Source organism: Xylanibacter rarus (assembly GCF_001275135.1).
GTDB lineage: Bacteria > Bacteroidota > Bacteroidia > Bacteroidales > Bacteroidaceae > Prevotella > Prevotella rara.
On record NZ_LFQU01000014.1, the window covers coordinates 1 to 57671 of the forward strand.

Annotated in this window: 47 protein-coding genes and 1 pseudogene (1 of these 48 running past the window's edge); 16 read left to right on the forward strand and 32 right to left on the reverse strand. The window is 41.9% G+C overall.

Annotated features, from left to right (window positions below; genetic code table 11):
- Window positions 1-15 precede the first annotated feature (15 nt).
- The 5 genes from ACU52_RS08150 to ACU52_RS08170 all read right to left on the reverse strand — a co-directional run bounded on the left by ACU52_RS08150 (window position 16) and on the right by ACU52_RS08170 (window position 5045).
- Entirely contained in the window at window positions 16-465 is a 450-nt protein-coding gene (locus ACU52_RS08150; RefSeq protein ID WP_147630818.1) for a hypothetical protein, read from the reverse strand.
- Between the two features lie 357 nt (window positions 466-822).
- Complete coding sequence (locus tag ACU52_RS08155) at window positions 823-1581, reverse strand: M15 family metallopeptidase (RefSeq protein ID WP_082335219.1); 759 nt, start codon at window positions 1579-1581, stop codon at window positions 823-825.
- 1269 nt (window positions 1582-2850) lie between these two features.
- Window positions 2851-3387, reverse strand: a complete 537-nt coding sequence (locus ACU52_RS08160; RefSeq protein WP_021854119.1) for a 30S ribosomal protein S16 — start codon at window positions 3385-3387, stop codon at window positions 2851-2853.
- 161 nt (window positions 3388-3548) lie between these two features.
- Window positions 3549-4226, reverse strand: coding sequence for a lipocalin-like domain-containing protein (locus ACU52_RS08165; RefSeq protein WP_021854120.1), 678 nt, complete (start codon window positions 4224-4226; stop codon window positions 3549-3551).
- 15 nt (window positions 4227-4241) lie between these two features.
- A complete protein-coding gene (locus ACU52_RS08170) occupies window positions 4242-5045 on the reverse strand; it encodes an MBL fold metallo-hydrolase (RefSeq protein ID WP_053398441.1) in 804 nt (267 codons plus the stop codon).
- An 82-nt stretch (window positions 5046-5127) separates the two neighbouring features.
- Here ACU52_RS08170 and ACU52_RS15085 point away from each other — a divergent pair, with 82 nt between their 5' ends.
- A complete protein-coding gene (locus tag ACU52_RS15085) occupies window positions 5128-5583 on the forward strand; it encodes a hypothetical protein (RefSeq protein ID WP_147630819.1) in 456 nt (151 codons plus the stop codon).
- Here the strand turns inward: ACU52_RS15085 and tamL are convergent.
- Window positions 5537-7770: pseudogene (gene tamL, locus ACU52_RS08180) on the reverse strand (translocation and assembly module lipoprotein TamL). The gene ACU52_RS15085 and the pseudogene tamL sit on opposite strands and share 47 nt — an antisense overlap.
- Window positions 7771-7954: 184 nt before the next feature.
- Between tamL and ACU52_RS08185 the strand changes: the two are divergent.
- The 5 genes from ACU52_RS08185 to ACU52_RS08200 all read left to right on the forward strand — a co-directional run bounded on the left by ACU52_RS08185 (window position 7955) and on the right by ACU52_RS08200 (window position 11652).
- Window positions 7955-8740, forward strand: coding sequence for a TrmH family RNA methyltransferase (locus ACU52_RS08185; RefSeq protein WP_053398443.1), 786 nt, complete (start codon window positions 7955-7957; stop codon window positions 8738-8740).
- Between the two features lie 164 nt (window positions 8741-8904).
- Window positions 8905-9309 (forward strand): methylmalonyl-CoA epimerase, encoded by a 405-nt coding sequence (gene mce, locus ACU52_RS08190; protein WP_021854125.1) that lies wholly within the window; start codon window positions 8905-8907, stop codon window positions 9307-9309.
- Between the two features lie 164 nt (window positions 9310-9473).
- A complete protein-coding gene (locus tag ACU52_RS08195; protein WP_021854126.1) occupies window positions 9474-11027 on the forward strand; it encodes an acyl-CoA carboxylase subunit beta in 1554 nt (517 codons plus the stop codon).
- A gap of 28 nt (window positions 11028-11055) precedes the next feature.
- Window positions 11056-11208: a hypothetical protein gene (locus tag ACU52_RS15380; RefSeq protein WP_021854127.1), complete on the forward strand. Its 153-nt coding sequence runs from the start codon at window positions 11056-11058 to the stop codon at window positions 11206-11208.
- 12 nt (window positions 11209-11220) lie between these two features.
- Window positions 11221-11652 (forward strand): biotin/lipoyl-containing protein, encoded by a 432-nt coding sequence (locus ACU52_RS08200; RefSeq protein WP_053398444.1) that lies wholly within the window; start codon window positions 11221-11223, stop codon window positions 11650-11652.
- Window positions 11653-11789: 137 nt separating this feature from the next.
- Here ACU52_RS08200 and panD read toward each other — a convergent pair whose 3' ends face one another.
- Both panD and panC read right to left on the reverse strand, forming a co-directional pair.
- Entirely contained in the window at window positions 11790-12137 is a 348-nt protein-coding gene (gene panD, locus ACU52_RS08205; RefSeq protein ID WP_053398445.1) for an aspartate 1-decarboxylase, read from the reverse strand.
- A 40-nt stretch (window positions 12138-12177) separates the two neighbouring features.
- A complete protein-coding gene (panC, locus tag ACU52_RS08210) occupies window positions 12178-13038 on the reverse strand; it encodes a pantoate--beta-alanine ligase (protein ID WP_053398483.1) in 861 nt (286 codons plus the stop codon).
- Between the two features lie 175 nt (window positions 13039-13213).
- On the opposite strand from panC, the gene ACU52_RS08215 reads away from it, so the two are divergent.
- From ACU52_RS08215 to ACU52_RS15575, 3 genes are read left to right on the forward strand one after another with little or no spacing between them, the layout of a single operon-like run.
- The gene (locus ACU52_RS08215; protein WP_053398446.1) at window positions 13214-14038 is read left to right on the forward strand and encodes a glycogen/starch synthase; all 825 of its coding nucleotides are present in this window, start codon (window positions 13214-13216) and stop codon (window positions 14036-14038) included.
- Between the two features lie 31 nt (window positions 14039-14069).
- Window positions 14070-15521, forward strand: a complete 1452-nt coding sequence (locus ACU52_RS08220) for a DUF4270 domain-containing protein (RefSeq protein WP_053398447.1) — start codon at window positions 14070-14072, stop codon at window positions 15519-15521.
- The gene (locus tag ACU52_RS15575; protein WP_021854133.1) at window positions 15521-15640 is read left to right on the forward strand and encodes a hypothetical protein; all 120 of its coding nucleotides are present in this window, start codon (window positions 15521-15523) and stop codon (window positions 15638-15640) included. Before ACU52_RS08220 ends, ACU52_RS15575 begins: the two co-directional genes overlap by 1 nt.
- A gap of 698 nt (window positions 15641-16338) precedes the next feature.
- Here the strand turns inward: ACU52_RS15575 and ACU52_RS08230 are convergent.
- The 3 genes from ACU52_RS08230 to ACU52_RS08240 all read right to left on the reverse strand — a co-directional run bounded on the left by ACU52_RS08230 (window position 16339) and on the right by ACU52_RS08240 (window position 20285).
- Window positions 16339-18714 carry an ATP-dependent helicase gene (locus ACU52_RS08230; RefSeq protein ID WP_053398448.1) on the reverse strand — a complete coding sequence of 792 codons (2376 nt, stop codon included), beginning with the start codon at window positions 18712-18714 and terminating at the stop codon, window positions 16339-16341.
- 132 nt (window positions 18715-18846) lie between these two features.
- Window positions 18847-19590, reverse strand: coding sequence for a monofunctional biosynthetic peptidoglycan transglycosylase (mtgA, locus tag ACU52_RS08235; protein ID WP_053398449.1), 744 nt, complete (start codon window positions 19588-19590; stop codon window positions 18847-18849).
- Between the two features lie 17 nt (window positions 19591-19607).
- On the reverse strand, window positions 19608-20285 hold the full coding sequence (locus tag ACU52_RS08240) for a YiaD family glycine zipper/OmpA-like lipoprotein (protein WP_053398450.1): 678 nt from the start codon (window positions 20283-20285) through the stop codon (window positions 19608-19610).
- Window positions 20286-20696: 411 nt separating this feature from the next.
- On the opposite strand from ACU52_RS08240, the gene proS reads away from it, so the two are divergent.
- Complete coding sequence (gene proS / locus ACU52_RS08245) at window positions 20697-22178, forward strand: proline--tRNA ligase (RefSeq protein ID WP_021854137.1); 1482 nt, start codon at window positions 20697-20699, stop codon at window positions 22176-22178.
- 104 nt (window positions 22179-22282) lie between these two features.
- Entirely contained in the window at window positions 22283-22990 is a 708-nt protein-coding gene (locus ACU52_RS08250; protein WP_053398451.1) for a ComF family protein, read from the forward strand.
- A 34-nt stretch (window positions 22991-23024) separates the two neighbouring features.
- On the opposite strand, the gene ACU52_RS08255 is transcribed toward ACU52_RS08250, so the two are convergent.
- Together ACU52_RS08255 and mtaB are read right to left on the reverse strand one after the other, a co-directional pair.
- Entirely contained in the window at window positions 23025-24059 is a 1035-nt protein-coding gene (locus ACU52_RS08255) for a glycosyltransferase family 2 protein (protein WP_053398452.1), read from the reverse strand.
- Window position 24060: 1 nt separating this feature from the next.
- Window positions 24061-25398, reverse strand: a complete 1338-nt coding sequence (mtaB, locus tag ACU52_RS08260; protein WP_053398453.1) for a tRNA (N(6)-L-threonylcarbamoyladenosine(37)-C(2))-methylthiotransferase MtaB — start codon at window positions 25396-25398, stop codon at window positions 24061-24063.
- Window positions 25399-25878: 480 nt separating this feature from the next.
- Here mtaB and ACU52_RS15385 point away from each other — a divergent pair, with 480 nt between their 5' ends.
- Window positions 25879-26052, forward strand: a complete 174-nt coding sequence (locus ACU52_RS15385) for a PG1828 family lipoprotein (protein ID WP_021854141.1) — start codon at window positions 25879-25881, stop codon at window positions 26050-26052.
- Window positions 26053-27018: 966 nt separating this feature from the next.
- On the opposite strand, the gene ACU52_RS08265 is transcribed toward ACU52_RS15385, so the two are convergent.
- Genes ACU52_RS08265 through ACU52_RS08275 form a run of 3 tightly spaced genes read right to left on the reverse strand, consistent with a single transcriptional unit; the run spans window position 27019 to window position 32713 of the window.
- Window positions 27019-28383: a TolC family protein gene (locus ACU52_RS08265; RefSeq protein ID WP_053398484.1), complete on the reverse strand. Its 1365-nt coding sequence runs from the start codon at window positions 28381-28383 to the stop codon at window positions 27019-27021.
- Between the two features lie 2 nt (window positions 28384-28385).
- The gene (locus ACU52_RS08270) at window positions 28386-31580 is read right to left on the reverse strand and encodes an efflux RND transporter permease subunit (protein WP_053398485.1); all 3195 of its coding nucleotides are present in this window, start codon (window positions 31578-31580) and stop codon (window positions 28386-28388) included.
- A 26-nt stretch (window positions 31581-31606) separates the two neighbouring features.
- Window positions 31607-32713: an efflux RND transporter periplasmic adaptor subunit gene (locus ACU52_RS08275; protein ID WP_053398454.1), complete on the reverse strand. Its 1107-nt coding sequence runs from the start codon at window positions 32711-32713 to the stop codon at window positions 31607-31609.
- 194 nt (window positions 32714-32907) lie between these two features.
- Between ACU52_RS08275 and ACU52_RS08280 the strand changes: the two genes are divergently transcribed.
- Entirely contained in the window at window positions 32908-33843 is a 936-nt protein-coding gene (locus ACU52_RS08280) for a helix-turn-helix domain-containing protein (protein ID WP_053398455.1), read from the forward strand.
- Between the two features lie 664 nt (window positions 33844-34507).
- Here the strand turns inward: ACU52_RS08280 and carB are convergent.
- The 6 genes from carB to uxaC form a co-directional block, all read right to left on the reverse strand.
- Complete coding sequence (gene carB, locus ACU52_RS08285; RefSeq protein ID WP_021854147.1) at window positions 34508-37738, reverse strand: carbamoyl-phosphate synthase (glutamine-hydrolyzing) large subunit; 3231 nt, start codon at window positions 37736-37738, stop codon at window positions 34508-34510.
- A gap of 45 nt (window positions 37739-37783) precedes the next feature.
- Window positions 37784-38860, reverse strand: a complete 1077-nt coding sequence (carA, locus tag ACU52_RS08290) for a glutamine-hydrolyzing carbamoyl-phosphate synthase small subunit (protein ID WP_021854148.1) — start codon at window positions 38858-38860, stop codon at window positions 37784-37786.
- Between the two features lie 162 nt (window positions 38861-39022).
- Window positions 39023-40912, reverse strand: a complete 1890-nt coding sequence (locus ACU52_RS08295) for an amidophosphoribosyltransferase (protein WP_053398486.1) — start codon at window positions 40910-40912, stop codon at window positions 39023-39025.
- Between the two features lie 101 nt (window positions 40913-41013).
- Entirely contained in the window at window positions 41014-42858 is a 1845-nt protein-coding gene (gene glmS, locus ACU52_RS08300) for a glutamine--fructose-6-phosphate transaminase (isomerizing) (RefSeq protein WP_053398456.1), read from the reverse strand.
- 7 nt (window positions 42859-42865) lie between these two features.
- A complete protein-coding gene (locus ACU52_RS08305; protein ID WP_053398457.1) occupies window positions 42866-43663 on the reverse strand; it encodes a polysaccharide biosynthesis/export family protein in 798 nt (265 codons plus the stop codon).
- 151 nt (window positions 43664-43814) lie between these two features.
- Window positions 43815-45218 carry a glucuronate isomerase gene (gene uxaC / locus ACU52_RS08310; protein ID WP_021854152.1) on the reverse strand — a complete coding sequence of 468 codons (1404 nt, stop codon included), beginning with the start codon at window positions 45216-45218 and terminating at the stop codon, window positions 43815-43817.
- A gap of 169 nt (window positions 45219-45387) precedes the next feature.
- On the opposite strand from uxaC, the gene ACU52_RS08315 reads away from it, so the two are divergent.
- The gene (locus tag ACU52_RS08315) at window positions 45388-46422 is read left to right on the forward strand and encodes an asparaginase (RefSeq protein WP_370799987.1); all 1035 of its coding nucleotides are present in this window, start codon (window positions 45388-45390) and stop codon (window positions 46420-46422) included.
- A 171-nt stretch (window positions 46423-46593) separates the two neighbouring features.
- Entirely contained in the window at window positions 46594-47136 is a 543-nt protein-coding gene (rbr, locus tag ACU52_RS08320; RefSeq protein WP_021854154.1) for a rubrerythrin, read from the forward strand.
- A gap of 588 nt (window positions 47137-47724) precedes the next feature.
- On the opposite strand, the gene ACU52_RS08330 is transcribed toward rbr, so the two are convergent.
- The 5 genes from ACU52_RS08330 to ACU52_RS08350 all read right to left on the reverse strand — a co-directional run bounded on the left by ACU52_RS08330 (window position 47725) and on the right by ACU52_RS08350 (window position 53142).
- Complete coding sequence (locus ACU52_RS08330) at window positions 47725-48681, reverse strand: lipocalin family protein (protein WP_053398460.1); 957 nt, start codon at window positions 48679-48681, stop codon at window positions 47725-47727.
- Between the two features lie 92 nt (window positions 48682-48773).
- Window positions 48774-49658, reverse strand: a complete 885-nt coding sequence (gene dapA, locus ACU52_RS08335) for a 4-hydroxy-tetrahydrodipicolinate synthase (RefSeq protein WP_021854157.1) — start codon at window positions 49656-49658, stop codon at window positions 48774-48776.
- Between the two features lie 100 nt (window positions 49659-49758).
- Window positions 49759-50676, reverse strand: coding sequence for a DMT family transporter (locus ACU52_RS08340; RefSeq protein ID WP_053398461.1), 918 nt, complete (start codon window positions 50674-50676; stop codon window positions 49759-49761).
- Between the two features lie 47 nt (window positions 50677-50723).
- Window positions 50724-51455: a tRNA pseudouridine(38-40) synthase TruA gene (truA, locus tag ACU52_RS08345; RefSeq protein ID WP_053398462.1), complete on the reverse strand. Its 732-nt coding sequence runs from the start codon at window positions 51453-51455 to the stop codon at window positions 50724-50726.
- 178 nt (window positions 51456-51633) lie between these two features.
- Window positions 51634-53142 (reverse strand): ComEC/Rec2 family competence protein, encoded by a 1509-nt coding sequence (locus ACU52_RS08350; RefSeq protein WP_053398463.1) that lies wholly within the window; start codon window positions 53140-53142, stop codon window positions 51634-51636.
- A gap of 249 nt (window positions 53143-53391) precedes the next feature.
- Here ACU52_RS08350 and ACU52_RS08355 point away from each other — a divergent pair, with 249 nt between their 5' ends.
- On the forward strand, window positions 53392-54177 hold the full coding sequence (locus tag ACU52_RS08355) for an EFR1 family ferrodoxin (protein ID WP_053398464.1): 786 nt from the start codon (window positions 53392-53394) through the stop codon (window positions 54175-54177).
- Between the two features lie 362 nt (window positions 54178-54539).
- Here the strand turns inward: ACU52_RS08355 and ACU52_RS08360 are convergent, their stop codons facing one another.
- The 5 genes from ACU52_RS08360 to menA all read right to left on the reverse strand — a co-directional run.
- Complete coding sequence (locus tag ACU52_RS08360; protein WP_021854162.1) at window positions 54540-55163, reverse strand: flavodoxin family protein; 624 nt, start codon at window positions 55161-55163, stop codon at window positions 54540-54542.
- A 103-nt stretch (window positions 55164-55266) separates the two neighbouring features.
- Entirely contained in the window at window positions 55267-55941 is a 675-nt protein-coding gene (locus ACU52_RS08365; protein ID WP_053398465.1) for a YggS family pyridoxal phosphate-dependent enzyme, read from the reverse strand.
- On the reverse strand, window positions 55941-56462 hold the full coding sequence (locus ACU52_RS08370; RefSeq protein WP_021854164.1) for a DUF4494 domain-containing protein: 522 nt from the start codon (window positions 56460-56462) through the stop codon (window positions 55941-55943). The genes ACU52_RS08365 and ACU52_RS08370 overlap by 1 nt, the downstream gene beginning before the upstream one ends.
- Before the next feature lie 204 nt (window positions 56463-56666).
- A complete protein-coding gene (locus ACU52_RS08375; protein WP_053398466.1) occupies window positions 56667-57350 on the reverse strand; it encodes a hypothetical protein in 684 nt (227 codons plus the stop codon).
- A 12-nt stretch (window positions 57351-57362) separates the two neighbouring features.
- A protein-coding gene (gene menA / locus ACU52_RS08380) for a 1,4-dihydroxy-2-naphthoate octaprenyltransferase (protein WP_053398467.1) crosses the window boundary here: on the reverse strand, window positions 57363-57671 show its end. The gene runs 594 nt beyond the window's last position; only the last 309 of its 903 coding nucleotides appear in the window; the start codon falls outside the window, past its right edge — the gene reads right to left on this strand; its stop codon occupies window positions 57363-57365.

Here is a 57671-nt window from a genome sequence, read left to right on the forward strand (position 1 = left end):
AAATACTCTATACATCTAATGCATTGTCCGGATTATATCGCCGGCCCAGTCTGCAAGCATCAGACTATACCCGTCAAAGCAATCACTGTTGCACCCGTCAGCCACAGAAGCAGCACAGAGCAAAATCTGCCTGTCTTCATCAGGAACAACATCTTTCAACCTGCTGAATGAAGCGACATAGTCGCCTGTATCATAATAATGTTTCATGCGAACTGTAAACCTGGCCGACTTAAAAAGTTCCGCAAGAACGCCCTTGTTCCGCGCATGAAGAAAATTGTGCAGACAAGCGTGATAAATATTACATGCCCCTATCTTTACTGCACTGCGTATATCTTCTTTGGTGAAAAAGACACCAAAGCTGTCAAGCGAACCAATGATAGGCTGCGTGTCAAGAAAGAGCTGAAGCAAATCAGACTTCTCCCATCCACGCAATTCCTCCGAACCGGCAACAAATCCACAAATCACGCGCTATACGCAAAATATTCAATAAAAAACTACTTTAAATGTTTCAACAAACAGCAACAAATACTGCCATGCATAAACAAACGGACAAGCCCCCACTTAGAAACGTCCTGTTCACTTGCAAACATACGACAAATCACCGGGGCGTCATTCTAATGACATTCGATCATCAGACAGCAAAAATACAAAGAAAACGAACACCCCACAATGAAAAGTTAAAATATTTTTCTTTGAGAATTACATTGACAAACTCATTCAAAAAGCCATATATATGCAAACATTATAAAATGCCTGCAAAAAAGAAAAGACATAAAAGCTGAAACCATCTGCAATTTCAGTAACGCTAAAGATGCCAAAACTCTAAAGGCTGATCTCGAAATGCTGATAATCTTTAGAGCGGCGCCATGCCCCACCCCATGTAAATCCGGCCTCGATAAACAGCTTGTATACCAGATCATTGCGGTCTATCTTATAAGGAATATCCTTACGCTTATCTCGGTTGAAGGCATAAGGGCGCCCTTCTTTCGGCTCAATAGTCCATGTGCCGTTGCTGTTCTTGCGGACATAAGGATTATAAAGCGCATTAATGTCTATTGCCAGTCCCTGACCATGCTTTGAAACTCGTGTCTTTGATCCTGTCATAAATCTGAAATTAAAGCACGAAGTGTTGTTGGCACGCATCGAGGCCTGATCGTCTGCGTCATAATCGTCGATGAGCACCATACGTTCAATGCGGTAACCTGAATCATAAAGTTTTCTGAAAATTCTCAACACCTTACCGGCTATAGCCCTGTTTACAACCATCTCTCCAAGCTGTGTCTGCCCCTTGGCATTACGGTGCAGCATCTTCAAATAGCACAGCTGGCTGCGCTTCATCGTGCAGTTGCGTTTCCACGACTTGAGCCACATGCGTTTGAACACCTTGTCACTAATATCTTCGCTTACAAAGCATCGGGATATGCCTACCGACTTGACATCTGAATCAGACACGACCGTGCCTGCACGCCATGACGACAGCCACAAAGGATCTGATGATGCAGCCTCTGCACTTACTGATGACAGACACGCTAGAAACAATACTACAAAAAACAATATTTTATTGACACCTTGCTTAAACATATTCTACTGATTAATCTGTAATTATTTACTTAGCCATAGCATGACGGAATGTCCATACGGCACAATCCGCCCAATATATTTTGTAGCACTTAAAAGCACATCGCGGCATTATGTCAGAATATTGGCACAAGCCTAATAAGCCCAACAATATTTTTTATGGCCAGAACGCACGTATAATTTCATCACCAAAAATCGTGCCATCGGCGTAAACATGAAACATCATATTTTGACAAAAATACAGAAGCCTCCGTATATTCCTCAAGGAGTTATAAGGATTAAGACAAACTGCTGTTTTTTTATATTGGCAAATTGCTGTAGATATTTTACCGACTCAGCAGGCAATGCCCATAAAGGCATACAGCAAGATGTCTACTGGAAACAATAAACAGACGGAATAAATGAATATACAAATTATACATGTCTCAATACGGATTAAAGACATATTAAACTCATTAAGAATGCGAATTACATAAAGACGGAAAAAGTAAAAATTTTACTTTTATAACATTGATAATATTTCATATAAAGAGAGAAAAACTCAATAGAAAGCAACAACTTACAAAATGAAGAAAACGGTAAAAAATCAGGACATGAGTTTTCTTTAATCTAGAAATCATAATGTTAATAGACATTTATTTTCTATCTGCATAGAGGTTAAATATTAAGACATATTTACATTTAGCATACACAAAAGTCAATAAAAAGGCACATTTTTAATTAAAACTCATGCATATTCAAGACATAAAAGCATGAGTTTGCCTTGCTAAATGAGCCGTTTCTGACCTCCAAACGGCATAGTAATATTTTTTAACTCTTCTTATCTTTACCAAAAAACAATGTAAGTCATTGTATATCAACATATTGTCATATATATACTATTTTTGATATTTTTCGCTCAAAATCATTGATTTGCAGAGAGCATGGCCACTCTGAGAGCGTTAAAAATAAAAAGTTTTCTGTCTGAATAGAGAATTATATTTACAAAACAGCGACAACGTAACAATGAAATTTCCATACAAAAAGAACGACAATAGACGAGACAATATAAAAAAACAGGAACAACTCAAACAGCAGACATCATAATTAAACAGAAAGAACCATTATACCAAAACAAAGATAAAGAAAAGCCACGAGCATCATATTCCCCAAAAGGAGGCACAGCAGAAATAAAAAAAGCAAAACAACCTTAAGACATAACAGAAGAAAGAAAACAAAAAAGCCGGCTCAAATGATGAGCCGGCCCTATTCTAAAATCTCTTTTTAAGAAAATTAAGCCTCAGCAGGTGCCTCTTCAGCAGAAGCCTCTGCATTTGCAGCAGCCTCGGCCTCAGCCTTAGCAGCAGCTGCAGCAGCCTTCTTCTCAGCTACCTTCTTAGCTATCTCCTCATTTACTTTCTTCTCAGCGTCAAGAGCTTTAGCAGCAGCGTCTTTCTTGCTCTTAGCCTCGTTTTCACGAATCTGGTCAAGACCCTTAACCTTGTTAGCTTTCCAAGCGTCGAACTTGCTCTGAGCTGCAGCCTCGTCGAAAGCGCCTTTCTTTACTCCACCGCGAAGATGCTTCATCATATAAACACCCTCACCTTTAAGGATATTGCGTACTGTGTCTGTTGGCTGAGCGCCAGTCTCAACCCAATAGAGAGCACGGTCGAAATTCAAATCTACCGTAGCAGGATTGGTGTTAGGATTGTATGTACCAATCTTCTCTGTAAACTTACCATCACGTGGTGCTCTTACATCTGCGATGACAATGCTGTAGAAGGCATAACCTTTACGGCCACCTCGCTGTAATCTGATTTTTGTTGCCATTTTTTATTTGTAATTAGGTTTGAATTTATGCTATCAACTCGTAATAGCGGCGCAAAGGTAATGCTTTTAGCTGATATAAGTGTTATTTTGCCTCGTATTAACTAAACATTTAACTATTTTTATTCAATATCCATGCCGGCATCACCTCTTAGAGCTGAAATTTACTGCTTAACCAGCTTCAGTCCGCACTCAAGACCATCCATTCCGCCTATAAGCGAAGCAGCTGTCTTAAGTGTTGAATTCTGTGACACAGAACCAAGTACGTTTACATACTCAAGGAGCTTTGACGCATTCATAACGATAAGAAGATTGTCGCCGTCAAGCTGTGTTGTTCCTACTATCTGTGAAATCTTGCCGCCGTACTTCAGCACAATGTTCTTATCCTCAATGGTGTATGTACCGGTAACTTTCTTTCCCATAAGCGTCTGGGTGAAGTTTCCCGACTTGTCAAAAGTCATGGTCACGCTGCCTTTCTTGAAGCCATAGCCTTCCAGCTTGCTCTTCAGCTGAGTTTCTACAGCTGAAGAAGCCACCTTTCCACCTATGTTCTTCAGCATGTCATCGCTCGACAGCACAACTGCCGGCTCTTCATAAACCCATGTGCCTATGATTTTATCCTCTGTAGCCACCTTGTTTGATGAGAAAATACTCGTAAGCGACGATAACAAGCCGCCAACGCCTGAATTGTCTGAAGATGTTGTCTCAGTGGTTGTCTTTTCTGATGAGCCACCAGACACTACATTTTTCAGGATATTACCCAAACTGATCTGAGCGTCGGCCTGAACCGTGAAAAACAATGCGGTGCATAACAATGCACCCTTAATAAACAACTTTTTCATTTCAATCCAATTTAATCATTTAAGTATATATGCCCCACTTGGGCTGTTTCTTTTCAATACATCTACCTTTAGCTGTGCCAAATCAGGATTACCAGAGCCTGCCAATCCCATTTCAACGGTCTTGCGGGCTAGTTCCGGATGATTGTTCTCCTCGCTTAAATGGCACAGCCACACATGATTGAGCCTGCCCGTGGCATTGGCTGCAAGACTTTGCGCACACAGTCTGTTTGACAGATGGCCATTGCCGCCGGCCACTCTCTTCTTAAGGTATTCGGGATATGGGCCAGTCCGCAGCATCTCTTCGTCATGATTAGCCTCAATGACCAAATAATCGGCGTCATTAATAGCCTTTGTCATTTCGTCGGTAACATGCCCGACATCTGTCATCAGGCAGAAATTGGTATTCTCGTACTTAATTTTAAAGCCTATATTGTCGCGACTGTCATGAGGCACATGAAATGCCGACACCGTGAAATCGTCCAAAACGATGTCCTTACCTTTCTCTATTATACGGACGTTTGCCGCATCTATCTTTTTCCTTACACAATAGTTGCTTCTTATACCCTCATGAACTTCTTTCGTGGCATACACAGGCACACCAAGACTGTTGCTGAAACTGCCTACAGACTTAACATGGTCTGCATGGTCATGAGTTATCAGCACATACCTTACGTTTTTTACACTAAGGCCATAATCATGAAAATATTTTTTTAGCTTTCTTATTCCTATACCGATATCAATAAGTATGCCGTATGTCTCGGTATATATATAATAGCAGTTTCCACAACTTCCACTACCGAAAGATATAAAATTAAGCATCTTGATATTTTTTGTCTGCAAATTTATAAAGAATTGACCATGGTACAAAAAAAAATGGTATCTTTGTAGAAAATTAATCAATATGAAAATATCTTTCCTGACTATCATTTGTCTATTAATTTTCGGTTCCTGTACAAAACATTATCAGTCGGAAGACGAGGAAAATATAATATCGGTGACTGACCAGTTTGCCTCAAATTATTTTAACTTTAAACTGAAAGAAGCCATACCCTTATGCACTCCGGAATCAGAAAAATGGATAAGGTTCATGGCAAGCAATATATTTCAGGAAGATATCGATGTGATTAACAATAACACTGAAAGCACCACGCATGAAACCGACGAGGTAAACTATGTGAACGACACACTGGCAACAGTGAAATGCGACGCATATAATGTCTTTAAGATAGACACTATAGGACGTCCCGGAAGAATATCAGAACACGAAGTATATAACATCAACGTGGTAAAAAGAGACGGCAGGTGGCTGATTAAAATGGAAGGCCCACTGCAAAGTGAAAAGCAAAATCGCGACTAAAATCAGGATGGAAGATGGCGTAATGTTCCTGCTGTGTGTCATAAGCCGGATTTATGGCCTTCATACCCATATCAAAACGAAGAATAAAGAAATCGAAATTGAGTCTTAAGCCCACTCCGTAAGCAACGGCTATCTGCTTATAGAAATCTTTAATGTCAAACTGTCCTCCGGGTTGTTCTTCGTAATACCTCAATGTCCATATATTACCGGCATCAACAAAAACAGCTCCATAAATCTTCCAGAACAGGAAAGAACGGAACTCAAGATTAATATCCAGCTTTATATCACCCGTCTGATTTATGAAGTCGATAGAGCCGTTTGTCCCCTTAAACTTTCCCGGTCCAAGTCCACGGACGCTCCATCCTCTCACAGAGTTGGCACCTCCTGAGAAATATCTCTTTTCAAAAGGCAAGACGCGGCTGTTGCCATAAGGATAGGCAATACCAAAACCAACATGAAAGGCAAGATTGTTACGTGAATCAAAACGGAACATGCGGGTATAGTCGAAATCTCCTTTCACATACTGAGCGAAAGCAATATTAAATAAGGTGTATTGATTGTCGCTGTTTACGCTGCTGCCGATCAGACGTGAAACACCGTTAAGAAGATTTCCTGCTGTCTCAATATTAAACTTATAGACTTCGTCGCCATTATTGTACGACATGCCAAAGCCTAGCTTCATTATGAACAGGTCTTCGTAATTATACCTCAAAATAGAATTTCTGCTGTCCACATCGTCAAGATATTCTTCTTTAAATGTTTTCGAAATCCATGGCATATAAATATAGTTCAGGTCTATAAGATCTACATTATATCTACGCCTGCGCTTAACGTCATCCCAACGATATCTCACACCGGCAGAAAAAACACGGCGATGAAATTCAGGACGGTTCTGCATATTATAACTGGCCGTCAACTCAGTTACGGCAGCCGACTGTCTCTTAAAATTCTTTGAAAGGAACGGAACCAACAGACGCGGAAAGACAAGTTTCGTCTCCAGACTATATTCTTCATAGTCCTGATTCTGATACCCCTCAAGACCTGTAATGGCCTCAAAAGCCCCGCGCAATTTTACACTAAACGTTTCAGCACCTTTGAAAAGGTTCTTATTCTCATAAGTAAGCGATGCTGCAGCTCCAAAGTCTCCGGCAGTGTTTGTTCCTTCAGGCTGAAAGATTACACTGTTTATCTTATTTGTGCTGATACCGATATCACAGTTAAGCTTATCACTGTCAGGAAGTTCGTTGAATCGTATATTTGTATATTTTACAATCTGGAGACGGCTGAATCTGTTATATGTTTTCTGAAGTGCTTCCGAATTAAAATATTCTCCCGGTTCTATAAGAGTATTCTCTTCAAGCACTGACTGGCGCAAAGGCACATAATTACGTTCGTCATTGCTGTAATATGTTACATCATTTATTTTATAACGGGTATGTGCCTCTTCAGGACTTTTGCTGTTGGCGGTATATTTATGCAAATGCAACGTAAGGTCAACATCGGTGCTTCCCCGCACCGAATCGGCTGAATATGTAATAAAATCCTTATGAAACTTATAATATCCGTTGTTATTTAAATATTTTGTCAGTGCCTTTCGCTCATTGTCAAGTTCGTTTGTCAAGAAAGGCATACCTACACGTAATCCAGGCTTAAAGCCTCCCTCTTCACCAGTATTCAAGAATTCCGCAATTTTATCATCTTGAATATCATAACTGACAGAACTTATGTGATACAAAGGACCCGGATGAAGGTTATAAACAACAACAACTTTCTTTTCTTTTTAAAGTCGAGGTTATAATCTACGGTAGCCCTAAGGTATCCAAGACCATGCAGCACATTCTCTAAATCAGAGCATGTCATGGCTGTCTGAAGAGAGTCAAACAGAACAGGGTCTTCGCCTAAATCACGAAGTTTTTTGTTTATCCATTTAGTGGAATCCTTGCCGGATAACGCATAAGTGCCGAGAGGTATCTTAAACAGGGAGAACCACTTTGAATTGCCTTTCTGCCTTATATATGCCTTAAGTCTGTCAGGATTGACGTCCTTAACATCAGACTTTATCTCTGCATCATCCAAAAGGAACTTTCCTTCCGGTATGAACTTCGATGCAGAACACCCTGACAGCACCAGCACGACAATCAAGAGCGAAACAAATAAAGAAATATATTTAGATACCTGTTTTATCATTTAATGCAAATTTCAAGTTGCAAAAATAATAAAATTTTAGTACTTTTGCCAACGTTATTACAATGAAATTGGTATAACGGCAATAAGTTTAGACCAACCGGTCTGAAAAGATTTGCGTAAAGATTATTTATATTTAATATAATGTCAGACACAAACACCATATAACAATAAATCCGTCAACACCATGATTTCAAAAAATCTCATTAAATATATACGTTCACTCGAACTTAAGAAAAACAGACAGAAAGAAGGTGTCTTTGTGGCAGAAGGCCCTAAAGTTGTAGGAGACTTATCGGAGATATATAATCCGGAACGTCTTATTGCTACAGAAGAATGGTATAAAGCTAACAACAAAAGCGCAAGGCCACAAGACGTGACGGTGACAGACGATGAGCTAAAGAAAATAAGCTTCTTACAGCATCCACAGCAAGTGATGGGAATATTCAAGATACCTACCCATACTCTGGACATCAGTATATGTGAACGCGAACTCTGCCTTGCACTTGACAGAGTGCAAGATCCGGGCAACCTCGGAACTATCATAAGAATAGCCGACTGGTTTGGCATTTCAACAATATTTTGCAGCAACGATACAGCCGACGCTTATAATCCTAAAGTAGTACAGGCAACAATGGGAAGTATCGCTCATGTAAACATAATCTATACAGACCTGAACGAAATTATAGAAAATAAACCGGCTAATGCATTGGTATACGGAACAGCATTAAACGGGACCGACATATACGCACAGGAGCTGACTCCAACAGGAATTATAATCATGGGAAATGAGGGCAACGGAATATCCCAACAGATATTGTCAAAGGCTGACAGATCGCTATTCATACCTTGTTACCAAAAGAACAAGAAAGCAGACAGCCTGAATGTCGCAATGGCAACAGCGCTCACATGTGCAGAATTCAGGAGACAGACAAAAAATAGCGACAGCAATAAACAGCAAAAAGCCGAATAGACGACAAAGTGTCATCATTTCAGAAGTTAAAGTGCAATTCCGACACATTGGCAATGTCAAAATGTAGCAGTAACATTAAATCATACAAAAATTAAAAAGCTATAAATTATTGTTTCATTAAATAATTATATGTATATTTGCACATCTTATAAAACCTATAAAATATGAAAATTTCACGTATAGAGCATTTAGGAATAGCCGTACAAAGCATTGAAGAGGCTTTACCTTATTTTGAAAATGTATTAGGACTGAAATGTTATGCAGTCGAAGAAGTTGCAGACCAGAAGGTTAAAACAGCTTTCTTGAAATGCGGAGAAGTAAAACTCGAGCTTCTCGAGCCAACATCACCCGACAGTACAATACAGAAATGGCTCGACAAAGGCAATCACGGAGTACATCATGTAGCATTCTGCATTGAAGACGGTGTAAGCAATGCTTTGGCTGAATGCGAAAGCAAAGGCGTACGTCTCATTGACAAGGCTCCAAGACCAGGTGCAGAAAAACTGAACATCGCGTTCCTGCATCCGAAATCAACATGCGGAATACTTACAGAACTCTGTGAGAAATAATAATTCTTTTATTAAAAATTAAAGAGGGACGACAGGGAATTAAAGACAATGTGAATTTCAATTAATATTGAATTTTGCCTTTAATTCCTTGTGCTATTATAGCACCGCTTTAAATCTTAATATGAATAAAAACGCTAAAAACATAAAAAATACATTCAGAAATCATGAGTAAACAAGTAGAAAAAATCAAGGAGCTTATCGCTAAACGCGAGCAGGCTCGTCTCGGTGGCGGCGAAAAAGCTATTGAGAAACAGCATGCACGTGGAAAATACACAGCCCGCGAACGTATAGATATGTTGCTTGATGAAGGCAGTTTTGAAGAAGTTGACATGTTCAAGCTTCACCGTTGCACAAACTTCGGCATGGAAAAGAAACAGTATCTTGGAGATGGCGTTGTTGCCGGAAGCGGAACAATTGACGGCAGACTGGTATATATTTTTGCACAGGATTTCACCGTAAACGGCGGTTCACTCTCTGAGACCATGGCCCAGAAGATATGCAAAGTTATGGACATGGCAATGAAGATGGGCGCTCCTGTAATTGGTATTAACGACTCTGGCGGTGCCCGTATTCAGGAAGGTATCTGCGCACTTGCCGGTTACGCTGAAATATTTGAAAGAAACATTCTTGCATCTGGTGTTATACCTCAGATTAGCGGTATCTTCGGACCGTGTGCCGGAGGTGCGGTTTATTCACCGGCATTGACAGACTTCACTCTGATGATGGAAAATACATCATACATGTTCTTGACAGGTCCTAAAGTTGTTAAGACTGTAACAGGTGAAGACATCGACCAAGAGCACCTCGGAGGCGCAAGTGTACACTCTACAAAGAGCGGTGTTACACACTTCACAGCTTCTACAGAGGAAGAGGCAATGGAAATGATCAAGACATTGCTGAGCTACATTCCGTCTAACAACATGGAAGAGGCTCCCCGCAAGGAATGCAATGATCCGATCAACAGAATGGAAGATTCTCTGAATGAGATCATTCCTGAAGATCCGAACATGGCATACGACATGTATAAGGTTATTTCAGCAATTACCGACGACAACGAATTCTTTGAGGTTCAGCCTAAATTCGCAAAGAACATCATCGTTGGTTTCGCTCGCTTCAATGGTCAGAGCGTAGGTATCGTTGCTAACCAGCCTTCATGCTACGCGGGTGTACTCGACGTTAACGCCAGCCGCAAAGGTGCACGTTTCGTTCGTTTCTGCGACGCATTCAACATTCCTATCGTAAGCCTTGTTGACGTTCCTGGATTCCTCCCGGGTACAGGTCAGGAGTACAATGCAGTTATCCTCCACGGAGCACAGCTGCTTTATGCTTACGGCGAAGCCACTGTTCCAAAGGTAACAGTTACTTTGCGTAAGAGCTATGGCGGAAGCCACATCGTTATGGGCTGCAAGCAGCTGCGTACAGACATCAACTATGCATGGCCTTCTGCTGAAATCGCAGTTATGGGTGCAAGCGGTGCCGTTGCAGTCCTTTGCGCTAAAGAAGCAAAAGAGCACGAAGATCCGAAGGCATTCCTGGCAGAAAAAGAAGAGGAATACACAGAGATGTTCGCTAACCCATATCAGGCAGCTAAATATGGCTACATTGATGATGTTATAGAACCGCGCAACACTCGTTTCCGCATCTGTCGCGCCCTTGCTCAGCTTGCTACAAAGAGAGATGGTCTTCCTGCTAAGAAGCACGGAAACATTCCTATGTAATTGTTTCAAAACTTAAATGTCAGTGACAATGAAGAATAACGAAGTATATGCCGCCATAGCACTAGCCTTGCACGAATACAACGGAAATAACGTGCACGACAAAGAAGCTGGTGTCATTACAATAAAGAGCAAGCACTCCGAATGGGAGTCTCATATACTCACAATGACGCAACATCCTTAAGAACAAAACAATATGAAAGAATATAAATATACAATCAACGGCAACAAATATGAAGTTGCAATAAACAGTATAAACGACAATATTGCCAACGTTGTTGTCAACGGTGAAGAATACGAGGTTCAGATGGAGAAGGAACCGGAACCCGTAAAGAAGAAAGTTGTTGTTCGCCCTGTAGCACAGCCCGAGGCAGAAACAGCTTCTGCTCCAACATCAACCAACAAAGTAGACCTGAACAATGCTGTAAAGTCACCGTTACCAGGTGTAATAACAGAAATAAAGGTGAAAGTTGGCGACGAAGTAAAAGCCGGAGACACCGTTGTTGTTCTTGAAGCTATGAAGATGGCTAACAATCTTGACGCAGAAAAGAGCGGCAAGGTTACAGCTGTCCTTGTAAAAGAGGGTGAAAGCGTTATGGAAGACACCCCGCTTATAGTTATTGAATAATCAGTCTTAAACTACCAAGGCCTTCGGGCTTTGGTAGAAAAAAAATTAAAGCGGAAACAATGAAAAAGATAATTCATGTTTCCGCTTTTATTGTATCTTAGTCTTAAACAAAAAATCTGTCTACTGATTTACCACACTTACTTGACCAGTCTGTTGTTCTCAGGAAAGACCACCGTTGGCTTAAAATGCTTAGCCTCTTCAAAATCCATCAATGCATAAGCAATGATTATAACGGTATCACCGACCTGGCATTTTCTTGCAGCCGCACCATTGAGACAGATACAACCGCTGCCACGTTCACCTTTTATTATATATGTCTCGAGACGCTCACCATTATTATTATTAACAATCTGAACCTTCTCACCTGCAATAAGATTAGCTGCATCCATAAGATCCTCATCAATGGTTATGCTGCCCATATAATTAAGGTTGGCCTCAGTAACCTGAACACAATGCAACTTACTCTTTAAAACTTCTATCATCATAATTCTATATATCGTTATAATGTTCAAGCACGAAAGAATCCTACAACTTCGGCTCCTTAAATTTAATATGGTCAATAAGACGCACAGGACGTGAGCCGCAGTAAACAGTTATACAACCTACGACATAGTCAGAGTCAGACCATTCGTTTACAGGCAAAAGAGTATCACCGTCTACAATCTCGAAATACTCAACGTCAAGTCCGTCGACAGCATTTATTGCACCAACAACAAAATCGTGAGTTTCTTTTACACTGTGATTTGCGCTATATTCAACACCTTCGCTCAGCGCCTTGAATATAACAGGAGCAATTGCACGTTCATCTTTTGAAAGGAGCGCATTGCGTGAAGAACGAGCCAGTCCGTCTGCATCGCGGACTATAGGACATTCAACAATGTTCACCTTCAAAGACAAAGCCTTAACCATAGCTTTAATTACAGCTATCTGCTGCCAGTCTTTCTCTCCGAAATAAGCTCTGTCCGGATTTACGATATAGAATAATCTGCTTACAACCTGACATACACCATTAAAATGTCCTGGGCGATGTGCGCCCTCCATTACGGTAGAAACCGGAGGATATTCAAAGTGACGTGTATCAGGAACAGGATACATCTCCTCAACAGAAGGCACAAACACATAATCGGCATGAACCTTCTCCAACAGTTTACAGTCGTCCTCAACAGTCCGAGGATATGATTTTAAATCTTTAGGGTCATTAAACTGTGTTGGATTAACGAAAACAGAAACTACCGTAATATCATTATCCTCTACACTTTTCTTAACCAAAGACGCATGTCCCTCATGCAGGGCGCCCATTGTGGGCACCAGTCCCACAGTTTTCCCGGCTTTACGGTCGGCAAACAAAGCGTTTTGAAGTTCTACTATTTTATGAAATACAATCATTGTATAAATGTTTAACACCTCGAAATTGAGGTGCAAAATAACAACAAATTTCTTAAATAAAAAAGAATAATTAAAAAAATATGCCAATAAGAGCAGGCATTTCTCTAAGTTTATAAAAAAAGTTACCCGTATACGAAGTTTTTTTTGTACCTTTGCAAGGATAAAAATTAACATCATGAAGGCAAAAAAGGTATTATTTATAAATCAAGAGATTACTCCTTATGTTCCTGAAAGCGAAATGTCAAATTTAGGCCGTCAGATACCTCAGATCATACAAGAGAAAGGATATGAGATACGGACGTTCATGCCTAAATGGGGAAATATCAACGAAAGAAGAGGACAGCTTCACGAGGTAATCCGTCTGTCAAGAATGATGTTGATTATCGACGAGACAGACCATCCGCTTATTATCAAGGTTGCCTCAATACCTGCAACAAGAATCCAAGTTTATTTTATTGACAACGAGGATTACTTTACAAAGAGGCTTATGGCAAAAGACGAGAACGGAGTTGAATACGACGACAACGGCGAGCGTGCAATATTCTTTGCACGTGGCGTGCTTGAAACCGTAAAGAAGCTGCGCTGGACACCCGACGTAATACATTGTCAAGGCTGGATGTGCTCAGCAATTCCGCTTTATGTAAAAACAGCATACAGGGAGGAACCGTCGTTTGCTAACACAAAAGTTGTTACATCCCTTTTCTCTGAAGAGCTGAAAGGCGGACTCGGCGAAAAATTCAAAGACAGCATAGCCTTCCGCGACGTGAAGTCTGACATTCTGGATAACTACAACAAAGACTTCAGTTTCATGGATTTAGAGAAACTTGCAATTGACTATTCAGACGGAATAGTCAAAGTTGGTGCTGACGTAAATCCTGAAATAATAAAATATGCAACTGAAAAGGGTCTGCCCGTAATCAGCCATCCGGAAAAAGAGGAAGACATCTGCCAGACATATCAAGAATTTTACGATAAAATATTCGACAGCATTTCAGAATAACATACTATTGTTTCATTAGATTAAACTTTCAATGAAAACTATTATCTATACTGTCATTGCAATAATGTCCTGCATAACGATTGCATCATGCGATGACACTACCGATTCTATCGGCAACTCTTTAACAGACAATATGGATATGTTGAAAGTAACAACTGACACTTTCAACGTTGCAACAAGGTCTATTGTAGCAGACTCAGTCTTGTCACGAAGCACAACTGGATATCTAGGTAAAATACGTGATATAGAGACAGGGAATTATATCACCGGTGACTTTATGGCACAGTTCAGCACACTGGAAAACTACAAGCTTCCTGAGAAAGACAGCATTGTAAGTCTGCAGGACGGAGAAGTCATAGCCGATTCATGCAGCATAAGACTCTTCTATACCGACTATTACGGCGACTCATTGGCTACAATGAATATTACTGCTTATGAGATGAACGAGCCGATGAAAGAGGGTGTGAAATATTATTCAAACTTCGACCCTATCGCGGAAGGACTTATCCGCAACGACGGCATGAAGGTAAACAAGACGTACACTCTGACCGACCTGAGCATAAGCGACGAAGACAGAGCTGACGAAAGCAGCTATACACCTAATATAAAAATAAACCTGAACAAGCCTTACACAGACAAGAATGGTGTAACCTATAATAATTATGGTACATATATTATGCGTATGTATTATGAGGATCCCGACAGGTTTAAAAATTCATATAACTTCATTCATGAGGTATGCCCAGGCTTCTATTTCAAGACCAACGACGGCATCGGCTCAATGGCTTACATAACAGTCAGTCAGCTGAACATCTATTTCAGATACCTCAACGACTCTACATACGTAGGTACAACCTCGTTCTCTGCAACCGAGGAGGTTCTTCAGACAACAAATATATCAAATGACAAGCAGAACATTGCTGACCTTGCAAACGACAACACTTGTACATATCTGAAAACTCCGGCAGGAATATTCACAGAAATCACATTGCCTGTGGACGAAATAACAGAAAACCACAGCAATGACACAATAAATACGGCAAAGATATCGCTTACACGAATCAACAACAATACTCACGACGAGTATTCTCTCAGCGCGCCTTCCACACTGCTGATGATACCGAAGGACAGCCTGTATACGTTCTTTGAGAACGGCGATAATGTTGATTATAAGAAATCATTCATTGCGACATACAGCTCGTCGACAAACCAGTATACATTTAATAATATATCAGGCATGATAACATATATGGCTGACATAAAGAAAAAAGGACTGGCTGAGAATTCAAACTGGCTGAACGAACATCCCGACTGGAACAGAGTTGTGGTAATACCTGTATCGGTAACGACAAACTCGTCGAGCCAAATTGTAAAGATTGTGCATGACATGAGTCTGACAAGCACAAAACTTGTTGGCGGCAGTGAAAACCCATACGAGCCGATAAAGATAAATGTTATTTACAGTAAATTTAATCACGAGTAATGGCCGACAATTATCTGGAAAAGCATCAGCTTGAATATGAGAAGAGAAAAGCTGAATGGCTAAGAAAAAAGAAACATCTGCCTAAGATAAAGAAAACATCTGTAAACAATTCATATTAAATAAGTATAACCGGACTGCTCTAATTAAAGAACAGTCCGGTTATTGTTTTATATGACATACAATAAACAAGCAACCTTAAACATAACATTACAATATTACTACGTGCAGAAAGCAGATGACATTTTGGCTGTTTAATTCAAATATATAATAACATAATGTAAAATCAGGATTGTCCATAAAAATCACCAAACTAGAAACAGAAAGCTGAAAACTTGATAAAACAAGCCCTTATTTCTGCCGAAATAAGTAAAAATAAGACCATCAAACAGCCAGGTCTGTGAGTATTCAGACCAAATACAGTATGTTATCCATCACAAATAAGTAAGTTTAATCATGCAAACAAGTACATTTTAAATCACAAAAAGCCGTCTTTTAGACTGTAAAAGGGCATGTTTTGCAATATTGAATGCCAATAATTAATGCACGACTCAATCCATCTTCGCATAAAAGATTGGCATTCAACGACTTACATATGCACAGCATTTTATTGCAAAAATACCTGTCAAAAGCCGGAATAAATTATTCGCTCAAGAAATGGTCTGCTATTAAAACACAGAAAGATACAGAAATATCGATTTTCAGAACATTCTGTCAAAACGCATATTCACAGAAATGCATTCTCCGGAAAGTATATAAAATAAAAGAGGTATCAGACAAGTTAATCTATTGTCCGATACCTCTATATGAAACAAATTGCTTATCCAATTACTTTAAAACGTGCAAATTTTAGCAGCAGTTGCTTTACACCGGCATTCTTAAACTGCACAGTAGCCTTTGTATTTTCACCCACACCTTCAAGTCTTATAACAGTTCCAATACCAAACCGCTCATGCTCAATCACACTGTTCTCCTTCACCTGGCTTGAATTTGCCATCGACTTTTTAGCAGAAACAGCGCTTGATGCTGCAGCCTGAAGACGCCTGAAACGAGGCGAAAATGTATCAGACACAGGAGGAACGTCACGATGAACAGCTTCACGCGGCTTAGGATCAGCCTTAAACTGACTAGCCACAGGCCGGCTGTTCTGCCACCTGTTGTCAGAAGAAAATAACGAGCCTCTGGAAGAATAAGAAGATGTTGCCCTCATAAATATATCCTTGGCATCTTCAACGTCAACAAACTCAGGCGAGATGTCTGTCAGAAAACGGCTCGGCGACTCCATCTCAACCTTTCCATATCTGTAACGGTTCTTTGCGTATGTCAATATACAATGGCGTTCTGCACGCGTTATCGCCACATAAAGCAGTCGTCTCTCCTCCTCCAGTTCACGCCTGCTGCCCATCGACAGAGAACTCGGAAAGATATTCTCCTCCAGTCCAACGACAAATACCACAGGGAATTCAAGTCCCTTGGCGCTATGCACAGTCATCAGCGACACACGTTCACCATCAGCTCCGTCGTCGCTCTCCAGGTCTGTCTGCAATGACACTTCCTGCAAGAAGTCTGTAAGATGAACCTCATCAGCACGGCCTTCTTCTTTCCTGCCTTCAACAAACTCCTGTATACTGCCAAGCAATTCCTCGACATTCTCCTGACGGGCTATGTTTTCGGGAGTCTTATCCTGATATATGTCTGCAGAAATACCGCTGGCCTTGACCACTTCAACACCTAGAGCATAGGCATCAACCGTTACAAACTTCTCAATAAAACTACTTATCAGACACCTGAAGGCATCCAGCTTTGTAAGCGTGGCTTTGCTTGGATTAAATCCGTACAAAGCAGGTTCACATATCACACGCCACAAGCTCACTCCATTTGCGGAGGCCACAGCGGCAATCTTTGCCACAGTGCTGTCGCCTATTCCACGCTTAGGATAATTTATAATTCTCTTAAAAGCCTCCTCGTCGTCAGGATTTACAACAAGGCGAAAATACGCTATGACATCTTTTATCTCCTTACGCTGATAGAAGCTGAGTCCGCCATAAATTTTATAAGGAATGCTCACCTTTCGCATGGCTTCCTCAAAACTTCTGCTCTGTGAGTTTGTTCTATATAGCACGGCAAAGTCATTATATCCGCATCTGTCAGCCCGCTTTATCCGCTTAATCTCATTGCAAACGATAATAGCCTCTTCACGGTCGCTGTATGCCGGTTTAACTGAAAGTTTATCACCATCGGCATTGCAGCTATAAATATCTTTCGGTATCTGCCGTTCATTGTGACGTATCAGGCTGTTTGCCGCCTGAACAATACGTTTTGTACTGCGATAGTTACGCTCCAGCTTGAACAGACGCGTTCCTGCAAACTGCTTCTGAAAATCAAGGATGTTGTCTATGTTTGCACCTCTGAAGGCATAAATACTCTGTGCATCGTCACCTACGGCACAAACATGCATGTGCTCTTCAGCCAACAGCCATACAATCTTCTGCTGTACGGAGTTTGTATCCTGATACTCATCAACAAGAACATACTTAAAGCGTTCAGAATATTTCTTGCGTATATCAGCGTCAGAAACAAGCAGACGATATGTATTTATTAGCAAGTCGTCAAAATCCATTGCATTCGCCTTCTTGCAGCGCTCGCAATACGCCGAATATATAGCCGACACAGCCGGCACTTTCTGTTCAGCATCACGTTCTATCAGGCTTCGGGTCCTGGCATATTCATCAGGAAACATAAGATTATTCTTAGCCATACTTATTCGCGCATGAACAGACGCCGGCTTATACACCTTGTCATCGAGTTGCATCTCCTTGATAATGGCTTTAATCAGACTCCTCGAATCACTCTCGTCATATATTGTAAAGTTGCCTGCGTAGCCAAGTCTTTCTGCCTCAACACGCAAAATACGCGAAAATATGCTATGAAAAGTTCCCATATACAGATACCTTGCCACCTCTTCGCCAACAAGCCCTCCTATTCGCTGCTTCATTTCATTTGCAGCCTTATTGGTAAAAGTAAGTGCAAGAATATTCCATGGCTTCATGCCAAGGCTCAATAAATATGCTATTTTGTATGTCAGCACACGGGTTTTGCCTGAACCGGCTCCGGCAATAACAAGCGACGGTCCGTCACAAAACTCCACCGCTGCACGCTGGCTGTCGTTCAGCTCATCAAGAAAGGTACAATCCATTATTTGCAATTACATTTAATTTTCATGCCGCACAAACAAATCAAAACGCAAGACGCATGCGCTGCCGGCAATATAAATATTAGGCTAAATTATTAGTCAGAACCGTCATCATACAATTGTTGCTGCTGTGTATTATCTCATATTGCGATACACGCCGCCAGCAGATGTCGAAGGGTCGATATCTTCTCCTTCTTTTGGAAAAGATGGTATAAACTTCATTTGCTGCTCTATCTGACGCTTACGCTTAAGCATATATCCGCTCGGATCTTTTGAACTGAATTTAAGCGGATTGGGCAAAGTGGCAGCTATTAGAGCACATTCGCCTCTAAACAAGTCAACGGCATCCTTGCCAAAATTGTCCTCAGCAACAGCCTGGGCGCCATAAATGCCGGGGCCCATCTCTATCGAATTAAGATAAACTTCCATTATCCGCTGCTTGCTCCACATCAGTTCTATCAGCGTTGTAAAATAAACTTCGAAACCTTTGCGTATCCATGAACGGCCCGGCCACAGGAACACGTTCTTTGCAGTCTGCTGCGATATGGTGCTTGCGCCACGCTTTTTCTTGCTCAACATATTATGTTCCACGGCTTTTTCTATCGCCTTATAATCAAATCCGTGATGAAGCAAGAAGCGCTGGTCTTCACTTGCCATAACAGCAACCGGCAGATGAGGTGATATTTTATCCAACGGCACCCAATGATGATGCATCTTGATACTTTCACCGTCCTTTATCTGCTCTGCACAACGGATAAACATCAGCGGCGTGAAATATACGGGAATAAAACGCAACAATACAACAGCAAGAATGGTGGAGCCAAAGAAAGCTACCACCATCCAACGTATTATGCGGCTCAGAAATCTGAACTTGCTCATCTAATAAGTATCAAAAATTAGTTCAATGTTCCGTTATTTGCAGCGTCAATCATCTCCTGGCTTGCATACAGATATACCTCAACACGACGGTTCTGAGCCTGTCCTGCTGATGTTGAGTTATCAGCTACAGGATTAGCAGAGCCATAGCCCTGAACTTTCTGAATCTGATTTGAACTAACGCCACATGACTTCAAATAAGAAGAAACAGCCTCAGCACGTTTCTGACTCAGAGGAACGTTTATTGCATCATTACCAGTTGAATCAGTATATCCCTGAATGTCAACCGAACATGTGCTGTTATTCTTCAATACGCTAGAGAACTTTGCAAGCTCATTCTTTGATGCTGTGTTAAGGTCTGCCTTATTCAGAGCGAAAAGAATACCAGAATCAAATGTCACCTTTACAGCCTTCAGACCATTTGCGTCAGTAACTTCTTCTACTTTGGCATTCTCGAGCTGAGCCTCAGCCTCTTTCTTTACTTTATCCATGTGGTTGCCGATCAAAGCACCGGTACCGGCACCTACTGCAGCACCTACTGCGGCACCTACTGCTGTGTTGCCGGCTATTTTACCAATAATACCTCCGACCAATGCTCCACCACCAGTTCCGATTAACGCACCGGTTCCAGCCTTTGTACTACAACTTACTACAACAGCCGCGCAAAGGGCAAATATTACAACTTTAATTTTCTTCATAATCTAAAATATTTAAAAATTCACATAGACAAAAGTACAATTTTTTTTATACTAAACAATATTAAAAACATGTTTTTATAATTAAAACCACATAATGATATTAATAATGTATTAAATTGAACATTTTTTAACCTAACATATTGATTTAATTACAACATTTTTTTAAAAGAACATGAAGCTGCAATATCACACAAAAACCTATACAATGCACCGGAAGATAAAACAAAGTATGCATCTGTCTATGACAAATATAAATTATTTTATTTAAAATAATCACCAAAGACATTTGTGTTGTCAAGCTGAGCATGATTTAATTATCATAAAATATCTTTCTTACACTATTTTATTAGCATAATTCAGCTATTTTTAGTAAGTTTGCAGTCAAATTAGAATAAGAAAGCAATTTTTATCATGGCTAAAGAACTAAAAGAACTGACAAAAAGAGCTGACAACTACAGTCAGTGGTATAACGACCTTGTAGTAAAGGCTGACCTGGCCGAGCAGTCTGCCGTGCGTGGATGCATGGTAATCAAACCTTACGGCTATGCAATTTGGGAAAAGATGCAGCACCAGCTTGACCTGATGTTTAAAGAAACAGGAGCACAGAATGCATACTTCCCGTTGCTTATCCCGAAATCATTCCTTTCAAGAGAAGCCGAGCATGTTGAAGGATTCGCAAAAGAATGTGCCGTTGTTACACATTACCGCTTACGCGCAAAAGAAGACAAAAGCGGCGTTGAAGTTGATCCCGCAGCACGTCTTGAGGAAGAACTGATTATACGCCCAACATCTGAAACCATTATATGGAATACATACAAAAACTGGATTCACTCATGGCGCGATCTGCCACTGATGTGTAACCAGTGGTGCAACGTGATGCGCTGGGAAATGCGTACACGCCCGTTCCTCCGCACATCAGAGTTCTTGTGGCAGGAAGGCCACACTGCACATGCCACACGTGAAGAGGCTGAAGCAGAGGCACAGAAGATGCTTCATGTATATGCCGACTTTGCAGAACAGTGGATGGCTGTACCTGTTGTTCAGGGTGTAAAGAGCGAAACAGAAAGATTTGCCGGAGCTCTTGACACTTACACTATTGAGGCAATGATGCAGGACGGCAAGGCCCTGCAAAGCGGAACAAGCCACTTCCTTGGTCAAAACTTTGCAAAGGCATTCGACGTTACTTATCTTAACAAAGAGAACAAGCCTGAATATGTCTGGGCAACATCATGGGGTGTTTCAACACGTCTCATCGGTGCATTAATAATGACTCACTCTGACGACAACGGACTGGTTCTGCCTCCGAAACTCGCTCCTATTCAGGTTGTTATTATCCCTATTACAAAGGGCGCCGAACAGCTGCAGGCCATCACCGAAAAGCTTTCTCCGATTATCACTGCTCTTCGCAATGCCGGAATATCTGTTAAATATGACGATGCCGACAACAAACGCCCGGGCTTCAAGTTTGCAGACTATGAACTCAAAGGTGTTCCTGTACGTCTTGTTATGGGCGGACGCGACCTCGAGAACAACACTCTCGAAATTATGCGCCGCGATACTCTTGAGAAAGAAACAGTTCCCGTTGACGGCATAGTTGAACGAGTTGAAAATCTGCTGAAAGAAATTCAGGACAACATGTTCAAGAAAGCCAAAGCTTATCGTGATGCCCACATTTATGAATGTGACAACTACGATGAGTTCAAGGAGAAGGTAAAGGAGGGAGGCTTCTTCCTGTGCCACTGGGATGGTACCGCAGAAACAGAAGCAAAGATAAAAGAAGAAACTCAAGCTACGATAAGATGTGTGCCTTTCGGCGTTGAGCAAACACCTGGAACAGACATGGTTTCAGGCAAGCCTGCAAAATGCAGAGTTATTATTGCACGCAGCTATTAATTGCTTAGAAATATGAATATGAGAATGCAGAGGTGATTATACCTTCTTGCATTCTCATATTTTATTCTGATACTTTTCAAAAACACGTAAAACTATATTTTTCCATGAGTATTTTTATTGAATACATTGTACGCCTGCTTAATTTCATAGCACCCAAACAGTGTGTCGTATGTGGAAAAAGACTTACTATAAGCGAAGACGTTATCTGTGCTGTATGCAACCTGCACATGCCAAGAACGTTATTCTCAAAAAATCCCTATGAAAACAAAATGGCAAAACTTTTCTGGGGGCAGATTAAGATAGAAAAGGCTGCAGCATTGTTCTTCTACGAGCCACATTCAGAAATGAGCCGTATAATACTTTCTTTAAAATATTTCAACCACCCGGAAACAGGCGAACTTATGGGGCGTATGCTGGCAGAAGAGATAAGACAAGACGGATTTTTTGACGGCATAGACCTGATAATTCCTATACCTTTGACAAAGAAAAGGCAAAGGGAACGAGGATATAATCAAAGTATGGAAATTGCCAGAGGAATAAACGAAATAACTAAAATAAAGATTGTCGGCAATGCCGTAAAAAGAAAATCATTTAAGCAAAGCCAGACAAAAATGAACCGCTGGCAACGACAGGACAACGTTAAGGACGTTTTCAGCATAGATAAAGAACATGACCTTGACGGCAAACATATTCTGCTGATTGATGATGTCGTTACAAGCGGTTCAACAATAATATCATGTGCGCAGAAAATCTCAGCACACTATAATAACATAAAATTCAGTGTCTTATCTTTAGGCTTTACCAAAAACTGAGCTAAAACAAGCACATTCCGGCACGTAAGCAGAATCAGTGGCGGTCTCTGCTAATGTTCAGTTCAGAATATTTTTTATGCCCTTTAGCATAGTATTGCCATAATATAGAGAAACCGAATATACCTTCCACGTTATCCGTCTTGCGCATCTGCTGCACTTGTTTTCTTATCTCACGATATTCAGGAAGCCATTTTCTGAATGTTCTTCTGGCTTTAAGTATTGCCTTGAAATCACCTATGCAACCTGTGGCCAATGACTTGAACGCAGCAACATAATCAAGAAACAAACGCATACGGAACACACTACGCAACCTGTCTTCAGGCAAATTCTTGTAAAGCATCAACAGATTGTTGCGAAAATTAAGATATGTCTTCATCGGATTGTTCTTAGGCAAAGTGCCGCCACCGACATGAAAGACAAAACTGTCTGGTATACAGAAAATCTTACGTCCCATCAGACGCAGGCGCCAGCACAAATCAATCTCCTCGCAATGGGCAAAGAACCTGGCATCAAAACCTCCTGACGACTTAAAATCAGAAGAACGTATCATCATACATGCTCCCGTAGCCCACAGCACTTCTGCATCGTAATCATATTGTCCGTTGTCAGCCTCAACAGTATCAAAAATTCTGCCGCGACAAAAAGGATAGCCATAACGGTCAAGATATCCGCCACTGGCTCCTGCATATTCAAAAGAATCATGATCTTTCTCAGACAACAGTTTTGGCTGACAGGCTGCAGCCTCAGGATGGTTTTCCATAAACTCAACCAAAGGTGCCAGCCAATGATGGGCAACTTCAACGTCTGAATTCAGCAATACATAATATTCTGCCTCAATCTGTTCCAAAGCCTTGTTATATCCCTCGGCAAAGCCCCAGTTTTTTTCAAGAAGCACCAGTCGAACTTCAGGAAAGCGTTGTTTAAGTATTTCAAGCGAATCATCAGTAGATGCATTGTCTGCAACATAAACAGTTGCATCCTTACGCGAATATTCAAGCACATTAGGCAAAAAGCGTTTCAACATCTCTGCCCCATTCCAGTTTAATATTACGATAGCAACTTTTTCCATTTTACAATAAAGCTTTTAGTGCTGTTTTATCATGATTGAAGTCACCCAGCTTCACCTTAACGAGCTGATTGTCAAGCCTGTCGTTGTCAGGTGACGGCGGCAGTTCTACACGAATGTAATTTTTTGTAAACCCATGCATGGCTCTTCCTCTGGCAGCCTTCTCAAACAACACCTCTGCCTCATATCCAATGAAACGCTCATAAAAAGCATGAGTCTTATTATCTGACATATCAAGAAGACGCTTGCTGCGCAGTTTTTTGTCACCATCAGACACTACATAAGGAATCTTCAAAGCCATTGTACCCGGACGCTCTGAATAAGGGAACACATGAAGCTGAGTAACATCGAGCGACTGAAGGAAGTTGTAAGTCTCTTCAAACAACTCTGGTTTTTCGCCACGTGTTCCAACCATCACATCCACACCGATAAAGGCATCGGGCATTACTTTCTTTATCAGATTTATCTTATGAGCAAACAACGCTGTATCGTAACGGCGATGCATAAGGCGCAACACTTCATCAGACCCGCTCTGAAGCGGTATATGGAAATGAGGCATGAAAGCCCTGCTCTGAGCACAATATTCTATAAGCTCATCATCCAGCAAGTCTGGCTCAATGCTGCTTATACGATAGCGCTTTATGCCTTCTATCTTGTCCAAAGCCTTTACCAAGTCGACAAAACGTTCATTCGTTGTCTCGCCAAAATCTCCGATATTCACGCCGGTGAGAACAATCTCCTTGCCTCCTTCTGCCGCAGCCTGCTCAGCCTGCTCAACAAGCGACGCAATACTCGGATTACGGCTAAAGCCACGGGCATAAGGAATGGTGCAATATGTACAGAAATAGTTGCAGCCATCCTGCACCTTAAGAAAATAACGCGTACGGTTACCACGCGAGCAGCTCGGTGCAAAAGTCTTAATGTCTTTTGTCTTCTGTGTATGATATCTGTGCAGCGCCTCACCGTTTTTTACGCCTCCCCATGCTTCAGACAAGAACTGAATAAGGTTGGCTTTCTCGTTAGCTCCAAGCACCAGGTCAACTCCTTCTATCTGGCTCACTGTTTCAGGTTTCAGCTGAGCATAACATCCGGTTACAACGACAAAGGCTCCCGGATGATTGCGCACCATCCTGTGTATGGCCTGTCGGCATTTATGATCGGCAACTTCTGTAACAGAACATGTGTTTATTATACAAATGTCAGCAACCTCGCCTTCACCTGCCGTACTTACACCCATCTCTGACAACAAACGGCCAAAGGTGGATGTCTCTGAAAAATTTAATTTGCAGCCTAATGTGAAAAAGGCCGCCTTTTTACCTTGAAAGGCTGATGTATCTATCATAATCTAATCTTTCTACTTTTCCGTCCGATTTTAATATTGCAATTTTATCGGACCTGTATTATCAACCATCAGAAAAAGAAAGCAATGTCACTGGCATTTACCAACGCCCATCCGGCTGCACATTCCCTGACACATATAAATTCAGGCACATTTGTGCCGTTTCAAATATCCTGCCATGCACACACCTTATTATATATAATGCATACATCTGCTTTTCTTCTGATATTTCTATGATTTTCTCGATGCAAAGATAATAAAAAGTAGGAATTAACAGACACAGTAAAAACTATTTATTAAGCGCCATCCCTAATTAAAAGAAATTAACATTTCGTATTTAATTGACAATCAATTACTTACAAAAAAGTTACAAAAATGAATGAAAAAAATTACTAAAAGCAGAACAACGTATCAAAAAAATGTTTACCTTTGCATCGTTTTAATAAACAAATGATTGTTTTACAGATTTAAAAAGCAAAGAAAATGAAAAAATTAGTTTTAATGTTCGTAGCTATCGCAGCTATCTCTTTCGCATCTTGTGGTAACAAAACAGCTCAGGCTGAGGGTGCAGACACAACAGATACAGCTGCTGTTGACACTGTTTCTGCTGTTGATACAGCTGCTGTTGACACAGCTGCTGCTGACACAGCTAAATAATTTAGCTACAACAGTTAAAAGGAGATTAAAAACCGCAGGACACAGTCTTGCGGTTTTTGCTTTTATATAATCAAATCATCAAAAAACTTAATAAATCACCATCTACACAAGACTAAATATTAAAGCCTGCATGACGGCTATGTAAAACACGGCAAATTACGATGCAAAAGGTATGCTTTTAGCTTTCAATATGCCACATATTACAATGCAAGAACTATGCTTTTGCAACAAGAAAAATCATCAAAAACGATTTTCATCATCACCCTAAATGTTTTATTACATAACACTTTGACAATAAGTCTGTTATAACGTTGTCACCAATAAGATCAGTTCAATAAGTCAAGCCGTGACAATAATATATGTGATGAGTTGGAAAATCAACTCATCACACATTATAGTACACAAAATCAACAAGTTACATACGAATGTGATGAGTGATGACTTTTTATAAAAAATCATTTACGCTTTATTGCATAACAAGACATCTATCAGATTGCCTTTGAAACAACATCCAAGAACAATCAGCACCACTCTATCAATCTTGACTACATCACAGCCTTACACATAACAATAAGCATAATATTCAGCCTGACTGAAATAAAATCCGCCAGACTAAAAGTCTGACGGAAAGAATTAATAGAAAATAGTATGAAATAAAGTCATGTTTTTGTGCTGATCTTGGATATATCAAATCAAACGACAAACACTTTCAGTTTAATAATAACTCATCAAAAAATGCCGGCAATGATACTATTGCTATACAAAATATCAAACAAGCATACGACAATAATACTTGCCGGCATACAAACCAAAACAAACTAACATTAAAACTTGCTCATATAATCCCAATATTTTTTATTTATGTCAAGTCTGTCATTATTATCCGCTGACGTTTGTTTTCTGCCCGGACTAGTAATCGGTACACATCAGCAAATTAGCCCTGGCACATAAGAGTCTGACAAATAGTTAATCACGTCCTCCTCCTAAAGCCTGATACAGGCTTATCACGCTTTGCACTTCAATAAACATATTGGCAACCTGCTGAAGTTCAGCATTTAGCAACGACTGCTGCGCCGTAAGCACCTCAAGATAATTAGTGTTACCATGCTGCATCAAAAGCTTCGTGCTTCGTAATGCTGTCTGCAACGATTCCACCTGCTTGCTGTAAATAGATGTCTTGGCATGACTTGTCTGATAAGCAGTAAGAGCATCGTTAACCTCACTGCCGGCATTCAGCAATGCCTGCTGAAAAGCCAGACGAGCTTCTTCCTGCTGCGCCTTTGATATACGCAACTGTGCTACATTCTGCCCTTTGTTGAACAGAGGCAGAGTCAACGAGCCTAAAGCCTCTGCCAAAAACTTTCCCGGATTCAGGATTGCCGAACCTACAGCATTTGTCCAACCGACAGAACCGCTCAACGTAATCTGAGGATAAAAGGCTGAACGTGCCTGATTGGTGGCATAGAACGCAGACTCAAGGCTACGTTCCGCACTTCTTACATCAGGTCTGTTAGACAACATCTGCAAAGGCACACCAACAGTTATGTCACAATCAAGCTGCATCTGGCACAGCTTCCCACGCTGATGCTTTTGAGGAGCCTCGCCCAATATAATAGACAGGCTGTTTTCTGTCTGATTTATCTGCTCCTTTATGTCTAGCACAGACGCCCTGACACCATGAAGGGATGCCTCCATCTGTGCAACTGCAGCCTCATTATATTGCCCGGCCTTCATCAAGGCGCGCGCTGTTTCAACAGTCTCTTCCCATGAAGCCATGGTACGTTCTGTCAAATCAAGCTGAGCGTCAAGCATTTGCAATGTATAATAAGCATTAGCAATACTTGCGATGAGCTGCGTACGCACAGCCTGCTTATAATCTATGCTTTTGGCATAAAGAGCCTTTGCCTGCAGTTTGGCGTTGCGTATACGTCCAAACACATCCAGTTCCCAGCTTGCTGTAATAGGCAACTGATAAGTCTGCGTTGCCTTCTGATTATCGAAACTGCTTACAGAGCCTTGCGGGGCAAAGGCAAACGAAGGCAGATAGGCCAACTTTGCAGCCAACAATGTAGCCTCAGCCTCCTCAATCCTAAGCTGAGCCGACTTATAGTCTGTGTTGTTTGCCAGTCCCTCTTCTATCAGATTCTGCAACAGTGTATCCGTAAATAATTCACGCCAATATACATTGCCAAGACTTGCAGTGTCCGTGCCATACGACAATGAGTCACCATACAGGTTGTCAGGAACTGAAGTCTGCGGCTCATACTTTGTATATATTCCGCAACTGCACATCATTACAGCCGCAAATATCATATAAAACGCTTTCCTCATTTTCATTTGTTTTCAATGTTCAACTTACCTTTTTCTATCATTGTCCTTGCTTTTTCTACAACCGACTGCAAGTCGTCTTCCTCTTGCAGAGGTGTTCTGATCTTCTCCTGCAGATATTCAAAGACGATAAAGAACAGAGGCACTACAAAAAGCAAAGCTATGGTACCTATGGTTATACCTCCAACCACACCAGTAGCCAAAGAGTTGTTGCCGTTGGCTCCTGCACCCGACGAGAACATAAGCGGCAGCATGCCAAAGACCATACACAGAACCGTCATGACAATAGGACGGAAACGGGCCTGGGCTGCTGAATAGGCCGAAGCAACTATACCTAATCCCTTTCGGCGACGTTCAACGGCATACTCCGTAATAAGAATGGCTGTCTTGGCAAGCAATCCGATAAGCATTATCACACCGGTCTGCAGATAAATGTTGTTCTCTATGCCAAACAGTCTTGCAGAGAGGAACGAGCCCATAAGTCCAAACGGCACTGAGAAGATGACCGCAAGCGGCAACAGGAAGCTCTCATAAAGACATGACAAAATGAGATAAATAAGAATGACGCACATGAAATATACAAACGCCGTTTGCGCACCGCTGTTTCCGGCCTCCTCGCGTGCCATACCTCCATACTCATATCCATAGCCCGACGGCAGCATCTTTTCGGCAGTCTCTTTAATTGCAGTCTGAACCTGTCCCGAAGAATATCCGTCTGCAGCATTGACATTAACCGGAATCGTGTTATACAGATTGAAGCGCTGTGCCAGCTCAGCACCAAGAACATTCTTTATTGTTACAAACTGGCTTAGCGGTGCCATCTCGTCTCCATTGCGTACAAACATGTTGTCAAGAGCGTGTTCATCAAGACGGAACTTTGGCGAAGCCTGAATCTGTACACGATAAACCTTTCCAAACTTATTGAAGTCAGACACATACGAAGCTCCGCAATAGCTTCCCAAAGCATCAAGGACATCATTAGGAGATATTCCGGCACGCTTACATTTTGCAGCATCAACATCAACGGCAATCTGAGGGAATGACATTGAGTAAGAAGAATATGCCATGGCCACCTCAGGACGTTTGTTCAACTCAGCTACAAACTTTACCGTAGTATCATAAAACTTTGCTATATCGCCGCCGGTTTTATCCTCCAGATACAGCTCGGTAGAGTTACCCGTTCCGTAACCGGGTATCATGGCCGGCTGAAAACAGAATATCTGAGCCTCCTTTATTTCACTGAGCTGTCTGTTAAGGCGTTCCATCACGGCATCAACATTATGCTCCTTGCCCTTGCGTTCATCCCATGTCTTCAGCTTTATAATGGCTGTACCATACGATGTGCCCTGTCCTGAAATGAGGCCATAGCCCGTAATGCGTGAGAAATGGTCTACTTCTGGAGTTTTCTGCAAAATGGCCTGCACCTTGTCCATAACCTTATTAGTTTCGGTCAGAGAGTTTCCCGGAGAAGTACTTACGTTCAGCATGATTGTTCCCTGATCTTCCTGAGGGACAAAACCGGTCTTTGTCGTATTCATAAGGTAAACAAGCAAGACGACCGTAACACCAAGCGATGCCCACCCCATCCATCTGTGATGGAAGAAGAACATCAAAGCACGCTTATACTTGCCCAACATCACCTTATACGATGCATTGTATGCAGCCTTAATCCGCGCATTAAATCCTTTCTTAACTCCGCTATTGCTTTCTGGTTTAAGCAGCATAGCGCATAATGCGGGACAGAGTGTGAGGGCGTTAAGGCAGGATATGCCCACAGCGACAGCCATGGTGACACCAAACTGAGTGTAGAACACACCAGACGTTCCGCCCATGAACGTTACAGGAACAAACACGGCCATAAACACAAGCGTACACGTTACAACAGCCATTGACACATCGTGCATGGCATCCTTCGTTGCCAGATATGGCGATGTATGCCCCACTTCAAACTTTGCCTGAACCGCCTCAACAACGATAATTGCATCGTCAACAACAGTTCCGATAGCCAACACAAGGGCGAACAGCGTCAAGATGTTAATGCTGAAACCTGCAATCTGCAAGCAAGAGAATGTTCCAATGAGTGAAACGATAATAGATATCGAAGGAATAATGGTGCTCTTGAAATCATGAAGGAAGAAATAAACAACCATTATTACAAGCAGAATAGCAATAACAAGCGTCTCTACCACGGTGTCGATTGATGCGAACAAGAAGTCGTTCACACTCATCATCTGTACGAACTCACAGCCCGCAGGAAAATCTTTCGACATGTCATCAAGCTCATCGGCTATCTGCTGATTCACAGCCGTAGCATTAGCTCCGGCCACCTGAAACACCATAAACGTTGTTCCGGGCACACCGTCTACTTCGCCATGATAACTGTACGACTGCTTTCCGAGTTCAATATCTGCGATATCCTTAAGTCTGAGCACAGTTCCGTCTTTCTGCGACCTGATTACGATGTTTTCAAATTCAGGCACCTCTTTAAGTCGGCCTTTATACTTCATTGTATACTGATAAACATGATCGGAGTTCTCGCCAAGCGAACCGGCCGGGGCAACAATGTTCTGTTCTGCAAGCGCCTGAGTTACATCTGCAGGAATAAGCCCATATTGAGACATCACGTCTGGCTTCATCCATACACGCAGACTGTACGTATCACCCAACTCAAGGACATCGCCTACGCCCTGAATACGCTTAAGACGCGGTATGACATTTATGTCAAGATAATTGGCAAGAAAGGTCTCGTCGTAACGCTTGTCTTTGCTTACAAGAGAGTTTATCTGCAAGAAACCGTTCTGACGCTTTGTCGTGCTGACACCGATGCTCTTAACCGCCGACGGAAGTTTGCCTTCAGCTTTAGACACACGGTTCTGCACATTCACGGCAGCCATGTCCGGGTCAGTGCCTTGCTTGAAATAGACCATAATCTCAGCTGTTCCTGAGTTGGTTGCCGTTGAAGTTATATAAATCATGTCTTCTACTCCGTTGATGCTTTCCTCAAGAGGAATTATCACGCTGTTCATAACAGCATCGGCATCAGCTCCTGTATAAGTAGCCTCAACCCTCACCGTAGGAGGAGCAATGTCAGGATATTGCTCAACCGGCAGGGTGAATAGAGAGATAAGACCAACTAGAACTATCAATATGGATATGGCCAGCGCCATAACCGGCCTTTTTATAAAGATGTTTCCTTTCATAAAAATCTTTTTCCCTTTTGTTTTTATCATTTCACAATAGTTCCCTCGCGCACAAGTCCGGCACCCTTTGAAACATATTCGTCTCCTATGCTCAGACCACCAGTGACGATATACTCCTTGCCGTCGTTATAAGGGGCAACCGTTATGAGTGTTGAAACAGCTTTGCCGTTTACCACTTTATACACTATGTATTTGTCTTGCTGCTGCACTGTGGCTTCCTGCGGAATGACAATACAATTCTTAAACTCGCTCGGTATCAGGACATTGCCAGACGAACCGCTGTAAAGCAACCTGGACTTATTCGGGAACACAGCCCTAAGGCCTACCGCTCCGGTCTCTTTGTCTATCACTCCGCTTATCGACTCTATCTTGCCTTTCTCATCGAATATCGAACCGTCGTTAAGCTGAAGCTGTATTTCCGGCATCTGCTTTATTGCATTGTCCTTAGTGCCATACTGACGCACCATGGTGAGAAGCTGATTTTCCGGCATTGAGAAATATACATACATCTTAGAGTTATCCGAAACTGTTGTAAGAGGCTTTGTCATCGACGGACTGACCAATGTGCCTACACGATACGGCAGCATTCCAACAACACCATCGCTCGGACTCTTCACCTCTGTATAAGACAAATTGTTACGTGCATCCCTCTCCTCTGCCCGCGCCTGTGCCAGCTTAGCCTTGGCCGTCAGATATGCATTACGGTTTGTCTTCAGGTTAAAGTCTGACACCACTTTCTGTGCATGAAGTTCCTTGGCACTCTGATATGTCAGCTCAGCCGTGGCAAGATTTGCCTCAGCATCCTTCACATTGGCTACAGCCGTGGCAAGTGCCGTCTGATATGGAACCTGGTCTATAACAAAAAGCACTTGTCCTTTCCGTACTGTCTGTCCCTCTGAAACATTAAGTTTTACTATGTATCCTGAAACTTTTGGATAAATATCGATATCCTGCATACCTTCAATTGATGCAGAATAAGAAGTTGTTATTGTTTTGTCTGTCTTCCCCTCCACTTTCTTAGTGGCATAAGTCTGCCTGTTAACTTCAGCAGGTTTGTTCTTGCATGATGTTGCAATGAATAAACATGTAAAGGCAACAAGCCATACATTCAAGTTTAAAATCTTTTTCTTCATATCATTAATATATTATCTGATTTTCGCCGCGAAAGTAACAATTTGCCGTGCAGAATCAGTAACAACATTTCCTTCAGATGTGTTCAATTTGACTTCTGCCTGCAAGAAAAGAAGAAAATAGAACATAGGCTGAGGAAAAAGGAATATTACAGGTAAGCCGTAATTTAGTATCTTTGCAAACAAAATCAGAACAAATGAACAAAGACATAAGAAATATTTATAATCAAGAAACAAGCAAAAATTTTTATGACAACGACTACGTGAAAATAACTGACCGACTCGACTATATCTTTCATGAAAACAAAAGTGAAAAAATTGAAGAGTTCACGTTTGTCTACTGCGAAAAAGGAGAACTTAAAATAGAGTTAAACAACACTGTTTTCTGTCTCCATAAAAACGACATACTGGTATGTCTGCCTAACTCGCTCATAAACCTAATTGAAGAAAAAAGCGATAATAAGCTTATAATAATATGCTTTTCAAACCGCTTGGCACACCGCATGACTCAAACAGAAAAAGGAACATGGAAAATGATGGAGCATCTGCACGTCTGTCCTGTCAGGCATATGACCAAAAACGAATGTGTTGTATTGAAAAAATATATCGACTTAATTTCTGACAAAATAGACGTTGACGCAGACAAATTCCAGAAAGACATACTCATGCATATCGCATCGGCGATGTTTACGGAAATGATTGCCATAGCATATCAGAACAGCTATGAAGACTGCACTGACGACAATTCAGAAGAATGTCTCAGGCAATCTGACTACATATTCAACAACTTCATGGAAGCTGTAACGGCAGATAAAGGAAGGCACCGGACAATAGGATATTATGCCGAAATGCTTTGCTATACACCAAAATATCTTTCAACCATTGTCAAAAAGGTATGTGGCAAGAATGCTCTTACGCTTATCAACGACAATGCCGTTGAACACATCATTGCAGAACTGAAATATTCTGACAAGAACATTAAGCAGATTGCATTCGACTTTAATTTTTCAAACAACTCTTTCTTTTCCAAGTTCTTTAAGATGCATACGGGCATATCGCCAACAGAGTATCGCAACAATATCATAAAAAACGAAGACGGAAAAACAGAGACTGAAAAAAACGAAAACAGATAGCAGAAACAACGAACAGGCATATTGGCATATAATGGCACAGGCATCAGACATCATGAATAGTAGCAAAGTGTATCCAAAATAACAGCATACAAAACTCAATGAGTTTCATACCAAAAATCACTGAATAAGCAATGTTAAATCAGTGGTTTTCAGATAACATTTCAGCATATATTTTACTGTTTTACAAAAGGTGCCCTTTTACATTGCGAAAGGGCACCTTTTACAATGCAAAAAACGTCAAATCGCGCGCTAAAAGGTATGCTTTTGCAAAGCAATGAAATAAAGCTAACCGGCACATTGCCTGCAACACGCGTAACAGAGGCATAAGCCATTGGTTTTCAATAGATTATACATTTTCAACAAAAAAAACAACATTTAAGCAAGGATAATGATGTCCAGACCCATATATCCATAAACTCTTTGACAGCAGATTTTCGTTAGATTTTTCGCAGGCATAGTGAGCTATGTCAAAAAAATCTGACAAAAAGACGCCAATAAAAACAAAAAGACTGGCTGAAAGCATCAATGCACAAAATTGATAAAGTAATATGCGCTATAATGCCCGATTTGGGGTTAATCATTATGAGCCGTTTGAATTAAAACAATAAAGGAGGTGACGTCTTGTGGCGTCACCTCCTTTATAATAAACATGATAAAATATCTCTTATTTATATTCTTCCCATGATTTGATGTCGATGTCATCAAGCTTAACACGGCAGAAAGCATTGATAAACGCACTTGCCAGACGACCGTTTGTGATAAGAGGCACGTTAAGGTCGATAGCTGCACGACGAATCTTATATCCGTTAGAAAGCTCGCTGACAGTAAGGTCTTTCGGTATGTTCACCACCATATCGATCTCATGATTGTGAAGCATGTCGAGAGCCTGAGGTTTCTTATCGCTGTCTGACGGCCAGTAAACGAGCGTGTTCTCTATGCCGTTCTCTGTAAGATACTTTGATGTGCCAACTGTTGCATACAGCTTGTATCCGTTGCTTACAAGCTGACGGGCCGCATCAAGCATGGCAGCCTTCTGCTTTGCGCCACCTGTAGAGAGCAATATGTTCTTTTTAGGTATGCGGTGGCCGACAGACAGCATGCTCTTAAGCAACGCCGTGTTTGTATCATCACCAAGACATCCTACCTCACCTGTAGAAGCCATGTCTACACCAAGCACAGGGTCAGCCTTCTGCAAGCGGTTGAAAGAGAACTGACTTGCCTTAATACCAACGTAGTCGAGGTCGAACAAGTTCTTCTCCGGCTTTTCTACCGGCAGACCAAGCATAACCTTAGTGGCAAGTTCAATGAGATTTATCTTAAGCACCTTGCTGACAAACGGGAACGAACGTGAAGCACGCAGGTTACATTCAATAACCTTTATATCGTTCTCTCGTGCAAGGAACTGTATGTTGAACGGTCCGCTGATGTGCAGTTCCTGAGCAATCATCTTGCTGACGCGCTTTATACGGCGTATTGTCTCGCAATAAAGTTTCTGCGGCGGGAACTGTATTGTTGCGTCGCCTGAGTGAACTCCGGCAAACTCGATATGCTCACTGATTGCATAGGCAATGATTTCGCCGTTCTTAGCAACCGCGTCCATCTCAACCTCTTTCGCATGTTCGATAAACTGACTTACAACAACAGGATGATCTTCTGAAACGTTGGCTGCAAGTTTGAGGAAACGCTCAAGTTCTTCGTTGTTTGAACATACGTTCATTGCCGCACCTGAAAGGACGTAAGAAGGACGAACCAATACAGGGAAGCCTACACGGTCGATAAACTTGTTGATGTCATCCATTGAAGTCAGTGCGCTCCATTCAGGCTGGTCGATGCCGTTACGTCCCAACATTGAAGAGAACTTGGCACGGTCCTCTGCATTGTCGATATCCTTGGCAGATGTGCCGAGGATAGGAACATTCTGTGCATCGAGACGCATTGCAAGGTTGTTAGGAATCTGTCCGCCCGTAGAAACAATGACGCCATAAGGACATTCGAGGTCGATAATATCCATGACACGCTCGAATGTAAGCTCATCAAAGTAAAGACGGTCGCACATGTCATAGTCGGTAGACACAGTTTCAGGGTTATAGTTTATCATTATGCTACGATAGCCCTGCTTGCGTATTGTGTTAAGCGCCTGAACTCCGCACCAGTCGAACTCAACCGAACTTCCGATACGATATGCACCTGAGCCAAGAACAATGATAGAACGCTTGTCGTTCTCAAACGTAATGTCGCTCTTGACACCTGCATATGTAACATAAAGATAGTTGGTCTGTGCCGGATACTCGGCTGCCAGTGTGTCAATCTGCTTTACAACGGGCAGGATGCCATAGCTCTTGCGGAGCTGGCGGATAACAAGTCCGGCCTTAGCCATATTGCCGAGTTCGCGCTCCAGGCCTACGGCACGTGCTATCTGGAAGTCAGTGAAGCCATATACCTTAGCCTCGCGCAGCAAGTCTTTTCCAAGAACATTAACGCTCTTGCACTTCTTCAGTGTCTCATCTATGTCGATAATGTGCTTCAGCTTGTAGAGGAACCATTTGTCTATCTTCGTAAGGTCATGTATCTGGTCGATTGTATAACCTCTGTGCATGGCCTTAGATATGATGAAGATACGCTTGTCAGTAGGTTCGCGAAGCGCTGCATCGATATTTTCAATCTCAAGTTCCTTATTCTCAACAAAGCCGTGCATGCCTTGTCCTATCATGCGCAAACCTTTCTGTATAGCCTCTTCAAAGTTACGTCCAATAGCCATAACCTCACCCACAGACTTCATTGACGAGCCAAGTTCGCGGTCAACGCCACGGAATTTGCTCAAGTCCCAACGTGGAATCTTACATACAACATAGTCGAGTGCGGGCTCAAAGAATGCGCTTGTTGTCTTTGTTACAGAGTTTTTCAGCTCAAAGAGACCATAGCCCAAACCGAGTTTTGCTGCCACAAATGCCAAAGGATAACCTGTAGCTTTAGATGCAAGAGCCGAACTGCGGCTAAGACGTGCGTTAACCTCGATGACACGATAGTCCTCGCTCTTCGGGTCGAAAGCATACTGAACGTTACACTCACCTACGATACCGATATGACGGATAATTTTTATTGAAAGTGCACGCAGCTTGTGATACTCGCTGTTAGTAAGTGTCTGTGAAGGAGCAATAACGATACTCTCGCCTGTATGGATGCCAAGCGGGTCGAAGTTCTCCATGTTGCAGACTGTTATACAGTTGTCGTAACGGTCGCGTACAACCTCATATTCTATTTCTTTCCAGCCTTTAAGACTCTTCTCAACCAGCACCTGCGGAGAGAACGAGAATGCTTTTTCTGCAAGTTTGTCAAGTTCTTCCTCATTGTCACAGAATCCGCTGCCTAGTCCGCCTAGAGCATAAGCAGCACGTATGATGACAGGATATCCCAGCTCAGCTGCAGCCTTGCGTGCCTGTTCTATAGTCTCGCAAGCCTCACTCTTGATGGTCTTTACGTCAATTTCGTTAAGCCTGTCGACGAACAGTTCACGGTCTTCTGTATCCATAATGGCCTGAACCGGAGTTCCAAGTACCTTAACATTATATTTTTCGAGCACACCGCTCTTATATAATTCAACACCACAGTTAAGAGCTGTCTGACCACCAAAAGACAGCAATATGCCGTCAGGACGCTCTTTCTCTATAACGCGCTCTACGAAATAAGGCTGAACAGGCAAGAAATAAATCTGGTCTGCAACACCTTCGGATGTCTGAACGGTTGCAATGTTAGGATTTATGAGAACAGTTTTAACGCCTTCTTCCCTCAACGCCTTCAAGGCCTGTGAACCGGAATAGTCAAACTCGCCGGCCTCGCCAATCTTCAATGCGCCGGAACCAAGAAGCAGAACTTTCTTTATATCATTATATTTCATGTCTTTTCTTTTTATTGCAATTACACTAACTGCCTGTTAAACAAATTATTTCAACGCATCAACAAACTTGTCAAACATAAACTCTGTATCTACAGGACCAGAGCATGCTTCCGGATGGAACTGGCTTGAGAACCAAGGATTCGTCTTATGACGTATACCTTCGTTGCTACCGTCGTTCATATTTACAAATAGCTCTTCCCAGTCTTTTCCTAAAGTAGAAGCATCAACGGCATATCCGTGGTTCTGGCTTGTTACATAACAATTGGTTGTTCCCACCATACGCACAGGCTGGTTATGAGAACGGTGACCATATTTAAGCTTATAAATCGTAGCGCCGCCGGCTTTTGCCAGCAACTGATTACCCATACAGATACCGCAAATAGGCTTTGTAGAAAGGCTCATTTGCTTTCTTATAATGTTTACGGCATCCTCACACATATCAGGATCGCCGGGGCCATTGGCAAGGAACAGTCCGTCGAAGTCCATATCCGTATAATCATAGTTCCACGGAACGCGTATAACCTCTACACCTCTGTTCAGAAGACATCTGATAATGTTATTCTTTACGCCGCAGTCAACAAGAACAACCTTCTTTCCGGCTCCTTCGTTGTAACGTATAATCTCCTTGCAGCTTACTTTGTCTACAAAGTTAACACCTTCATAGTCTGCTGTCGGGATATTGTCAGGCTCATCATCAAAAAGAATCTTGCCCATCATTACACCATGCTCGCGCAATACCTTTGTAAGCTCACGCGTGTCGATGCCCGTTATTCCCGGAACGTGCTCGCGCTTAAGCCAGTCTGCAAGACTTTCAACAGCATTCCAATGAGAATACATCTCGCTGTAATCTGCAACAATTATTGCCGATGCATATATCTTATCACTTTCCATGAAAGTGGCAATTCCATTGTTTTCCACTGTGAACGGTGGTACACCATAGTTTCCTACCAACGGATACGTAAGTACCATCAGCTGACCTGCATAAGATGGGTCTGTCAGACTCTCGGGATAACCCATCATAGCCGTATTAAACACCACCTCGCCTGCTACTGGAGAGTCATATCCGAATGACTTTCCACGAAATTTTGTGCCATCCTCTAAGACCAAAGTTACATTTTTCATATTTGCTCTCTTTTATAAAAGATTTTTAAACGAAATCAATCTGTACGTCAACATCTGTTCTTTGAAAGAATAATAATGCGCACAGCAGGAAACATTCAAAATCTTTTTGTTCTTTCAACTACTCTTATTTTTAAATAATTTGTATTACCAACACATTCAGAACTAACGTTCACACTGATACACACTTTCATAGAAACGGATAAATGCCATATTTACCAATCTCACTCCGCCTGGTGTAGGATAATTTCCCGTGAAATACCAGTCGCCTTTATGATTAGGTATTGCCGTATGCAATCCTTCGATAGACTGATAAACCAATTCAACCGGTGTATTCATTCCCTCCGGGCGAAGCATTTCTACTATCTTTTTATTTATTTCATCTACAGTAAATGGTTTGTATATATCACAAACACAGTTACGCATCTCGCTCTTAGGCTTAAGAATTTCTTCCTTACATTTGTTGTATGTATCTTCAAGCAGCTGACACATGCCATGATCCTTCAGCAGCTCAATAGTTGCCCGGAATACACAGAATTCCTCAAGATTAGGCATGTCTATTCCGTAATAATCAGGATAACGGATCTGAGGCGAACTGCTTACAATAATTATTTTCTTAGGATGCAAGCGGTCAAGAATCTTCAAGATACTTTCTTTCAATGTTGTTCCACGCACAATACTGTCGTCTATTATAACAAGATTGTCCACATACGGAACCAGAGATCCGTAGGTTACATCATATACGTGCGCGGCAAGATCATTACGAGATGCACCCTCTGTTATAAATGTACGGAGTTTTATATCCTTGATTGCAACTTTCTCACTACGCACATACTGATGCAGAATCTCTTCGAGTTCTTCATAAGACGGCTTATGATCCAAGTTACGTATTCTTTCTATCTTCTGGTTGTTTATATAACGCTTGAAACCTCCAAGCATTCCATAGAATGCGACTTCAGCAGTATTGGGTATAAACGAGAAAACAGTATGCTCGGTATCGTAATTGACAGCCTTTAAGATCGATGAAGTTAATTGTTCACCGAGTTTCTTACGTTCCTTATAAATATCTCTGTCTGAACCGCGACTGAAATAAATGCGCTCAAACGAACACTTTGCATCACCCCTCGGTTCAAGTATGCGTTCTATAGAACTTTCACCGTTCTTCTTTACAATCAAAGCACATCCTGGTTCCAGCTCGTTTATGTCATCACATTCAAGTTCAAATGTTGTCTGAAGTACAGGACGTTCGCTCGCAAGAACAATAAACTCATCATTCTTGTACCAAAAAGCCGGACGTATGCCCCACGGGTCACGCATAGAAAACATTTCGCCGCTACCCGTAAGTCCACACATTACATAACCGCCGTCGTAATCGGCCATTGTAGATTTAAGGACATTGCTAATCTTTATATTATCCTCTATATAACGTGTTATGTCTTGATCCTTAAGTCCCTTTTTCTGGCCTTCTATAAAATTACGCTCAACCTCACGATCCAATCTGTGCCCCATAAATTCAAGTGTAATATAGCTGTCACTGTAAATTCGGGGATATTGTCCTTGTTTCACAAGCTTGTCAAAAATCTCTTCAATATTGGTCATATTGAAGTTGCCGCACAAGCAAAGATTTTTAGCTCGCCAGTTATTGCGCCTCAAGAACGGATGCACATAAGAAAGACCACTCTTGCCTGTTGTTGAATATCGCAGATGTCCCATATATAATTCGCCGGCGAAAGGCAAATTCCTTTTTGCATAATCAACGTCAGCCAATTGCTGAGGCGTAACATTCCTGAACTGCTTCTGAACATTAGCAAATATTTCTGTTATAGCATTTGAGCCTTCAGCACGCTCACGGAACATATATTCAGAACCAGGCACAGCATCTAAATTCACACATGCCATGCCTGCTCCCTCCTGTCCTCTGTTATGCTGCTTCTCCATCATCAGATAGAGCTTGTTAAGCCCAAACATCCAGGTGCCATACTTTTGTTGGTAGTATTCCAATGGTTTAAGTAACCTTACCATTGCAACTCCACATTCATGCTTCAATGGTTCCATCATCGTTATAATAAATTAAAAAGCTAATTCATAATATAAAAATCATCTGCAAGATTCTAGGATTTCTAATATTATTCTTTAGCTTTTTCATTAATATATTTTTATTCAACTGTTACTGATTTTGCCAAATTTCGAGGCTGATCAACATTTTTACCTTTACAAACGGCAATATGGTAAGCCAACAACTGCAATGGTATCGTAGCCAATAGAGGTTCAAGACATTCTTCTGTATCAGGCAATTCAATAACCTCATCAGCGATTTTACTTATAGTCTCATCACCTTTTGAAACCAACGCAATGACTTTTCCCTTACGTGCCTTTATTTCCTGTATATTGCTTAAGACCTTTTCATACATTGCATTACGCGTTGCAATAACGACAACCGGCATGTCTGAGTCAATAAGAGCAATTGGGCCATGCTTCATTTCCGCAGCAGGATATCCTTCAGCATGTATATAACTGATTTCTTTCAGTTTCAATGCTCCTTCCAACGCCACGGGATAACTATAGCCACGCCCTAAATACAAGAAATTCCTTGCATAAGTAAAAATACGGCTTAGCCGTGATATTCTGTCATTAAGTTTCAGGGTTTCTTCCATCTTTTCCGGAATATTGCTTAGCCCCTTAACTATTTTCGTATATACATCTTCATCTATAGTATGCTTTTCTTTCGCTAAAGCCAAAGCCAACATAGTAAGAACGATCACCTGACCGGTAAAAGCTTTCGTCGAAGCGACTCCAATCTCGGGTCCGACATGAATATAAGAACCTGTATCAGTAGCACGCGGTATACTTGATCCTATCGCATTGCAAATGCCATAGATAAAAGCTCCATGTTGTTTGGCAAGCTTCACTGCGGCCAAAGTGTCTGCCGTTTCACCGCTCTGCGATATAGCTATGACAACGTCATTGTCTGTAACTACAGGATTACGGTATCTGAATTCGCTTGCATACTCAACCTCGACAGGTATACGGCATAAACTTTCTATTATTTGCTTTCCGATAAGTCCGGCATGCCATGAGGTTCCACATGCAACAATTATTATTCTCTTTGCTGCCAGCAGGCGTTCTTTATAATCAATGACGGCACTTAACGTAACATTTGTAGCCTCAACATTTATACGGCCACGCATACAGTTAGTAAGACATTCGGGCTGTTCAAAGATTTCTTTCAGCATAAAATGCGGATATCCGCCTTTTTCTATCTGACCTAAATTCAGGTCAACAGTCTGTATTTTCTGGAACAGTTCCCTATTTAATATATCAACGACCTTCAAGTTCTCTCCCCGTTTCATTACAGCAATACTGCCGTCTTCAAGGTAGGCCACCTTATCAGTATACTCAATTATCGGACTTGCATCTGAAGCAAGGAAAAATTCATCTTCTGCTACACCAATAACCAAAGGGCTTTGTTTGCAAGCGGCAATGATCTGATCTGGCTCACGCTTATCAAGCAGGGCAATTGAGTATGCACCGATAACTTCATGGAGCGCAACCTGAACAGATGACAAGAGGTCGAGTTTCTTCTTGTTCTGAATATACTCAATCAGTTGCACAAGTACTTCCGTATCCGTATCAGAACGGAAAGTCAAGCCTTTTGACTGCAACTTTTTCTTTAAATCTGCATAATTCTCAATTATTCCATTATGGATAATTGCAAGATTTTTAGACTCTGAATAATGTGGATGTGCGTTTACAGATGAAGGTTCACCATGGGTTGCCCATCGTGTATGAGCAATACCCACAGTTCCTGAGATATTTTTGTCTTTACAAAATGTATCTAAATCTTTTACTTTACCTTTAGTTTTATATACATTCAATCCTCCGTCTGAATTAAGCAAAGCCAAGCCTGCGCTATCGTATCCACGATATTCCAACCGGCCCAGTCCCTTAATCAGCACCGGATAAGCGTCTTTCTTACCTAAATAACCAACAATTCCACACATATTTTACTTACTTCAACACATTAACCACCAACGAAGCTACAGATGTCAGGATACTGACAACAGAAATCCATATTGTCGTACTTGAACCTATTGCAGAGTTCTTTGCCTGAACGCTGTTTGGCTCAACATACAAATAATCATTCTGCTGAAGGTAATAATATGGTGAATTTATCAGATTTGCATCATTTAGATTAAGTCTGTGAACAGACTTTTCTCCAGTAGCATCCTCACGTATAAGCAAGACATTACCACGCTTACCATAGATAGTAAGGTCGCCAGCTCTGGCCAAAGCTTCTATCACACTTATCTTTTCCTGGTCAACATTAAATACACCCGGAGCCTTAACCTCACCGGCTACAGTAACTTTAAAGCTGGCCATCTTAACAGTAACTATAGGGTTTTCCGTTTTTGACATATACGGAAGTATTTTGTCCCGGATATAGTTTTCACATTGTCTCTTTGTCATACCTCCAACTTTCAGTTGTCCGACAACAGGAAAATTAATAAAGCCGTCGTTGTCAACAAGATAAGTCTGCAGTGAACCTGCTCCTGTAGACAAATATCCAGTTGCATTTAGTGTGTTGGTTACAGAAAGGTTGAAAGGCGTTGCAGCCTTTGGATCCGTGGTGCTGACAGTTATCGTCAATAAGTCCTTTGGCATTATTTTTGCATCGAACAAACCTTTTGACGCCGCATAGCTCAATGAATCAGCATTCTGAAAATAAGCAATTTGCTTGCTGCTTCCGCAACTGCCTAACGTCATGCATAAAACGGCAAAAACTATAAAAAAAAGATTTTTTCTCATATTACAAAATGTGACGTATATCGTAAAACTTTGCAAAAATAGTTCTATTTTTTGATATTGGCAAATATTTCAATAATTAAAAATCATAAAGCCTCTTTTGCATAATCTGTACAGACTCAGCAAAAGAGGCTCCATATTCATGCTTCAAGCATTAAAACTTGAAATAGTTTTTCGCGTTATAGTAGCTTATATCCTCAACCATGCGATACAGGCTTTCCTTGTCGTCAGGAAGGAGTCCTTTCTCTACGTCATTGCCAAGCAGGTTACAGAGCAAACGGCGGAAATACTCATGACGAGGATAAGACAGGAATGAACGGCTGTCGGTAAGCATTCCGACAAAGCGGCTCAACAAGCCGAGCACTGACAATGCATTCATCTGTCTTGTCATGCCGTCAAGCTGATCATTAAACCACCAGCCGCTACCAAACTGAATCTTGCCCGGACAAGAACCATCCTGGAAGTTTCCTAACATTGTAGCTATAACTTCATTTGCACATGGATTCAGTGTATACAATATAGTACGTGTAAGCTTACCTTCTGCGTTAAGGTGATCAAGGAAATGGCTCATTGCCTTTGCTGTATTGAATTCACCGATAGAATCAAAACCAGTATCAGGTCCGAGTTTCTTGAACATCAGGCTGTTGTTATCACGGATTGCTCCATAATGGAACTGCTGTGTCCAGTCGCTTGCATGATCCATCTCAGCAAAGATTGTAAGCATGCAATGCTTGAACTGACGAATTTCCTGCTGTGAAAGCTCCTGACCGCGCATAGCTTTTTCAAATATGATTTCTATCTGGCTGTCAGTGTAAGGCTCATCATAGAACTCTTCAATTCCGTGGTCAGAAAGACGGCAACCATTCTCGTGGAAGAAATCGTGACGCTTCTGCAATGCGTCAATCATATCCTGGAATTTAGCAATTGAAACGCCTGCAACTTCGCCCAGCTTATTTACATACTCAGCAAAATTCTTTGTATTGTCAACAGCCATAGCCTTGTCAGGTCTCCAGGCCGGAATCATTTTGATTTCAAATCCGCTCTCGCGTGTCTGCTTATGATATCTCAGATCATCAATAGGGTCGTCTGTTGTACAAACACATTCAACGTTGTAACGACGCATAAAGCCTCTTGCTGTATATTCAGGCTGCTGAAGTTTTTCGTTACATTCATCATATATTTCACGGGCTGTCTTCGGACTCAAGAGCTTGTCTATGCCAAAAGCAGTCTTCAGCTCAAGGTGTGTCCAATGATAAAGCGGGTTTCTGAATGTATAAGGAACAGTCTCAGCCCATTTTTCAAATTTTTCCCAATCGCTAGTTTCTGTTCCTGTGCAATACTTCTCGTCAACGCCGTTAGTACGCATAGCACGCCATTTATAATGATCACCGCCCAACCACAGCTCTGTTATGCTCTTGAATTTGTGGTCGTTAGCGACCATTTCAGGAATCAAATGGCAATGATAGTCAATAATCGGCATTTTTGCCGCATGATTATGAAATAGATCCTGTGCAGTAGATGTTTCTAGCAGGAAGTTTTCATCCATAAATTTTTTCATGTTTGTTTTTTATTAAAAGCGTTAATTATAATTTTTTAATTTAACTATTTTATTTATGCAAATATACATCATTTTTTTTGATTTCAGATTATTTTAAATTATATTTGCACAAAATAAAATACATAAACGATGTCCGTATAAGAATAATTTAATATCAGCCATGTCAAAAATAACAAGATCAAACCGAGTTTTGCTTATATACACAGGTGGAACTATCGGTATGGGAAAGAACCCGGATACAGGAGTGTTAGAACCCTTAGACTTCAACCACCTTGTGAGTTGTCTGCCTGAGTTTTCAATGTTGAGAACAGGTATCGAAACTTATCAGTTTACGCAGCCTATAGATTCAAGCGATATGTCGCCTAGATTCTGGTCGCAGCTGGTGAGAATCATTGCTGAGCGATATGACCAATATGACGGATTTGTTATTTTGCACGGAACAGACACAATGGCCTATACCGCGTCTGCACTTTCTTTCATGCTCGAAAACCTGACAAAACCCGTTGTGCTTACAGGCAGCCAATTACCTATTAACCAATTGCGGACAGACGGCAAAGAAAACCTGATAACAAGTATTGAGATTGCGTCTGCGTCTCATCCTGACGGCACAGCCATGGTACCAGAGGTTTGCATCTACTTCAGCGGCAAATTGCTTCGCGGAAACAGATCGACAAAGACCAATGCCGACGGCTTTAACGCCTTCGAGTCGTTCAACTTCCCGCATCTTGCAGAAGCCGGAGTGAACATTATATATCATGAAGAATATATACTGAAGCCTGATTACAGCAAGCCCATGGTGCCGCATACAGCAATCGACCCGAATGTCGTGGTATTCTCGCTGTTCCCAGGATTACAGGAAAAGATTATATACCATGTTCTCGAAGCACCTGAACTGAGGTCTATTGTAATGAGAAGCTTCGGAAGCGGCAATGCGCCAAAAGCTCCATGGCTAACCAGAATTCTGAAAGAGGCCAGCCTAAGAGGAGTGACTATCGTAAACATAAGCCAATGTCTTGCGGGAAGCGTGGAAATGACCAGATACGACACCGGCTACAGACTCAAGAGCACCGGAGTGATAAGCGGATATGACAGCACCGTTGAATGTGCCGTTACGAAACTCATGTGCCTACAGGCAAGATTTACAGACAATAAAATTGTGAAAAGCTACATGAACAAATCAATATGTGGCGAAATAACAATTTAAAATAATAAAAAAGCATAACAAAATTGTTTGTTTCAATATTATTGAATATCTTTGCCTACATAAATGTCTTAAATGAAAATGTACCACATATATAATCATTGGCATTAAAATCATAAATTGAAAATTAATACTTTATATCTGATTTAACAGACAATTAAAAACAAAAAGATTATGAAAGAATTAAAAGGAACAAAGACAGAAAAGAATCTTCAGGAAGCATTTGCAGGTGAATCAATGGCACGCAACAAGTATACATATTTTGCATCTAAAGCAAAGAAAGACGGATATGTACAGATTGCCGCCATATTCGAGGAGACTGCAAAAAACGAGCAGGAGCACGCAAAATTATGGTATAAATATCTGAACGGAAACAAAATCAACGGAACAGAAGCTAACCTTGCTGATGCTGCTGCCGGTGAGAACTTCGAATGGACAGATATGTATGCCCGTATGGCAAAAGAAGCTCGTGAGGAAGGATTTGACGAGATTGCTGCTAAATTCGAAGGCGTAGCTGAAATTGAAAAACATCACGAAGAGCGCTACCGCAAGCTTCTGAAAAACATTCAGGACAAGATGGTATTCTCTAAGGACGGAGACTGCATCTGGCAATGCTCTAACTGTGGACACATTGTAATTGGAAAAGAGGCTCCTAGCATCTGCCCGGTTTGCAACCACGCTCAGGCTTACTTCCAGATTGAAGCAAGAAACTATTAATAAACAAAAACAATACGACAAAAAGGGGATGTGTCTTCGGCGCATCCCCTTTTTATATTTATATAAACAAAACTCACGTAAAGATAACGACAGACTGCTTCAGACAAGTAGTAAAACTAGAGATGTCATCAACAAGCGTCCTGGTTCAACCCTGTTTCAGAATAAAGACATTTAACGGCAACCTTGCAGAATCTAAATGCCCTACTTGTGGTTAATCTACAAAGTCTCTGCATGAGTAACAAAAAGTCATTAATCTACGTGTCGTAACTCAGCCACTTTTGATCCTAAAGTGACTGAGTTACGACACGAAAACAATAGGTTAATGATTTAAAACCTGTAAGCAGTCTTTCACTTAAAGTTTACTCAAAATCAAGCACATATTCAAGCCGTCTATAAGACATATAAGCATATTTTCTTATAGTTTTTCAGACCGGAATGAATATCCGCAACAATACATCCAAGTTCGGACACGTCTGACATAGCAAATACATCTGGTTAATTATCCATGCCGATAATATCGGCATTCATTTATGTATTCATGTCAAACTCAAATTACGCACCCACAACTGCCGCAAGGAGCGCAGCACGTCACTGTTCGGTAAACTCAACAGAAGAATCCTTCCCGACAAAAGTCAGTGTCATGTCTTTACCCTTGCCTCTTATATCAATAAAAGAATTCTTATATCCATAACCCGATGCCGTAACATACTGGTAAAGCAAATAATCAACGCCTAAATAGGTTACCTGTGCGACTCCGGCCTTTGTAAAGAACTTAGCTGAAAGTTGCTCACCTTTATTATTTTTAAAATCAGCCTTTATTATATTTTCAAAACCGGTAGAAGAATAAACAACTTTACCTCTCCGTGACACAATCCACTCGTCGTTGCTCTTCTCCAGCATATACGAATCATCATCCTCGACATTCCATACAGCGGAACCATCAGGGCGCACACGTTTCTCCAGGACAACAGTCTCTTCAGGCATAAACACTTCAACCTTAGCTGAATCAGAAGAGAATACGACATAAGCTGCGGATGATGAATGCTGGTCTACGGCTGACAACAAACGGGTTCCGGCTTCAAATATTCTTATCTTCTTGTCCAAGACTTTAGAATAGGTATACCCCATCGCCGCATCACTTCCACCAATCAGAGGCGTGGTGTTCTCTTGCGCACGACGATACTCTATCCTATACATCTCACCCTTTCCCAAGGTAAGCATGTCGTTCTGCAATGCTATTATATTAAGGGTGTCACAAAACTGTATGGTCTGTCCGTTTCCGATGCTTTCGCCACACAGCACAATACAGTTTTTTTTGTGTTTTCCTTTGACCAACTTCCAATTATTATATTTTAATGTAGCCATTCCTACAGAAGAGGCCTTGTTTGCTTTATCGAGCAACATGCCTTGCACAATATGCTTGTTGACCGGCATTACTTCATGCCATTCACCCAACAGTTGTTCCTCTGTATATAATTTTTCTTCACCGCCACACGACATCAGTGCCATCACTGATGCTGCTACAATTATGAAATTTTTCTTCATAGCAAATATATGAAATAAGGTTAATAATTTAGCAGGCGAACATATTCGCCTGCTATTTAAGATAAAAAGACTCGTTTCTTTATAAAATGCGATTACAGTCTGAACTTCAGACAGTCGCTTATCTTTTGCATCGTGGTAAGACGGGTTGGCACAAGAGGAAGCCTGAGAACATTCTCGATCATGCCCATTTCATGAAGCATGGCCTTCACTCCTGCCGGATTGCCGTCAACGAACAACAGATTAAACAAATCTGTAAACTTATGATGTATCTTTCTTGCACTCTCTATCTCGCCTTTCATCTCAAGACGTATCATACGTGAGAACTCTTTAGGCAGAGCGTTTCCGATAACCGAAATGACACCGGCTGCGCCACATGCTATCATCGGGAACGTGAGTGCGTCGTCACCACTGATGACATCAAAGCCGTCCGGTTTGTTCTTAATAATTTCGTCCACCTGTTCCAGACTTCCGCTTGCTTCTTTTATGGCTACAATGTTCTCGCAGTCACGTGCAAGGCGCACTGTTGTCTCAGCCTTAAGGTTAACGCCCGTCCGTCCGGGTACATTATAAAGCACAACAGGCATATTTGTTGCCCCGGCTATAGCCTTAAAGTGCTGATACAAACCTTCCTGAGACGGTTTGTTATAATAAGGACAAACACTTAATATGCCGTCAATGCCAGAAAAATCTGCCGTCTGAAGCTCGTTTACAACATCAGCCGTATTGTTTCCTCCGCATCCAATCAAGATTGGAACCTTGTCACCCACCTTTTCAACAACAAGCTCTTTAATCTTTTGCTTTTCATCTTTTGTCAACGTAGGAGTTTCTCCTGTTGTGGCAAGAATACAAAAGAAATCGGCGCCGTTCTTCAGCTGATAGTCCAACAAGTTTTTCAGGACATCATAATCAACCGAACCGTCTGAGGCGAAAGGAGTAACCAAAGCTATGCCTAAACCTTTAAAAATATTTTGCTTCATAAAACAATTTCCATCTTATTAATTGAATGCAAAAATAAACTTTTTATATCAAAACACAAAATAAAAAGCCGTATTTTACACATATCGCTAATTAATGGTGTCAATTAGAACCTATATACAGGAACAGCATTCCGAGCAATACCAGCAACAGGTCAACAGCTTTACTCTTTAAGTTTTTCTCATGCAAGAGCACTGCTCCAAACAGGAACGACACAATAACGCTTCCACGTCTTACCATTGAGACAATGCTTATCATTGCTCCGGGAATGCTCAAAGCATAGAAATAAACAAAATCGGCCGCACTAAGAAAAATACTTATAAAGATTATGCACCAGTCCCATCTGAACCGCGTGGTCTGTCCTGACTTTGGCAGCCATAACACAACCAGCATGATGCCCATCATGACACACTGATATATGTTATACCAGCTCTGCACCATCATCGTGTCAAGCCCAACTCCGCCTTGGTTTACCGGAGCCATAAGATACTTGTCATAAAGTCCGCTTACAGCACCGAGTACGGCAGCAAGCACGATGAAATATATCCAGCGGTCGTGCTTAAAGTCAATGCCTTCTTTCTTTCCGCTCCTGCTGAGCATAAGAAATGACGCCACCGCAAGAGCCACACCTATCCACTGATATACATTAAGACGCTCGCCAAACACCAGCAACGCACCGACCAGCACCATTACCGGACGAGTGGCATTAATCGGCCCTACTATGGTCAGGGGCAGATGCTTCATTCCGAAATATCCGAAAATCCACGAGGACAAGACAATGAGACTTTTCAGGACAATATATTTATGAACTTCCCATCCTCCGCCTCCTACATGAAATATGCTTCCGTCAAGAACATTCGTATTATACGAAAGGATTATGAACGGAAGGAAAATAAGCGATGAGAACAGCGTGTTGAGAAACAACACCGGTATTACGGCATTGCCGTCTAATGCCTTTTTCTTAAACGAGTCGTAAAAGCCCAACAGGGCTGCCGACATAAAAGCTAATAATAACCACATTTACCTTAAAAATTATATTTACCTATTTACATTATAGCCGCTATGGCTTAATATTCGATATTTTCCAGAAACAAAGCATTGCCTGGCATACTCTCACCGGCACCCGACCGCCGGCGACCTTCTATAACAGCTCTGAAATCCTGCACGCTTATCCGCCCTCGGCCAACATCAACCAAAGTCCCTACAACAGCCCTTACCATGTTACGCAGAAATCTGTTGGCCGTAATGACAAAATGCCAACTATACTCGCCGTCCTTCACCCATCTGGCCTCTGTTACATCACACAAAGTGGTCTTCACGTCGGTGTTGCTCTTGCAGAATGCGGCAAAGTCGTCATACTCCAGCAGCATTGCGGCCGCCTCATTCATTTTTTCGAAATCAAGGTCATAAAAAAGTTCGCATGAGTAATGGCGCAAAAACGGATCTTTATGCTGATGAACATAATAATGATAGGTTCTCGACCTGGCGCTGAAACGAGCATGCATATCCTGACTGACAGGAATAACCTTATCTGCAGAAATATCTCTCGGCAAAAGTCTGTTCAGCTTATATACTAGCTGTGGGCCGTCAACATCTTTATCCGTGTCAAAGTGAGCCACCATCATTCTGGCATGAACACCGGTGTCAGTACGGCCGGCTCCTACCACTTGTATTTCTTCACGCAGAAGAGTTGACAAGGCATCCTGCAACTTTTCCTGAACAGAAACGGCATTGGGCTGTACCTGCCATCCGTGATAAGCCGTGCCGTCATATTTAAAATAAACAAAATATCTCTGCATGTATTACGCACTATATGAATAATCCGTGTGCAAAATTACATATTTTTCATAAACTAAAGATATATTGACGAGCGAAAGAAAACAAATAAATCATCTTGACGGACATTTCCATAAGCCTTTACAGCTCTCCTTCCGTAAGTTTTTATGACTAAACTCGCCGGCACAATGGCACAGATACTTATCTTATCATCTTTCTGCAATAATGCCCCAACACGGACAAAGCAAATATCAGAATGTAAATAAGAAGCAGCTGCAGCAGTCCTATGCTAATGCCGTCAATACTTGCCCCGGGCAAAGCCGCTACAAAGGATACGCAGGCATTAAGCAATATCACCACTTTAAGCAGCAGTCCGGCCAACAACATCTGAAGCCAAGGCAGGAAACTCACAGCAGCCGTCAGTACAGCCCCATAAAGGATAACGGTGGCAGCAGGCACTACAATCATATTGGTAAGGAGGAAATAGCATGAGAAACGTCCAAAATAAAACGCTATCAGCGGGGCCACTCCTATCTGTGCAGCCACTGATACAGCCGTCATCTGCCATATCTGTTTTATTATAGGAATATTGCGGATGCTCCCGGGCATAACTTCCAGAAGCGGACGATAGAATATGATGATAAACAATACGGCGGCAAACGACATCTGAAAGCCTACATCATAAAGATATAGCGGACTGCCGGCCAATATGACAACAGCAGCCACTGACAGCGTGTTGAGCGACAGTCTGTTGCGGTTAAGCAAGCTTACAAACGAATAGACCGTAAGCATTACGGCTGAACGAACCACGGAAGCTGACATACCCACGATAAAGACATAAGACCATATTGCAAGCAGAATCAGCACCTGCGAAACAATCTGCCACCGGCGGCGCGAAAACAACAGCGACAATATTGCGTAGATTATGCCGAGATGCAGACCCGACAAAGCCAGTACATGCGACGCTCCCGACACAGAATACTCCTCTTTCAACTCATCCGAAAGCGAGGATTTATCGCCTAACGCCATTGCCGCCAGCACGGCATACGCCTGCCCGTTGAAGCCCATGTCACTAAAACGCTGCAGCAGTTTGTCACGGAAAACTAATGCGGATATGCGTGCGCGCTGAACAACAGACAGCCGACTGAGGTCAACCGCAGCCCCTTTCCATTCGTCTATATATATAAATGTGGTGGCAACATATCCGTGATAAAGCAAATACCGCGCATAGTCAAAATCAGCACCTGCATAATTTGTTGGCTTTTCAAGTAACGAGACTGCCTCTATACCATTGCCTATACGCAGTCTGTCCGCACGCCAGTCTCTGTATATGCTTGCCTTTATCTTCATAGGACGATGCGTATTTACAGTTATCAAGTCGCATCTTACAACTTTTCCCGTAACGACAGGCTGACTGACCACCACAGCCGAATATGCCGTATCTTCCCCGGGCACGGACATATTGACTTCATCCAATTCCCTTCCAACAAGCATGGCTCCGAGGAAATAGCAAGTAAAAAAGATAAGAACAGTCTGCAACACACAACGCCTATACGCTAATAAAGCAAACATTAAAGACACAGCCGTCGCCGCAAACCACGCATCACAAGACACAGCCCCATAAAGAAGCTCGCCCGACACTATGCCTGCAATAAGGAACAAAGCCACACGCAAGACAGGATAAAGCTGTATTTGTCCGTTTGTTTTCATTTATTAAGGCCAACAAGACTATACTGAATAGCCGTTTGCAGTTATGCAAATATACAAATTTATCTCTAAAGCCACCACCATGGCATAAGGTTTTTAGTTATAATATTTACGTTAAAAGCACAGACAGGAAACAAACGTGTCATGACTATTTTATTTAAAACAACACCCAAGACCATTACAAAACATAACAAAAAGAAAAAACTGCGGCTTTCGTTTTGTTTTGCGCCGGCTTTACATTATCTTTGCGATATGATTATATATTTCTCTGGAACAGGAAACACAAGATGGGCAGCCACCACTCTCAGTGAAAAGACAGGCGAAAAGCTCATTGACATAACAGACATCGCCGGAACCGATGTAAGCTACAAACTCGAGGAAGGCGAACGCCTTGGCTTCTGCTTTCCTGTGCATGGATGGCGGCCGCCGCTCATTGTAAGAAATTTCATCAGAAGGCTTTCAATAATAAATGCTGAAGGCCACTATTGCTATGTCCTTTGTACAACTGGCGACAACGTCGGCGAGGCTGTTGACATTTTCGAAAGAGACCTCAAAAGAATTGGTGTTCATCTAGACAGCGCCTTCTCGCTTATCATGCCCGAATCGTATGTCGGTCTGCCCTTCATGGATGTTGACACACGCGACAAAGAAAAACAGAAAAAAGAAAAGGCGACAGAAGACCTTGAACGTTTTACCGATATGATCATGAAGCGCCAGACTGGCGTAAAAGACCTTGTCATAGGGCGATGGCCAAAAATAAACAGCCGCCTCATCGGCAGTTTCTTCGTAAATCACCTTATAACAGACAAGCCATTCCATGTAACGGAAGACTTATGCATCAGATGCGGCAAATGTGCCGAAGCATGTCCTGTAAACGACATAATCTGGAGTAAGGGTTCCATGCCTAAATGGAAGCATAACGGTTCGTGTCTGTCATGCTTCGCCTGCTATCATCATTGTCCCAAACATGCCATAGAATACGGCGGCAGGACAAAGAATAAGGGACAATATTTCTTCGAAAAGAACGAAAGACGGTAAAAGTTACATCAAAGCGGGCATATCCAAGCACAATACAACAAGCCGCATATTGCAATACAAAAGATGCCCTTTGAGAGCTCCATTTGGCATTAATCGCAAAACGAAACCTATGCTCTCACACTAAAGAACGTGAGCAAATGTTTTTTAGCATAAAAAGTCATCACTCATCACAAAGACATGCAACAATCTGGCTACGAATACATTATGGCGTGATGACTTGAATCATAAACTCATCACACGACAACAATCTGAGTTTAAGCAACTTACTGACGGATGTTATGTGTGATGAGTTTTTTCGTAAGATATTTTACCATAACTATACCAACAGCAACGGAAATATCTGCTGAAAAAGACAACAGCAGTTATCTTATAAAGTTGGTGCGTATAGTAGGTTCAACTTCCGGCAGACTTACCCCTGCCTTCTTTCCTGCCTCTATACATTTAAGCAGCCAGGCCATGTTCTGCCCAAGACGACGCATGGTCTGCATGCCCTCTTCATCCATAAACACGTCTTCCGGCTTATTGCCGTGCACCTGATTCCAATAAACAGAAGGCACTGTAGGCATGTTGCATATACCGTAATACTTGTTAAGGTCGTCAAATCCGGCAGAGGCGCCGCCACGTCTGCAACTTACAACCGTTGCTGCCGGCTTGTTGGTATAAAGCGATGCCTTGCTGCAGAATGCCCTGTCCATAAACGGCTTTATGAAACCCGACGGACCGGCAAAGTGAATAGGAGTGCCAAAGATAAATCCGTCTGCCTCGTCAACCTTTTCAAGAAATCTGTTCACAGTGTCTGTGTCATACCAGCAGCGCTTTGTCTGGCTACACTTTCCACAGCCTATACAGCCCATTATGGGCTTATTGCCGCACCAGAATATTTCTGTATCAATGCCACACTTGGCCAACTCTCCTGCAACAACCTCTAAAGCGGCATGTGTGCATCCGTTAGCCTTAGGACTTCCGTTTACCAATAAAACCTTCATAATATCTGTGTCTTTAATCTAAATTACTTCAGTAAAATAAAGAAGGACGAACTGCCCGAGAGTTCTCAGACATGTCCGTCCCCAAAAGGTATATTATTTTCATTCAATATACACGCGGACCGAAGATGGCTGTTCCTACACGAACCATCGTGCTGCGGCACTGAACGGCAATCTGATAATCGTCGCTCATTCCCCATGAACGCTCGCAGAAAGCATCATCATCGGCAAAATAACGGGCCTTAACCTCATCAAAGAAGTCGGCCGCCGTGTTAAACTCACGCCTAATCTGATCCTCATCATCAACATTAGAGGCCATCATCATCAAGCCGCAGATCTGCACATTGTGAAGCTCGCGCCACTCACCTGCCTCAAGTAGCTCGCGGCAGGCATCAAGGGTGAGCCCGTATTTGGTTGCCTCTTCGGCAATATGCAGCTCAAGCAGCACCTTGATTACGCGGTCATGCTTTGCGGCATGCTTGTTTATCTCCTTCAGAAGTTTCAGAGAATCGACAGCTTCAATCATCGAAATATAAGGTGCTATGTATTTCACCTTATTGGTCTGAAGATGTCCTATAAAGTGCCACTCGATGTCATCAGGCAAGGTCTGCTGCTTTTTTGACAGTTCCTGCTCATGACTTTCACCGAAAACGCGCTGCCCGGCATTATATGCAGCCTCGACATATTCATCGGGATGAAACTTGCTCACAGCCACAAGGCGCACGCCCTGAGGCAGAGTGTCTGTTATTTTTTTCAGATTAGCCGCAACGTCAACATTCATTATTGAAGCGCCTCCTCCGCTTTCTGTCCGTCCTGTTCATACTCAGGTTTGTCGTCAACTTCAGGCTTCTTCAGCATCTGATTGTGCTCAAACACGTCCATAATCTGAGTTTCAGCAATGCTGGCGATAACATAGTCGATCATTGTTCCGCCCATAACCTCGTCGATGCTCTTTACAGCTCCTGGCAATGTGCTGCCGTGAACGAGATAATTTACGTTAGACTTTTTCTCTTTTTCAGTCTTGTCGTCAATGGTGATAAACTGCAGTTTGGTCTTGTACCAGCGGTCGGCAGAAGGAGAATCGCTGAAGAAAATTTCACCATAAGCGGCTTTCTTAATATCCTTAACCTCAAACTCGCCACTGATATAAGATGACATTTCTTCAATTATGCTTGCCTCTGCCTCTGTAAAACTGAGCGCATCGACAACATACAGCTCCGTTACTTTCTTCTGACTTCCGTCTTCCATCGTCTTTTCGTAACGTATTTTGCACTCAAACCATGTTGATGTTCTACTTCTCATATTATCCTTTATAAAATTAAATCTGATAAAAAACTATATTTATCTTACCCCTGCGGGCTGATAAAATCGTGCAAAAGTAATTAAATATCCCGACAACACAAAATCAGAAATAATAAATTGAAGGGCATATATTAATATTTCTTTAATTAAAACGAACGGCATCCATGACCACGCCATCCGGTCAGCATCAACCAGACAACGGCCTTAAAGGCTCTTCTTTTTATTAAAGAAATCTTTGCAAATCTCTAAAAACAGCATTGGTTCAGCGGCTATTGTCTCCCACAAGCGTTTGCCGCCCTTAAGCACACGCTTGTCCACATAGTCAACAAGTTCAGGATTTGTCTTCTTGTAACGTATGCGCATGGCATTAAGACTTATGACGTTGCCCGTCATGAACGGAACCACAACGCTGTCGCCGGCAAGGCTTATGCCGTAGATTGTAGATATGTTCATCTTGCCAAGCTGCATGTTCTGCGAGTCTACCCCATTCCACCAATACATCTTGCCGACTTCGTTTTCACCTTCTTTATATACAAACTGCCGTATGGTTTTCTTGGGTTTAAGCAGAGACGGATTAGCCACAAGATGCGACTCAAGATGGTCATACTTGCCGCTGGCCGACGTCTTTTTCACAAAATCTATACTTCTCACATTGTCGGCGCTATATGAAACTGCATTATTGCCGTCGGGCTCAGGAGACAGCGTGAACGATGTGTTCATGCGCTTAAACAGCTTGCCGTCCACCCAATAAGTCTGAACATATCCTTCCACCGTACTTCCGTCTGTAAGAGTTAGACGCACATGATCGTTTTCAGGGTCGCGCGTTTCCTGAGCAACGGCACAGGCCGAAAACGCCGCAAAAAGGAACAAGAACAATATTTTTCTCATAAAATGACATTATTACCAATTCAACAATACGCCCACAGAAAGGAGCAGACCATAGATAAACATATTGCGTGCTGTGTCGCCAAGCACCATGTTGAGAGCCTTACCTTTATTTATACGCACCATCTTGCGGTAAGCAGCATAATGAGGTATGAGATAAAGGAAAGGAAGCAAGAATGCACAGATGTGTCCTTCGAGCAAAAACGCAACGCCAAAGACCAATGCCATTATGCCAGAACAGAGATAGGCTGTGCGCCCGGCTTCGGCACCTACCCTAACAATGAGCGTCTTCTTGCCTGCCCTTGCATCGTTGTCGATGTCGCG

What these genes read in the sequence shown, in the direction of transcription:
- ACU52_RS08370 (WP_021854164.1), bottom strand. Translation starts at nt 56,462, where the DNA reads ATGAGAAGTAGAACATCAACATGGTTTGAGTGCAAAATACGTTACGAA.
- ACU52_RS08360 (WP_021854162.1), bottom strand. Translation starts at nt 55,163, where the DNA reads ATGAAGGTTTTATTGGTAAACGGAAGTCCTAAGGCTAACGGATGCACA.
- ACU52_RS08275 (WP_053398454.1), bottom strand. Translation starts at nt 32,713, where the DNA reads ATGAAGAAAAAGATTTTAAACTTGAATGTATGGCTTGTTGCCTTTACA.
- ACU52_RS08375 (WP_053398466.1), bottom strand. Translation starts at nt 57,350, where the DNA reads ATGAGAAAAATATTGTTCTTGTTCCTTTTTGCGGCGTTTTCGGCCTGT.
- ACU52_RS08250 (WP_053398451.1), top strand. Translation starts at nt 22,283, where the DNA reads ATGAGTATTTTTATTGAATACATTGTACGCCTGCTTAATTTCATAGCA.
- ACU52_RS08165 (WP_021854120.1), bottom strand. Translation starts at nt 4,226, where the DNA reads ATGAAAAAGTTGTTTATTAAGGGTGCATTGTTATGCACCGCATTGTTT.
- ACU52_RS08350 (WP_053398463.1), bottom strand. Translation starts at nt 53,142, where the DNA reads ATGAAAACAAACGGACAAATACAGCTTTATCCTGTCTTGCGTGTGGCT.
- ACU52_RS08270 (WP_053398485.1), bottom strand. Translation starts at nt 31,580, where the DNA reads ATGAAAGGAAACATCTTTATAAAAAGGCCGGTTATGGCGCTGGCCATA.
- rbr (WP_021854154.1), top strand. Translation starts at nt 46,594, where the DNA reads ATGAAAGAATTAAAAGGAACAAAGACAGAAAAGAATCTTCAGGAAGCA.
- ACU52_RS08330 (WP_053398460.1), bottom strand. Translation starts at nt 48,681, where the DNA reads ATGAAGAAAAATTTCATAATTGTAGCAGCATCAGTGATGGCACTGATG.
- ACU52_RS08365 (WP_053398465.1), bottom strand. Translation starts at nt 55,941, where the DNA reads ATGAATGTTGACGTTGCGGCTAATCTGAAAAAAATAACAGACACTCTG.
- ACU52_RS08195 (WP_021854126.1), top strand. Translation starts at nt 9,474, where the DNA reads ATGAGTAAACAAGTAGAAAAAATCAAGGAGCTTATCGCTAAACGCGAG.
- ACU52_RS08160 (WP_021854119.1), bottom strand. Translation starts at nt 3,387, where the DNA reads ATGGCAACAAAAATCAGATTACAGCGAGGTGGCCGTAAAGGTTATGCC.
- ACU52_RS15380 (WP_021854127.1), top strand. Translation starts at nt 11,056, where the DNA reads ATGAAGAATAACGAAGTATATGCCGCCATAGCACTAGCCTTGCACGAA.
- mtgA (WP_053398449.1), bottom strand. Translation starts at nt 19,590, where the DNA reads ATGAGCAAGTTCAGATTTCTGAGCCGCATAATACGTTGGATGGTGGTA.
- ACU52_RS08240 (WP_053398450.1), bottom strand. Translation starts at nt 20,285, where the DNA reads ATGAAGAAAATTAAAGTTGTAATATTTGCCCTTTGCGCGGCTGTTGTA.
- ACU52_RS08340 (WP_053398461.1), bottom strand. Translation starts at nt 50,676, where the DNA reads ATGTGGTTATTATTAGCTTTTATGTCGGCAGCCCTGTTGGGCTTTTAC.
- ACU52_RS08280 (WP_053398455.1), top strand. Translation starts at nt 32,908, where the DNA reads ATGAACAAAGACATAAGAAATATTTATAATCAAGAAACAAGCAAAAAT.
- panC (WP_053398483.1), bottom strand. Translation starts at nt 13,038, where the DNA reads ATGATTGTATTTCATAAAATAGTAGAACTTCAAAACGCTTTGTTTGCC.
- uxaC (WP_021854152.1), bottom strand. Translation starts at nt 45,218, where the DNA reads ATGAAAAAATTTATGGATGAAAACTTCCTGCTAGAAACATCTACTGCA.
- ACU52_RS08215 (WP_053398446.1), top strand. Translation starts at nt 13,214, where the DNA reads ATGAAGGCAAAAAAGGTATTATTTATAAATCAAGAGATTACTCCTTAT.
- carB (WP_021854147.1), bottom strand. Translation starts at nt 37,738, where the DNA reads ATGAAATATAATGATATAAAGAAAGTTCTGCTTCTTGGTTCCGGCGCA.
- glmS (WP_053398456.1), bottom strand. Translation starts at nt 42,858, where the DNA reads ATGTGTGGAATTGTTGGTTATTTAGGTAAGAAAGACGCTTATCCGGTG.
- ACU52_RS08255 (WP_053398452.1), bottom strand. Translation starts at nt 24,059, where the DNA reads ATGGAAAAAGTTGCTATCGTAATATTAAACTGGAATGGGGCAGAGATG.
- mtaB (WP_053398453.1), bottom strand. Translation starts at nt 25,398, where the DNA reads ATGATAGATACATCAGCCTTTCAAGGTAAAAAGGCGGCCTTTTTCACA.
- mce (WP_021854125.1), top strand. Translation starts at nt 8,905, where the DNA reads ATGAAAATTTCACGTATAGAGCATTTAGGAATAGCCGTACAAAGCATT.
- ACU52_RS08305 (WP_053398457.1), bottom strand. Translation starts at nt 43,663, where the DNA reads ATGAGAAAAAATCTTTTTTTTATAGTTTTTGCCGTTTTATGCATGACG.
- ACU52_RS08170 (WP_053398441.1), bottom strand. Translation starts at nt 5,045, where the DNA reads ATGCTTAATTTTATATCTTTCGGTAGTGGAAGTTGTGGAAACTGCTAT.
- panD (WP_053398445.1), bottom strand. Translation starts at nt 12,137, where the DNA reads ATGATGATAGAAGTTTTAAAGAGTAAGTTGCATTGTGTTCAGGTTACT.
- ACU52_RS08295 (WP_053398486.1), bottom strand. Translation starts at nt 40,912, where the DNA reads ATGGAACCATTGAAGCATGAATGTGGAGTTGCAATGGTAAGGTTACTT.
- ACU52_RS08200 (WP_053398444.1), top strand. Translation starts at nt 11,221, where the DNA reads ATGAAAGAATATAAATATACAATCAACGGCAACAAATATGAAGTTGCA.
- carA (WP_021854148.1), bottom strand. Translation starts at nt 38,860, where the DNA reads ATGAAAAATGTAACTTTGGTCTTAGAGGATGGCACAAAATTTCGTGGA.
- truA (WP_053398462.1), bottom strand. Translation starts at nt 51,455, where the DNA reads ATGCAGAGATATTTTGTTTATTTTAAATATGACGGCACGGCTTATCAC.
- ACU52_RS08155 (WP_082335219.1), bottom strand. Translation starts at nt 1,581, where the DNA reads ATGTTTAAGCAAGGTGTCAATAAAATATTGTTTTTTGTAGTATTGTTT.
- ACU52_RS15385 (WP_021854141.1), top strand. Translation starts at nt 25,879, where the DNA reads ATGAAAAAATTAGTTTTAATGTTCGTAGCTATCGCAGCTATCTCTTTC.
- ACU52_RS15575 (WP_021854133.1), top strand. Translation starts at nt 15,521, where the DNA reads ATGGCCGACAATTATCTGGAAAAGCATCAGCTTGAATATGAGAAGAGA.
- dapA (WP_021854157.1), bottom strand. Translation starts at nt 49,658, where the DNA reads ATGAAGCAAAATATTTTTAAAGGTTTAGGCATAGCTTTGGTTACTCCT.
- proS (WP_021854137.1), top strand. Translation starts at nt 20,697, where the DNA reads ATGGCTAAAGAACTAAAAGAACTGACAAAAAGAGCTGACAACTACAGT.
- ACU52_RS08220 (WP_053398447.1), top strand. Translation starts at nt 14,070, where the DNA reads ATGAAAACTATTATCTATACTGTCATTGCAATAATGTCCTGCATAACG.
- ACU52_RS08265 (WP_053398484.1), bottom strand. Translation starts at nt 28,383, where the DNA reads ATGAGGAAAGCGTTTTATATGATATTTGCGGCTGTAATGATGTGCAGT.
- ACU52_RS08185 (WP_053398443.1), top strand. Translation starts at nt 7,955, where the DNA reads ATGATTTCAAAAAATCTCATTAAATATATACGTTCACTCGAACTTAAG.
- ACU52_RS08230 (WP_053398448.1), bottom strand. Translation starts at nt 18,714, where the DNA reads ATGGATTGTACCTTTCTTGATGAGCTGAACGACAGCCAGCGTGCAGCG.
- ACU52_RS08355 (WP_053398464.1), top strand. Translation starts at nt 53,392, where the DNA reads ATGATTATATATTTCTCTGGAACAGGAAACACAAGATGGGCAGCCACC.
- ACU52_RS15085 (WP_147630819.1), top strand. Translation starts at nt 5,128, where the DNA reads ATGAAAATATCTTTCCTGACTATCATTTGTCTATTAATTTTCGGTTCC.